45 protein-coding genes and 1 pseudogene are annotated in these 50,278 nt (G+C 66.3%); 26 read left to right on the top strand and 20 right to left on the bottom strand.

Going from position 1 to position 50,278, the window contains the following annotated elements; genetic code table 11:
* Window positions 1-268: pseudogene (locus tag QM712_RS27395) on the top strand (protein dehydratase); the annotation flags it as partial.
* A gap of 168 nt (window positions 269-436) precedes the next feature.
* A complete protein-coding gene (gene mdlC / locus QM712_RS27390) occupies window positions 437-2,059 on the top strand; it encodes a benzoylformate decarboxylase (protein WP_415026274.1) in 1,623 nt (540 codons plus the stop codon).
* A 69-nt stretch (window positions 2,060-2,128) separates the two neighbouring features.
* On the opposite strand, the gene QM712_RS27385 is transcribed toward mdlC, so the two are convergent.
* Complete coding sequence (locus QM712_RS27385; protein ID WP_415026273.1) at window positions 2,129-2,905, bottom strand: SDR family NAD(P)-dependent oxidoreductase; 777 nt, start codon at window positions 2,903-2,905, stop codon at window positions 2,129-2,131.
* 75 nt (window positions 2,906-2,980) lie between these two features.
* Here QM712_RS27385 and QM712_RS27380 point away from each other — a divergent pair, with 75 nt between their 5' ends.
* Complete coding sequence (locus tag QM712_RS27380; RefSeq protein ID WP_415026272.1) at window positions 2,981-3,442, top strand: MarR family winged helix-turn-helix transcriptional regulator; 462 nt, start codon at window positions 2,981-2,983, stop codon at window positions 3,440-3,442.
* A gap of 213 nt (window positions 3,443-3,655) precedes the next feature.
* Here QM712_RS27380 and QM712_RS27375 read toward each other — a convergent pair whose 3' ends face one another.
* Both QM712_RS27375 and trhA read right to left on the bottom strand, forming a co-directional pair.
* Window positions 3,656-4,450 carry an SDR family oxidoreductase gene (locus QM712_RS27375; protein ID WP_415026271.1) on the bottom strand — a complete coding sequence of 265 codons (795 nt, stop codon included), beginning with the start codon at window positions 4,448-4,450 and terminating at the stop codon, window positions 3,656-3,658.
* A gap of 48 nt (window positions 4,451-4,498) precedes the next feature.
* Window positions 4,499-5,194 (bottom strand): PAQR family membrane homeostasis protein TrhA, encoded by a 696-nt coding sequence (gene trhA / locus QM712_RS27370; RefSeq protein WP_415026270.1) that lies wholly within the window; start codon window positions 5,192-5,194, stop codon window positions 4,499-4,501.
* 173 nt (window positions 5,195-5,367) lie between these two features.
* Between trhA and QM712_RS27365 the strand changes: the two genes are divergently transcribed.
* Window positions 5,368-6,837: a YcjX family protein gene (locus QM712_RS27365; protein ID WP_415026269.1), complete on the top strand. Its 1,470-nt coding sequence runs from the start codon at window positions 5,368-5,370 to the stop codon at window positions 6,835-6,837.
* Complete coding sequence (locus QM712_RS27360) at window positions 6,834-7,862, top strand: YcjF family protein (protein WP_415026268.1); 1,029 nt, start codon at window positions 6,834-6,836, stop codon at window positions 7,860-7,862. Before QM712_RS27365 ends, QM712_RS27360 begins: the two co-directional genes overlap by 4 nt.
* Here the strand turns inward: QM712_RS27360 and QM712_RS27355 are convergent.
* The gene (locus tag QM712_RS27355) at window positions 7,771-9,375 is read right to left on the bottom strand and encodes a glycosyltransferase family 39 protein (RefSeq protein WP_415026276.1); all 1,605 of its coding nucleotides are present in this window, start codon (window positions 9,373-9,375) and stop codon (window positions 7,771-7,773) included. The genes QM712_RS27360 and QM712_RS27355 overlap by 92 nt on opposite strands.
* 303 nt (window positions 9,376-9,678) lie before the next feature.
* On the opposite strand from QM712_RS27355, the gene QM712_RS27350 reads away from it, so the two are divergent.
* The 4 genes from QM712_RS27350 to QM712_RS27335 all read left to right on the top strand — a co-directional run bounded on the left by QM712_RS27350 (window position 9,679) and on the right by QM712_RS27335 (window position 13,472).
* Window positions 9,679-11,415 (top strand): adenylate/guanylate cyclase domain-containing protein, encoded by a 1,737-nt coding sequence (locus QM712_RS27350; RefSeq protein WP_415026267.1) that lies wholly within the window; start codon window positions 9,679-9,681, stop codon window positions 11,413-11,415.
* Between the two features lie 134 nt (window positions 11,416-11,549).
* Window positions 11,550-12,749 (top strand): molybdopterin-dependent oxidoreductase, encoded by a 1,200-nt coding sequence (locus QM712_RS27345; protein WP_415026266.1) that lies wholly within the window; start codon window positions 11,550-11,552, stop codon window positions 12,747-12,749.
* Between the two features lie 11 nt (window positions 12,750-12,760).
* Window positions 12,761-13,063 carry a cytochrome c gene (locus QM712_RS27340; RefSeq protein WP_415026265.1) on the top strand — a complete coding sequence of 101 codons (303 nt, stop codon included), beginning with the start codon at window positions 12,761-12,763 and terminating at the stop codon, window positions 13,061-13,063.
* 208 nt (window positions 13,064-13,271) lie between these two features.
* The gene (locus QM712_RS27335) at window positions 13,272-13,472 is read left to right on the top strand and encodes a cold-shock protein (RefSeq protein ID WP_008563500.1); all 201 of its coding nucleotides are present in this window, start codon (window positions 13,272-13,274) and stop codon (window positions 13,470-13,472) included.
* A gap of 171 nt (window positions 13,473-13,643) precedes the next feature.
* On the opposite strand, the gene QM712_RS27330 is transcribed toward QM712_RS27335, so the two are convergent.
* On the bottom strand, window positions 13,644-14,105 hold the full coding sequence (locus QM712_RS27330) for an Lrp/AsnC ligand binding domain-containing protein (RefSeq protein WP_415026264.1): 462 nt from the start codon (window positions 14,103-14,105) through the stop codon (window positions 13,644-13,646).
* A gap of 115 nt (window positions 14,106-14,220) precedes the next feature.
* On the opposite strand from QM712_RS27330, the gene putA reads away from it, so the two are divergent.
* The 3 genes from putA (at window position 14,221) to QM712_RS27315 (ending at window position 19,431) form a co-directional block, all read left to right on the top strand.
* The gene (gene putA, locus QM712_RS27325) at window positions 14,221-17,220 is read left to right on the top strand and encodes a bifunctional proline dehydrogenase/L-glutamate gamma-semialdehyde dehydrogenase PutA (RefSeq protein ID WP_415026263.1); all 3,000 of its coding nucleotides are present in this window, start codon (window positions 14,221-14,223) and stop codon (window positions 17,218-17,220) included.
* A 108-nt stretch (window positions 17,221-17,328) separates the two neighbouring features.
* Window positions 17,329-18,534, top strand: coding sequence for a CaiB/BaiF CoA transferase family protein (locus QM712_RS27320; protein ID WP_415026262.1), 1,206 nt, complete (start codon window positions 17,329-17,331; stop codon window positions 18,532-18,534).
* Between the two features lie 249 nt (window positions 18,535-18,783).
* A complete protein-coding gene (locus QM712_RS27315; RefSeq protein WP_415026261.1) occupies window positions 18,784-19,431 on the top strand; it encodes a glutathione S-transferase family protein in 648 nt (215 codons plus the stop codon).
* 126 nt (window positions 19,432-19,557) lie between these two features.
* Here QM712_RS27315 and QM712_RS27310 read toward each other — a convergent pair whose 3' ends face one another.
* From QM712_RS27310 to QM712_RS27300, 3 genes are all read right to left on the bottom strand, one after another.
* On the bottom strand, window positions 19,558-19,722 hold the full coding sequence (locus tag QM712_RS27310; protein ID WP_415026260.1) for a hypothetical protein: 165 nt from the start codon (window positions 19,720-19,722) through the stop codon (window positions 19,558-19,560).
* Window positions 19,723-19,739: 17 nt separating this feature from the next.
* Window positions 19,740-21,287 carry a hypothetical protein gene (locus QM712_RS27305; RefSeq protein WP_415026259.1) on the bottom strand — a complete coding sequence of 516 codons (1,548 nt, stop codon included), beginning with the start codon at window positions 21,285-21,287 and terminating at the stop codon, window positions 19,740-19,742.
* A gap of 95 nt (window positions 21,288-21,382) precedes the next feature.
* Entirely contained in the window at window positions 21,383-22,387 is a 1,005-nt protein-coding gene (locus QM712_RS27300) for a hypothetical protein (protein WP_415026275.1), read from the bottom strand.
* A 265-nt stretch (window positions 22,388-22,652) separates the two neighbouring features.
* Between QM712_RS27300 and QM712_RS27295 the strand changes: the two genes are divergently transcribed.
* Together QM712_RS27295 and QM712_RS27290 are read left to right on the top strand one after the other, a co-directional pair.
* The gene (locus QM712_RS27295; RefSeq protein ID WP_415026258.1) at window positions 22,653-23,024 is read left to right on the top strand and encodes a Crp/Fnr family transcriptional regulator; all 372 of its coding nucleotides are present in this window, start codon (window positions 22,653-22,655) and stop codon (window positions 23,022-23,024) included.
* The gene (locus QM712_RS27290; RefSeq protein ID WP_415026257.1) at window positions 23,021-23,833 is read left to right on the top strand and encodes an MBL fold metallo-hydrolase; all 813 of its coding nucleotides are present in this window, start codon (window positions 23,021-23,023) and stop codon (window positions 23,831-23,833) included. The genes QM712_RS27295 and QM712_RS27290 overlap by 4 nt, the downstream gene beginning before the upstream one ends.
* A 129-nt stretch (window positions 23,834-23,962) precedes the next feature.
* Here the strand turns inward: QM712_RS27290 and QM712_RS27285 are convergent, their stop codons facing one another.
* The 3 genes from QM712_RS27285 to QM712_RS27275 form a co-directional block, all read right to left on the bottom strand.
* Complete coding sequence (locus QM712_RS27285) at window positions 23,963-24,460, bottom strand: TPM domain-containing protein (RefSeq protein WP_415026256.1); 498 nt, start codon at window positions 24,458-24,460, stop codon at window positions 23,963-23,965.
* A gap of 5 nt (window positions 24,461-24,465) precedes the next feature.
* Window positions 24,466-25,392: a TPM domain-containing protein gene (locus QM712_RS27280; protein ID WP_415026255.1), complete on the bottom strand. Its 927-nt coding sequence runs from the start codon at window positions 25,390-25,392 to the stop codon at window positions 24,466-24,468.
* 143 nt (window positions 25,393-25,535) lie between these two features.
* Window positions 25,536-26,144, bottom strand: a complete 609-nt coding sequence (locus QM712_RS27275) for a LemA family protein (RefSeq protein WP_415026254.1) — start codon at window positions 26,142-26,144, stop codon at window positions 25,536-25,538.
* 170 nt (window positions 26,145-26,314) lie between these two features.
* Here QM712_RS27275 and QM712_RS27270 point away from each other — a divergent pair, with 170 nt between their 5' ends.
* The 3 genes from QM712_RS27270 to QM712_RS27260 are packed head-to-tail and all read left to right on the top strand — an operon-like array spanning window position 26,315 to window position 29,534.
* Complete coding sequence (locus tag QM712_RS27270; protein ID WP_415026253.1) at window positions 26,315-27,169, top strand: enoyl-CoA hydratase; 855 nt, start codon at window positions 26,315-26,317, stop codon at window positions 27,167-27,169.
* Window positions 27,170-27,174: 5 nt separating this feature from the next.
* Window positions 27,175-28,323, top strand: coding sequence for an acyl-CoA dehydrogenase family protein (locus QM712_RS27265; protein ID WP_415026252.1), 1,149 nt, complete (start codon window positions 27,175-27,177; stop codon window positions 28,321-28,323).
* Between the two features lie 14 nt (window positions 28,324-28,337).
* A complete protein-coding gene (locus tag QM712_RS27260) occupies window positions 28,338-29,534 on the top strand; it encodes an acyl-CoA dehydrogenase family protein (RefSeq protein ID WP_415026251.1) in 1,197 nt (398 codons plus the stop codon).
* Between the two features lie 224 nt (window positions 29,535-29,758).
* Here QM712_RS27260 and QM712_RS27255 read toward each other — a convergent pair whose 3' ends face one another.
* Window positions 29,759-32,083 (bottom strand): xanthine dehydrogenase family protein molybdopterin-binding subunit, encoded by a 2,325-nt coding sequence (locus tag QM712_RS27255; protein ID WP_415026250.1) that lies wholly within the window; start codon window positions 32,081-32,083, stop codon window positions 29,759-29,761.
* Window positions 32,084-32,235: 152 nt separating this feature from the next.
* Complete coding sequence (locus QM712_RS27250) at window positions 32,236-33,111, bottom strand: dihydrodipicolinate synthase family protein (protein WP_415026249.1); 876 nt, start codon at window positions 33,109-33,111, stop codon at window positions 32,236-32,238.
* A gap of 188 nt (window positions 33,112-33,299) precedes the next feature.
* Here QM712_RS27250 and QM712_RS27245 point away from each other — a divergent pair, with 188 nt between their 5' ends.
* Both QM712_RS27245 and QM712_RS27240 read left to right on the top strand, forming a co-directional pair.
* On the top strand, window positions 33,300-34,064 hold the full coding sequence (locus tag QM712_RS27245; protein WP_415026248.1) for a transporter: 765 nt from the start codon (window positions 33,300-33,302) through the stop codon (window positions 34,062-34,064).
* A gap of 87 nt (window positions 34,065-34,151) precedes the next feature.
* Complete coding sequence (locus tag QM712_RS27240) at window positions 34,152-35,288, top strand: diguanylate cyclase domain-containing protein (protein ID WP_415026247.1); 1,137 nt, start codon at window positions 34,152-34,154, stop codon at window positions 35,286-35,288.
* A gap of 25 nt (window positions 35,289-35,313) precedes the next feature.
* On the opposite strand, the gene QM712_RS27235 is transcribed toward QM712_RS27240, so the two are convergent.
* Complete coding sequence (locus tag QM712_RS27235; protein WP_415026246.1) at window positions 35,314-36,279, bottom strand: VOC family protein; 966 nt, start codon at window positions 36,277-36,279, stop codon at window positions 35,314-35,316.
* 181 nt (window positions 36,280-36,460) lie between these two features.
* Here QM712_RS27235 and QM712_RS27230 point away from each other — a divergent pair, with 181 nt between their 5' ends.
* Both QM712_RS27230 and QM712_RS27225 read left to right on the top strand, forming a co-directional pair.
* Window positions 36,461-37,327 carry a S1C family serine protease gene (locus QM712_RS27230; RefSeq protein ID WP_415026245.1) on the top strand — a complete coding sequence of 289 codons (867 nt, stop codon included), beginning with the start codon at window positions 36,461-36,463 and terminating at the stop codon, window positions 37,325-37,327.
* Complete coding sequence (locus QM712_RS27225) at window positions 37,324-37,695, top strand: response regulator transcription factor (RefSeq protein ID WP_415026244.1); 372 nt, start codon at window positions 37,324-37,326, stop codon at window positions 37,693-37,695. Before QM712_RS27230 ends, QM712_RS27225 begins: the two co-directional genes overlap by 4 nt.
* A gap of 66 nt (window positions 37,696-37,761) precedes the next feature.
* Here the strand turns inward: QM712_RS27225 and QM712_RS27220 are convergent, their stop codons facing one another.
* The gene (locus QM712_RS27220) at window positions 37,762-40,101 is read right to left on the bottom strand and encodes a Tex family protein (RefSeq protein ID WP_415026243.1); all 2,340 of its coding nucleotides are present in this window, start codon (window positions 40,099-40,101) and stop codon (window positions 37,762-37,764) included.
* A gap of 518 nt (window positions 40,102-40,619) precedes the next feature.
* On the opposite strand from QM712_RS27220, the gene QM712_RS27215 reads away from it, so the two are divergent.
* Window positions 40,620-42,089 (top strand): amidase, encoded by a 1,470-nt coding sequence (locus QM712_RS27215; RefSeq protein WP_415026242.1) that lies wholly within the window; start codon window positions 40,620-40,622, stop codon window positions 42,087-42,089.
* A gap of 41 nt (window positions 42,090-42,130) precedes the next feature.
* On the opposite strand, the gene QM712_RS27210 is transcribed toward QM712_RS27215, so the two are convergent.
* The gene (locus QM712_RS27210) at window positions 42,131-42,448 is read right to left on the bottom strand and encodes a hypothetical protein (protein ID WP_415026241.1); all 318 of its coding nucleotides are present in this window, start codon (window positions 42,446-42,448) and stop codon (window positions 42,131-42,133) included.
* 137 nt (window positions 42,449-42,585) lie between these two features.
* On the opposite strand from QM712_RS27210, the gene QM712_RS27205 reads away from it, so the two are divergent.
* Together QM712_RS27205 and QM712_RS27200 are read left to right on the top strand one after the other, a co-directional pair.
* On the top strand, window positions 42,586-43,494 hold the full coding sequence (locus QM712_RS27205; RefSeq protein ID WP_415026240.1) for a PaaI family thioesterase: 909 nt from the start codon (window positions 42,586-42,588) through the stop codon (window positions 43,492-43,494).
* A 67-nt stretch (window positions 43,495-43,561) separates the two neighbouring features.
* Window positions 43,562-43,927: a hypothetical protein gene (locus QM712_RS27200; protein WP_415026239.1), complete on the top strand. Its 366-nt coding sequence runs from the start codon at window positions 43,562-43,564 to the stop codon at window positions 43,925-43,927.
* Here QM712_RS27200 and poxB read toward each other — a convergent pair.
* From poxB to QM712_RS27185, 3 genes are all read right to left on the bottom strand, one after another.
* On the bottom strand, window positions 43,924-45,660 hold the full coding sequence (poxB, locus tag QM712_RS27195; protein WP_415026238.1) for a ubiquinone-dependent pyruvate dehydrogenase: 1,737 nt from the start codon (window positions 45,658-45,660) through the stop codon (window positions 43,924-43,926). The genes QM712_RS27200 and poxB overlap by 4 nt on opposite strands.
* A gap of 80 nt (window positions 45,661-45,740) precedes the next feature.
* Window positions 45,741-46,373, bottom strand: coding sequence for a 2-dehydro-3-deoxy-6-phosphogalactonate aldolase (locus QM712_RS27190; RefSeq protein ID WP_415026237.1), 633 nt, complete (start codon window positions 46,371-46,373; stop codon window positions 45,741-45,743).
* Between the two features lie 12 nt (window positions 46,374-46,385).
* The gene (locus QM712_RS27185) at window positions 46,386-47,300 is read right to left on the bottom strand and encodes a 2-dehydro-3-deoxygalactonokinase (protein ID WP_415026236.1); all 915 of its coding nucleotides are present in this window, start codon (window positions 47,298-47,300) and stop codon (window positions 46,386-46,388) included.
* A gap of 218 nt (window positions 47,301-47,518) precedes the next feature.
* On the opposite strand from QM712_RS27185, the gene QM712_RS27180 reads away from it, so the two are divergent.
* A complete protein-coding gene (locus QM712_RS27180) occupies window positions 47,519-48,616 on the top strand; it encodes an LLM class flavin-dependent oxidoreductase (protein WP_415026235.1) in 1,098 nt (365 codons plus the stop codon).
* 57 nt (window positions 48,617-48,673) lie between these two features.
* The gene (locus tag QM712_RS27175) at window positions 48,674-49,228 is read left to right on the top strand and encodes a flavin reductase family protein (protein ID WP_415026234.1); all 555 of its coding nucleotides are present in this window, start codon (window positions 48,674-48,676) and stop codon (window positions 49,226-49,228) included.
* Window positions 49,229-49,310: 82 nt separating this feature from the next.
* Here the strand turns inward: QM712_RS27175 and QM712_RS27170 are convergent.
* Window positions 49,311-50,278 (bottom strand): sigma-54-dependent Fis family transcriptional regulator (locus QM712_RS27170; protein ID WP_415026233.1); only part of this gene is annotated, 968 nt, incomplete at its 5' end.

Here is a 50,278-nt window from a genome sequence, read left to right as displayed (position 1 = left end):
CATCCACTACGACCGCGACTACGTCACCAAGGTCGAGGGCTATCCGGGCCTGATCTTCCATGGCCCGCTGCAGGCAGCGCTCATCATCGAGATGGCGGCGAAGCTGCGTAGCGGCAAGCCCCCGAAGAAGTTTACGTATCGCGGATTGCAACCGCTGTTCGAGGGCTCGGAGTTCTCCATCAATGCCAATGAGACTGACGCGGGGATGGAGCTGTGGACCGCGAATGCGGAGGGGCAGCCGACGATGAAGGGCACGGCGGTGTGGTAATCGTCTCTCCTCGTCATTGCGAATGCAGCGGCGATGTAGGAAGTTAGACACTCACCCTGAGGTGCCGCGCAGCGGCGTCTCGAAGGGCGAGGCCACGGCCGGGCCTTCATCCTTCGAGACGCGCGAAGACGCGCCCTTTGGGAAGAGGAACAAGCAGGGACGGAAGCGATGACAAAGAACGGCAAGACCGGCAGCAAGTCCGTCACCGTCAAGCAGGCGACGCTCGACCTGCTGCGATCCTTCGGCATCAGGAAGGTGTTCGGCAATCCCGGTTCGACCGAGCTGCCGTTCCTGAGCGACTGGCCCGACGACATCGACTACGTGCTGGCGCTGCAGGAAGCCTCCGCCGTCGGCATGGCCGATGGCTATGCGCAGGCGACGCGCAATGCCGGTTTCGTCAATCTGCACTCGGCGGCCGGCGTCGGCAACGCGCTCGGCAACATCTACACCGCCCATCGCAACCAGACCCCGCTCGTGATCACCGCCGGCCAGCAGGCGCGCTCGATCCTGCCGCTGCAGGCCTTCCTCTATGCCGAGCGTCCCTCCGAGTTTCCGCGTCCCTACGTGAAGTACAGCGTCGAGCCGGCCCGGCCCGAGGACGTGCCGGCCGCGATCGCGCGAGCCTACTACACCGCGATGCAGCCGCCCTGCGGCCCGACCTTCGTGTCGATCCCGATCGACGACTGGGCGCATGCCACCGCTCCCGTCCAGGCGCGCAAGGTCAGCCGCGAGATCGGGCCCGAGCCGGACGCGATGAAAGCGCTGGTCGCAGCGCTCGGGTCGGCCAGGCACCCTGCCCTCGTCGTCGGTCCGGGCGTCGATCGCGCCGGCGCGGTCGACCTGATGGTGCGCGTCGCCGAAAAGGCCAAGGCCAGCGTCTGGGTCAGCCCGTTCTCGGCAAGGTGCTCGTTCCCCGAACGTCACCCGCAATTCGCCGGCTTCCTGCATGCCTCGCCGGCACAGCTCTCCGATGCGCTGCGCGAGCACGATCTCGTCGTCGTCATCGGCGCGCCCGTGTTCACCTTCCATGTCGAAGGCCATGCGGCGATCTTCGACGGCGGCGCGACGATCTTCCAGATCACCGACGACCCCGACGCTGCCGCGGTCACGCCGGTCGGCACCAGCATCATCGCCACCATGAAGCCGGCGCTCAGCGCGCTGCTCGACCTCCTGCCGGAGAGCAAGCGTGCGACGCCCAAAGGCCGCACCTTGCCGCCTGCGCCGCAAGCGGCCGACCCGCTGCCCGTCGAATTCCTGCTGCATTCGCTGTCTCAGGCGATGCCGAATGGCGCGTCGCTGGTCGAGGAAGTACCGTCGCACCGGCCGGCGATGCAGAAATTCCTCCCGTTGCCCGGCCAGGACAGTTTTTACACCATGGCCAGCGGTGGCCTCGGCTATTCCCTGCCCGCCGCTGTCGGCATGGCGCTGGGCAAGCCTAAGCAGCGCACCGTCTGCCTGATCGGCGACGGTTCGGCGATGTACTCGATCCAGGCGCTGTGGACCGCCGCGCAGCGCAAGCTGCCGCTCACCATCGTCGTCATCAACAATTCCGGCTATGGCGCGATGCGCTCGTTCAGCCAGGTGATGCAGGTGCGCAACGTGCCGGGGCTGGAGTTGCCGGGAATCGATTTCGTCAGGCTCGCCGAAGGCATGGGCTGCCATGCGGTGCGGGTGACGAAGGCGGCGGAACTCGGAGCGGCGCTCGAGCGGGGGATGGCGTTCCAGGGCACCAGCCTCGTCGAGGTCGTCGTGGATTCGGCCGTGCCGGTGCTGTACGGCCAGAAGCATTAGGGACGCACGCCCCCAATCGCCGTCCCGGCTTTCGCCGGGACGACGTCGCGATTTTGGATCGGGCCGAGATCAAGCCGCCAGGAATCCGCCATCCGCCGCCAGCACGTGGCCGACGACGTATGACGACGCGTCGGACGAGAGCCACACCACGGCTTCGGCCACCTCCTCCGGCGTTCCCATCCGTCGCAGCGGCAGGCCGGCGCCCACGGTGGCGACATCGCCGACGCCGGCGCTCAGCATCATGTCGGTGATCACGCGGCCCGGAGCGATGGCGTTGATGCGAATGCCGCGCGGGGCATTCTCCATCGCCGCCGACCGGGTCAGCGAGATCGCAGCCGCCTTCGATGCCGAATAGAGCGAGAAGCCGGGATTGGGATTGCGTACGCCGCTCACGGAGGCATTGACGACGATGCTGCCGCGTCCCTGCGCCAGCATCGCTGGCAATTGATGGCGCAGGCACAGGAACAGCGCGCGGACATTGGTGTCGAACACGCTGTCGTAGATATCCATGCCCTGCTGTTCCAGCGGCGCGCGGCGCTCCTGGAAGCCGGCATTGTTGAAGGCGACGTCGAGCCGCCCGCAGCGTTCCACGGCCACGCGAACCAGCCGCTCGACCTGGTCGTCTCGGGTGATGTCGGTCTGGACCGCGATCGCCTCGACGCCGAGCTCGTGGCAGGCAGCGGCGGCAGCTTCGATTTCGGCCTCGCGTCGTCCCGCGACCACGATTGCCTCTGCGCCCTCGGACGCCATCCTGAGCGCCGCAGCGCGGCCGATGCCGCTGCCACCGCCCGTAACGAGGCAGACCTTGCCCCTCATGCGCTCACCGGCCGGCAAGGTTCCGCTCATGGCTCACTCCAAAACGCTTGCGCGCCTCGTTGCGCGCATATAGTTGTATGATACAACCATATGCCGGGAGTCAAGATGCCACAGCTTGCGCTGATCGACGACATCCGCGCCGCCTCGCGGTTGATGGTGCGCGAACTCGGATTCATGGACGCGACGGTGGCGGCGACGAACTATCCGCCATCGGCCGTACACACGATCCTGGAGATCGGCATTCGCGGTCCGATGAATTCGGGCGAGCTCGGCGACTTCCTGCGGCTGGAGAAATCCAGCATCAGCCGGATGGTGCGCAAGCTGATCGATTGCGGCGAACTGCGGGAGACGCCGGACGAGGCCGATGCGCGAAGCAAACTGTTGTCGCTGACCGCGAAGGGCCGGCGCACGCTGGAGGCGCTGCACGCCTTCGGCCGGCAGCAGGTCAGCGGCGCGCTCGCCGCGCTGTCGGATGCCGAACAGCGCACGGTGCGCGAAGGCATGATGCTCTACGCGCGCGCGCTGCGCCAAAGCCGGGGCGAGGATGAGGGGCGGACGGCGGCGTAGCCATTTCGCGGAGCACCCGCTCGGTTTCGGGCGGAGATCTGGCGTCGTCCCGGGGAAGGCCGGGACCCATGCCGCGTGATCTATCTATCGCAATCAGGTGTAAGTAGCGCGGTGAAGCATCTTCGCCACATTTCTCGCTGGGGTTATGGGTCCCGGCTTTCGCCGGGACGACAGCGAGTGTTTGGCTGAGCGTGCTTCAGGCACACCCGACCGCTACTTCCCGAACTCTTCCCGCATCTTGGCCTGGATCTTGGCCATGCCGCCGATCCAGCGGTCGTAGTTCTCGGTCTTCTTGCGCATGTAGCCCAGCACCTGGGCATGCGGCAGGATCAGGAAGGTCTCCTGCTCGAGGCCGGCCAGCACGTCCTTGGCGACCTGCTCCGGGGTGAGATCGCCGTCGCCGGATTGCGGGCCCTTGGGGATCGAGCGCAGCATGTTGGTGTCGACGCCCTGCGGGCAGAGGATCGAGACGCGGATGTTGTCGGCCTTGTGCGAGATCGCGAGATTTTCGGCAAAGCCGACCGCCGCATGCTTGGTCGTCGAATAGGCGGGACTGCCGACCTGCGACAACAGGCCTGCGGCCGAGATCGTGTTGAGGAAATAGCCGCCGCCGCGCGCCTTCATGCGGGGAATGAGGTGCCGCGCGGCGTAGACATGGGCCATGACGTGGATCGCCCAGCTTCGCTGCCAGGGTTCATCGGACGAGCCGCCGGCATTGACCGACATCGGATCGAAGCCGCCGCCGATACCGGCATTGGAGCAGAACAGCTCGATCGGGCCGAACTGGCGCTCGGTCTCCTCGATGACGTGGGCAATGTCCTTTTCCTGGGCGACATCGCATTTGAAGGCCGCACCGTCGACGGTCGCGGCGACCGCCCTCGCGTTGGCCGCGTCCATGTCCGCGACGACGACCTTGGCAGCGCCCGCCTTGTGAAAGGCCTCGCACAGCGCCTTGCCGATCCCATTGGCGCCGCCCGTGACGACCACGACCTTGCCGGTCACCTGCATGCGACGTCTCCTCTTTTCTTGTATGGCCTTATACCGCTTGGATCTTGCTCAGTTCAACACGAGGTCGAGCACCGCGGTATAATGGCATGCCGCGCCGGCCAAGACAAAGCCGTGCCAGATCGCATTCTGGAAGCGCAGCCGCCGCCAGGCGTGGAAGATCACGCCAAAGGTGTAGAGCGCGCCGCCCGCGACCACGAACCACAGCGCCATGGTCGGCAGCGCCTTGACCACGGCATCGTAGAGCATCATGCCGCTCCAGCCCATCGCTAGGTAGATGCCGACCGCGACGCGGTCGAACCGGCCGGGATAGCGAAGCTTCAGCACGATGCCGAAGATCGCGACGCACCAGACGCAGACCAGCAGCGCCAGCGCGAACACGCTGTCCTTCAGCTCGAGGATGAACGGCGTGTAGGTCGCGGCGATCAGCAGATAGATCGCGGAATGGTCGAACCGCCGCAGCACCCATTTGACCGGAGAGACCGGCCAGAGATTATAGGTCGCCGACAGCACCAGCATGGAGAGCAGGCCCGCGACGTAGATCGATACGCCGACGATGTCGATCGCGCTGGCATAGACCGCCGCAAGCACCACGAGAACGGTCGCAGCCACGATCCCGGAGAACACGCCGATGGCATGGATGATGCCGTCGGCGATCATCTCGGCACGGTCGTAATTCCAGCCGATCACGTCGGCCGCGGCATGGACGGAGGTGGATGCGAACTGTTTCAGCCTGAAGATCGTCATATCGTTCCGACGTGATGGGTATCCAGTATTGGTCTTTCGCAGTTAACGTGACGTTCAAAGGCTGCTTCGCCGACAAACGCGGTGGAAGTATGAAGCTTGATTTTCGCCAGGCAGTTGCCACTTTTGTGACTAGTCCGTTTTGCGTAGCCCTCGCCCGAGCCCCTCACGTTCACATGGCATTCAGTTTCCAGGATATGGTCGAGGAGGCGCGCCTGTCGGCCCGGGCGCTGTTCGACTATGGTGAGCACCTGTTCAACCCGACGGTGCGGCTTGGCGTCACGGGCCTGTCGCGGGCCGGCAAGACGGTGTTCATCACCGCGCTGATCCACGGGCTGACGCGCGGCGGCCGGTTTCCGGTGTTCGAGGCCTATGCCTCGGGGCGGATCGCGCGCGCACATCTGGCCCCGCAGCCCGACGACGCCGTGCCGCGCTTCGCCTATGAAAACCATCTGCGCGCGCTGATCGAGGAGCGGCGCTGGCCGAACTCGACCGTCGACATCAGCGAGTTGCGCCTCGTCATCGACTATCAGCGCCAGAACGGCGCGGACCGCACGCTGACGCTCGACATCGTCGATTATCCCGGCGAATGGCTGCTCGACCTGCCGTTGCTGCAGAAGAGTTACGAGCAATGGTCGGCGGAGAGCCTCGCATTGTCGCGCGAAGCGCCGCGCGCGCATCTTGCCGCGGACTTTCACGCGCATCTCGCGACCTTGAAGCCCGAGGCGCGGGAGGACGAACAGGCGACGCTGACGGCGGCACGGCTCTTCACCAGCTATTTGCGTGCCTGCCGCGACGAACGTTTCGCGATGAGCCTGTTACCGCCGGGCCGCTTCCTGATGCCCGGCAATCTCGCCGACACGCCCGCGCTGACCTTCGCGCCGCTCGACGTGCCCGTGGGTGGACAGGCGCCCGACGGCTCGCTGTGGGCGATGATGGTGCGCCGCTTCGAGGCCTACAAGGACGTCGTGGTGCGGCCGTTCTTCCGGGATCATTTCGCCCGGCTCGACCGTCAGATCGTGCTCGCGGACGCGCTTGCCGCATTCAATTCAGGCCCGGAGGCGCTGCACGATCTCGAAGCGGCGCTCGCCGGCATTCTCGACTGCTTCCGCATCGGCCGCAGCACCTTCCTCTCCAACCTGTTCCGGCCGCGCATCGACCGCATCCTGTTCGCGGCGACCAAGGCGGATCATCTGCACCATTCCAGCCACGACCGGCTCGAGGCCGTGCTGCGCCGCGCGGTCGCGCGCGCCGCGGCGCGGGCGGAAAACACCGGCGCGGAGATCGACGTGGTGGCGCTCGCCGCCGTTCGCGCCACGCGCGAGGCCCAGGTCGCCCATGGCCGCGACAAATTGCCGTCACTGCTGGGAACACCGGCCGCGGGCGAGAGCGCCGGCGGCGAATTCTTCGACGGCAATACCGAGGTCGCGACCTTTCCCGGCGATTTGCCGCTGGATCCCGAGGCGCTGTTCAACGGCACCGATGCGTTCCGCGGGCTGGCGACGGCGGCTGCCGAGAAGAGCGATTTCCGCTTCCTGCGCTTCCGGCCGCCCAAACTCGAACGCGAGGGCGACGAGGAGCCGACGCTGCCTCACATCCGCCTCGACCGTGCCTTGCAGTTCCTGATCGGAGACAAGCTGCTATGAACGACCGATCCCAGCAGCGGCGGCCGGCGACGTTCCGGCTGGATGATCCCGGCGTCGTCGTGACCGAAGCCGACGAGACGGCACGGCTCGGCCGCGGCACGATCCAGATCACGCCGGAACCCGATCCGTCGACGCTGCCCGTTCCGGTCGAAGCGCCACAGCTTGCGCGCCGCGGCTTTCCCTGGGGCGCACTGTTCTGGTCGGGCCTCGCCGGATTGACGCTGCTCGGGGTCGGGCTCGGCGTCGTCCACCTGATCGAGGACCTGTTCGCGCGCAGCGAAAGCCTCGGCTTCATCGGCCTTGCGCTCGCCTTCGTCACGACGCTCGCGCTCGCCGCGGTGGTCGGACGCGAAGCGGTCGGCTTGGCGCGGCTCGCCACGATCGAGAAGCTGCACCAGCGCGCCGCTGCCGTGCTCGCCAGCGACGACCGCGCCGAGAGCCGCGCCATTGTGCGGGACCTGCTTCGGATCGCCCACCAGAACCCGCAGCTCGCGCGCGCCCGCGCCGCGCTGGAGAGCCACACCGGCGAGATCATCGACGGCGCCGACATGATCCGGCTTGCCGAGCGCGAACTGATGTCGCCGCTGGACGCGGAGGCGCGGCGGCTGGTGTCGGCTGCGGCACAGCGGGTCTCGATCGTGACCGCGGTGAGCCCGCGCGCGCTGATCGACGTGATGTTCGTGTTCGTGGCATCGCTGCGGCTGATCCGGCAGCTCGCGCGGCTCTATGGCGGGCGTCCCGGCGCACTCGGCATGATCCGCCTGCTCCGCCACGTCATCGCCCATCTCGCCATCACCGGCGGCATCGCCGCGAGCGACAGCCTGATGCAGCAGATGCTCGGCCACGGCATCGCGGCGAAACTGTCCCAGCGCCTCGGCGAAGGCATCCTCAACGGATTGTTGACGGCGCGGCTCGGCCTCGCCGCGATCGACGTCACCCGCCCGCTGCCGTTCGCAGCCCTGCCGCAGCCGAAACTGTCGGACCTCGCGACGGACCTGCTGCGAAGGAAGGACGAAGAAGAGTAGCGCCTGCGGCCCTGCCTGCGAGCGGCGGCGAGACGGACGCCAGCACGCGCCACTGGAACAACGGCGAGTCCTTCGGCGGCGACAGCTCCGGCGTCCAGCCGGTGAGCTTGTCCAGCGTGTAGGTGTCGATCACGAGACCCCGCCAGCGGCGTTCGACCTGCGCAAGGGGCGTGCGTGTGACGGGGATCGAATCCCACAGCGGCGAACGATCTTCCGGCTGGCGGCCGACATAGATGCCGGCACGTCCCCTGATCCGGTCCATGCCGGGATCGCGAAAGTCCTGGAAGCGGCCGCGCTCGCCGATCTCGATGACCGGCACGCGCCCCCTGAACAGCCAGCGCATCATCGCATAGGTGCGGTAATCCGTGGTCGCGATCCAGGTCGCTCCGGTCTCGTCGAGCGCGGCCTGCGCCTGCGCCGCGACCTGCTCGTAGCCCGCCTCCGCGCCGATCGGATCCATCCTGCCGAGCAGATTCCAGGGGGCCGCGACGTAGTAGAGGAACACGATCACGACGAAGGCGATGCCGGACACGATCGCCGCATTCGCCCAGAAGATGCTCGAGCGGATCATGCGCGCCGACCAGCCTTCCTTCGGCAGTGCTGCGAGGTTGATGGCGGCGGCGGCAAAGCCCACCGGCCACATGAACATCGGCCAGGTGTCGCCCACCCTGAGCGTCAGCGACTTCACGAAGAAATAGAGAAACGGCACCAGCACCGCGGTCGACAACAGAATCGCGACCGGTTCGCGCGTGCGATAGCCGCGCCACGCCGTCAGCGCCAGCCCCGACAGCACCACCGGCAGCATGACGAAGCCGACCAGGCCGAATTGCAGCCCGATATAGTCGCCGATGGTCCGCAGCGAGATGCCGTAATTGGCCGTGGCGCGCACGCCCTGGAAACGGAACGAGGCCCAATCGTGCTGGGCGTTCCAGATCAGCACCGGCGAGAACACGGCAATTGCGATCAGCACCGCGAGATAGGGATACGGGCTGCGCAGCCAGCGCCAACGCCAGTCCGGCACCAGGAGAAACGCCGCGACCGCAGGAGCGAACATGATCGCGGTGAATTTCGACAGCATCGACAGGCCGGCGAACAGCCCCGCCGCCAGCCACCAGCGGCCGTCGCCGCTCTGCGCGAGCCGCACCAGCGACCACATCATCGCCACCGCGAACGGGATCATCGCGACGTCGGGCGCGACCTTGGCCATCAACAGGCCGTAGTACAGCGCGGCCTCCGGCATCAGCACCGCCAGCACGATCGCGCGGACGTCATGCGTGACGCGGCGGACGATGTCGGCCAGCAGGAGCTGCATGACTAGCATGGCGACGATGCCGCCGAAACGGACGCCGAGCACGGTGTCGCCGAAGATCGCGGTGCCGAAACGGATCAGCCAGGCGATGCCGGGCGGATGGTCGAGGAAGCTGAGCGCCGCCTCCTTCGACCAGGTCCAGTAATAGGCCTCGTCGGTGCGCAGCTCGATCGCAGAAGCATAGACGATGCGCAGCACCGTCATCGCGGCGATCACGAGCACGGCCGTGACCAGGGGACGGCGCACGGCGCCGGCAGGGTTCGCGGTGATGTCGGGAGCTGTCGTCACGGCCGCGCTTTTCCCCAACTTGGGAGGGGGAGTCAATGCGCCGGATGTTGCAGCCGATGCCCATGCCGTCCGGGCCTCTCCAGCGCGATCCGGGGCCGCCCGCGCGACGAAGGGAGCCTCGTCCGGCGGCTTGCCGCGCATTTGATCGGGCAAGCTGTCCGCCGCTGGAATTAAACGCTACGCTGGCTGTTCATCTTTGTGGGCTGATACAACCGAATCATGACCGTGACCGCTTCCGCACGCATGTCCGAACTCCTCCACGCGACCAGCGTGCGGCAGGTCCGGCTGGTCTGTGGCGTCATCCTGTTCGCCTATGTCGTCAGCCACTTCCTCAACCACGCGCTCGGCAACATCTCGGTCGATGCGATGGAGGTCGGGGTCTACTATCACACGACGTTCTGGCAGTTCCTGCCGGTCGCAATCGTGTTCTACACGGCGGCGCTGACGCATATGGGGCTCGGCATCTACGCGCTGTACCAGCGGCGGGAGTTCCGCTGGCGGGCGATCGAACCGCTACAGCTCGCCCTGGGTCTGAGCATCCCCGCCCTCGTCATGGCCCACGTCATCGGCGTGCGGCTCGGCCAGACGCTGTTCGGGCACGAGAAGCTCTATCCGCAGGAGCTCTATCTGTTCTTCGTCGCATCCCCGGGGCGCGTATGGACGATGACGATCCTGCTCGTCATCGCCTGGGTGCACGGCTGCATCGGCATCTATTTCTGGCTCCGCCTCAAGCCGTTCTTCACGCGCGCCGCGCCGTATCTGCTCGCGGCCGCCGTGCTGATCCCGACGCTGGCCCTGCTCGGCATCTACCAGGGCGGCCGCAGCGTGATGTCCGACGCCGAAGACGCGCAATGGCGCGCCAACAACGTGACGCAGCGCCAGCTCGGTACGGCCGCCGAGGCGGACACGCTCGACCGCATCAGCAACGGCCTCACCTACGGCTATTTCGGATTGCTCGGCCTCGTGCTGCTGGCGCGCGGCGCACGGGCCCTGCGCGAGCGCCGCGCGGGCATGATCGCGCTGTCCTACGGCAACGGCAAGACGATCCGCGTGCCGAAAGGCCTCTCCGTGCTGGAAGCAAGCCTGCGCCACAACGTGCCGCATGCCAGCGTCTGCGGCGGCCGCGCGCGCTGCTCGACCTGCCGCATCCGCATCATCGGCGATCACGCCGCGCTGCCCGAGCCGTCGCAACGCGAGGCGTTCGTGCTCGCGCGCGTCGGCACCACCGATCCGTCGATCCGGCTTGCCTGCCAGTTGCGACCGGATTCCGATCTCTCGTTCTTCCAGCTCTTCACGCCGCACACGCTGTCGGCGAACGCGCACGCCTCGACGCCGGCCCGGATCGGCCAGGAGCGCTATCTCGTCAGCCTGTTCGTGGACATGCGCGGCTCGACGCAACTCGCCGAGAAGCGGCTGCCGTTCGACACCGTCTTCATCGTCAACCGTTTCCTCGGCGCCGTCTCGCAGGCGGTGATCGAGAATGGCGGCCAGCCGAACCAGTTCGTGGGCGACGGCATGCTGGCGCTGTTCGGGCTGACCGCCGATCCCCGGACCGCCTGCCGGCAGGCGCTGACGGCCGTCGCCAGCATCGCCGCGCATGTGGACGAGCTCAACGAGATCCTCAGCCACGATCTGCGCCAGCCGATCCGCTTCGGCATCGGCGTCCACGGCGGCGAAGTCATCATCGGCGACATCGGCTATCGCGACCATATCGTCTTCACCGCGCTCGGCGATGCCGTCAACGTCGCCGCCCGTCTCCAGGACATGACCAAGACACTCGCCTGCGAGGCGGTCGTCTCGGAAGAAGTCCGCCGCACTGCGGGCCTGCCGGACGATGCGTTGCCTCAGCAGGAGGTCGCGATCCGGGGCCGCGACGAGCCGATGCTCGTGCGCATCGTCGCTGACAGCAGGCTGCTTTCCGCGCTCGTCGATGGCGCCGCACGCGTGGCGGCGTGACATCGGCTTGCTGCAACGCAGCGGCATGGGCCTGCTCCCAAAGCACGAATTGACTTCATCCGGATCGTTGCGGCAGATGGGCGCGGGATCGCGGTGATGACCGCGACTCAACGAAAGCTCCGGGAGGAGACTCAATGTTCGATCGACGCGACCTGCTCAAAGGAGCGGGACTTGCCGCTATTGCGGCCACACTGAACCCCAACAGATCATTCGCTCTCGACACGGTCACGCTGCCTTTCGCCAATGGCGAGCGGCCGCTGGTGAAATATCCGCAGAAGCGGCCGATGATCGGATTGACCAGCAGGCCTCCGCAACTCGAGACGCCGTTCGCGGTGTTCGACGACGGTCCGATCACCCCGAACAATGCGTTCTTCGTGCGCTATCATTTGTCGGACCTGCCCTACAGCCTCGATCCCGACAAGTTCACGCTCGAGATCAAGGGCAAGGTCGACAAGCCGCTCAAGCTGTCGCTGAAGGACATCAAGAAGATGAAGGCGGCGGAGATCGTCGCCGTCAACCAGTGCTCCGGCAACAGCCGCGGCTTCGTCGAGCCGCGCGTGGCCGGCGGCCAACTCGGCAACGGCGCGATGGGCAATGCGCGCTGGCGCGGCGTGCCGCTGAAGACCGTGCTCGAAATGGCCGGCGTGCAGGCCGGCGCCAAACAGGTCACCTTCGGCGGCATGGACGGCCCGGTCAGCGAGAAGACACCCGACTTCGTCAAGGCGCTCGACCTCGATCACGCCACCGATGGCGAGGTGATGCTGGCCTATGGCATGAACGGCGAGGACCTGCCGTTCCTCAACGGATTTCCGTTGCGCCTGATCGTGCCCGGCTATTACGGCACCTACTGGGTCAAGCACCTCAACGAGATCACCGTCGTCGACAACGTCTTCGACGGCTTCTGGATGAAATCGGCCTACCGCATCCCGGACACGCCGAACAATTCGATCGAGCCGGGCACCGCGCCGAAGGCGACGATCCCGATCAACCGCTTCACCATCCGCTCCTTCATCACCAGCGTCCCCGACGGCGCCAAGCTGAAGGCGGGACGCACGACGCTGCGCGGCATCGCCTTCGACGGCGGCAAGGGCATCAAGACGGTCGAAATCTCCACCGACGGCGGCAAGACCTGGACGAGCGCCAGGCTCGGCAAGGATCTCGGCAGATACTCCTTCCGCGAATGGAAGCTCCCGGTGAGGCTCGCGTCCGGTTCCTACGATCTCAAGGTTCGCGCCACCGGGAATGGCGGCGAGATCCAGCCGGATACGCCGCGCTGGAATCCGGCGGGCTATTTGCGCAACGTCGTCGAAACCGTACGCGTGACGGTGGCCTGAGGAGAATGATCATGCAGCGCACCATTCTCCTCGCCATGATGCTCGCGGCCGGTCTCGGCTCCGCAACCGCCGCGCCCGTGAACTACCAGACGCCGGACGAGGTCGCCGCCTTCAAGCCCGGCCCCAATCTCGAGGTCGTGCAGGGAAATTGCAGCGCCTGCCACTCGGCCGACTACATCAAGACGCAGCCGCCGATGAAGGACAAGAAGGGCTTCTGGCAGGCCGAGGTGACCAAGATGATCAAGGTCTATGGTGCACCGATCGACGATGCCGACGTCGGCAAGATCGTCGACTATCTGGCCGCCACCTATTGACGGACGGCTCGCGACACGCGGGGCAATTGACCGCGAAACGGGCAAAATCGGCAAAGGCGCCGCGAAGTTGAGCGGAATTCGGCGAAATCCCGATGTGGTTTGCGCTACCAAGCCCGCAACATTCCGCGTATCCTGTTAGGACCGAACCGGCCGGTTGGCGGGGACTGGCGGTTCGAGATCTCGGAGGAAGACCCGCGGAGAAGTCGTGATGGCTAAAGGTACGGTCAAGTGGTTCAACCCGACGAAGGGTTATGGATTTATCCAGCCTGCGTCGGGAGGCAAGGATGTGTTCGTGCATATCTCGGCAGTGCAGAAAGCCGGCCTGTCCACCCTCAACGAGGGACAGACGGTTGAATACGAAGAGATCGCAAACCGGGGCAAGACGTCCGCAGAGAACCTCAAGGTCTAAGCCCAGCAGCTTTAGCTGCCTCCCGGACCAGCTTCGGGAGTGGGGCCAAAAAAATTTCAGAAGACGGTCAGTGCATTCGACGACAAGCGTTGCGATTGCGCAAGGGTAGCTATTTTTCCTGCGAAAACCGCTCATTCAACGCGACAGCAATGACAATCGCGGCGACACTCTTCAGCCCACCGGCAACGGTGCGTCGCGCTTGATCTCTTCCATCACCGCATAGGTTCGCGTCTCGCGCACACCCGGCATCGACAGCAAGGTCTCGCCGAGAAAGCGTCGATATGCGGTCATGTCGGCCAGACGCGCCTTCACAAGATAGTCGAAGCCGCCGGCAACCATGTGACACTCCAGCACCTCCGGCGCGAGTTTTACGGCGCGCGCGAAGCGTTCGAAATTGTCGGGCGTGGTCTTGTCGAGCAGCACCTCCACGAACACCAGGAGCCCGAGCCCGAGCCGGTGCGGGTTCAGCCGCGCGCCATAGCCCTCGACGAAGCCCTCGCGCTGCAGGCGCTTCAGCCGCTCGCCGATCGAGGTCGCGGACAGGCCGATGCGCTCGGCGAGTTCGACATTGGCGATGCGCCCGTCCTCCTGAAGGATCGAGAGGATTTTCCGGTCGATTCGATCCAATTCCATGAATTATACGTCCAGATTGGCTTCTAACCTCATTTTATGAGGCAAAACTCCGAATTTGTCTATCGAACTACGGCGGCGCGGCGATTACTTTGGTTGTCAGCCACAGGACATGCCCATGCCGAACATCCCGCCGCCTTTCGCCGCCCCCTACGCACCCGATGACTCCGAGATCGCCGCCCGCCTGCTGCAGGCAGTCCATCTGAGCCAGCCGCAGGACGCACGGATCGACCGCACCGCCACGCGGCTGATCGAAGCGGTCCGCAAGCGTGACGATCGTCTTGGCGGTGTCGAGGACATGCTGCGCGAGTTCGCGCTGTCCACCCGGGAAGGCCTGGCACTGATGGTGCTGGCCGAGGCGCTGCTGCGGGTTCCTGACGCGCGCACCGCCGACCAATTCATCGAGGACAAGCTCGGCGAAGGCGACTTCATCCATCACGAGACCAAGTCCACCGCCTTTTTGGTCAATGCCTCGACCTGGGCGCTCGGCCTGTCGGCGCGGGTGATCCAGCCCGGCGAGACGCCCAACGGCACCATCGGCCGGCTGGTGAAGCGGCTGGGCGCGCCGGCCGTGCGCGCCGCCACGCGCCAGGCGATGCGGCTCATGGGCAATCATTTCGTGCTCGGCGAGACCATCGAGCAGGCACTGGAGCGCGGCCGTCCGCGCTCCGGCCAGCAGCCGCGCTATTCCTTCGACATGCTCGGCGAAGGTGCGCGGACGGCCGCAGACGCGACGCGCTATTTCGACGCCTACGCGAGCGCGATCGAAACCATCGGCAAGGCGGCGGGCAGCTCCCCCCTGCCTGACCGGCCCGGCATCTCCGTGAAGCTGTCGGCCCTGCATCCGCGCTTCGAGGCCATCAGCCGCGAGCGCGTGATGCGCGAGCTGGTGCCTCTCCTGCTCGATCTCGCGCGGCGCGCCAAAACCCATGACCTGAACTTCACCGTCGATGCCGAGGAAGCCGACCGCCTGGAACTGTCGCTCGACGTGATCGCCGCGACACTCGCCGATCCTTCGCTCAAGGGCTGGGACGGATTCGGGCTTGCGATCCAGGCGTACCAGAAGCGTGCAGGCGCCGTGATCGACTACGTCCATGAACTCGCGCGCGCGCATGACCGCAAGCTGATGGTGCGGCTGGTCAAGGGCGCCTATTGGGACACCGAGATCAAGCGCGCACAGGAGCGCGGGCTCGACGGCTATCCGGTGTTCACGCGCAAGGCGATGACGGATCTCAACTACGTCGCCAATGCCGAGAAGCTGCTCGCCTTGCGTCCGCGCATCTTCCCGCAATTCGCCACCCACAACGCGCTGACGGTCGCGACCGTCCTGGAGCTTGCAGGGGACAGCGGCGGCTTCGAGTTCCAGCGCCTCCACGGCATGGGCGAAGCGCTCTACGAGCAGCTTGCGAAGGATCACCCCGGCATCGCCTGCCGCACCTATGCGCCGGTGGGCAGCCATCGCGACCTGCTCGCCTATCTGGTGCGGCGGCTGCTGGAGAATGGCGCGAACTCGTCCTTCGTCGCGCAGGCCGCCGATTATCGCGTGCCGGTCCCGGCGTTGCTGAAGCGGCCGGCCGATCTCGTGGTTCGGCCGGATCAGGCCCACCATGCCCGGATTCCGCTGCCCGTCGATCTCTTCGCGCCGGAGCGGCGGAATTCGCGCGGCATTGAATTCGGAGATCGCGCCGCACTCGACCGTCTGCTCGCGGACGTCGGGGCCGAGACGTCCGACCAAAGACCCATCGCCGATGCGACGCCGGATCAAGCGAACGCGGCGGTGGCCGCGGCGCGCGCTGGCTTTGGCGCCTGGAGCCGCACGCCGGCGGCCACGCGCGCGGCGGCACTGGAGCAGGCCGCGCACCTTCTGGAGAGCCGCAGCGCTCGTTTCCTCGCGCTGCTGCAGCGCGAGGGTGGAAAGACGCTGGACGATGCCCTGTCGGAGCTGCGCGAAGCCGCGGATTTCTGCCGCTACTATGCCGCGCAGGGCCGAAAGCTGTTCGGCACCGAGACGGCGATGCCGGGCCCGACCGGCGAAAGTAACACGCTCGCCATGCGCGGGCGTGGCGTCTTCGTCGCCATCTCGCCCTGGAACTTTCCGCTGGCGATCTTCCTCGGCCAGGTCACGGCGGCGCTGATGGCCGGCAACAGCGTGGTGGCAAAGCCCGCCGAACAGACCCCACGCATCGCGCTCGAAGCCGTGCGGCTGCTGCATGAGGCCGGCATTGCCGCGGACGCGCTGCATCTCGTCACCGGCGACGGCCGCATCGGCGCCGTGCTGACCGCGCACCGGGATATCGCCGGCGCCGTGTTCACCGGCTCGACCGAAGTCGCACGCATCATCAACCGCACGCTCGCCGCCAAGGATGGGCCGATCGTGCCGCTGATCGCGGAGACCGGCGGCATCAACGCCATGATCGCGGATGCGACCGCGCTGCCGGAGCAGGTCGCCGACGACGTCGTGACGTCGGCGTTCCGTTCGGCCGGCCAGCGCTGTTCGGCGCTGCGGCTGCTGTTCGTGCAGGAGGATGTCGCCGACCGCATGATCGAGATGATCGCGGGCGCCGCGAAGGAACTGAAGATCGGCGATCCCGCCGGCGTCGCGACCCATGTCGGGCCGGTGATCGACATGGAAGCCAAGCAGCGTCTCGACGCACATGTCGCGCGGATGAAGACGGAGGCGCGGCTGCATTTTGCCGGCACGGCGCCGGACGGCTGTTTCGTCGCGCCGCACATCTTCGAGCTCAAGGACGCACAACAACTGACCGAGGAGGTCTTCGGCCCGATCCTGCATGTCGTGCGCTATCGCGCCGAGACCCTCGGCCGCGTGCTGCAGGCGGTCGCAGCCACGGGCTACGGCCTCACCCTCGGCATTCACTCCCGCATCGACGACACGGTCGAGACGATCATCGACCGCGCGCAGATCGGCAACATCTACGTCAACCGCAACATGATCGGCGCCGTGGTCGGCGTGCAGCCGTTCGGCGGCAACGGGCTGTCCGGAACCGGCCCGAAGGCCGGCGGCCCGCATTACCTGGCGCGCTTCGCCGCCGAGAAGACCGTGACCATCAACACCGCCGCGGCCGGCGGCAACGCTGCCTTGCTCGCAGGAGAGGAATGAGGCGCGCGAGGAGCGTTGCATCCCGCCGAAACATCGGTCTAATGCTTCCCATGTCTCGTCCGCGCCAATTCCAGCGGGCGGGAAAAAAGAGCGAGGGAGCACGCCGCCATGGAAAAGGGCATTTTTGCAGGCCTGAAAGTTCTGGACTGCGCGAGCTTCATCGCAGCGCCCGCTGCCGCGACCGTGCTGTCGGATTTCGGCGCCGACGTCGTCAAGATCGAGCCGCCGGGCGCCGGCGATCCCTATCGCAATCTTCCGAACCTGCCGGGCTATCCGACCGGCGAGCACAATTTCGCGTGGCTGCTGGAAGCCCGCAACAAGAAGAGCCTCGCGCTCGACCTCTCCAAGCCCGAGGGACAGGCCGTGCTCTACAAGCTGGTGGAAGAGGCCGACGTCTTCATCACCAACATGCCGCCGCCGGTGCGGACCAAGCTCGGCATCACCTACGACCACCTCGCCCATCTCAACGAGCGGCTGATCTATGCCTCCTTCACGGGCTACGGCGAGAAGGGCGAAGAGGCGAACAAACCCGGCTTCGACAGCAACGCCTATTGGGCGCGCTCCGGCCTGATGGACCTCGTCCGCGCCGACACCCACACGACACCGGCCCGCTCCGTCGCGGGCATGGGCGATCATCCCTGCGCCATGGCATTCTACGGCGCGATCGTCACCGCACTCTATCAGCGCGAGAAGACCGGCAAGGGTTCGCATGTCGCCTCCAACCTGATGGCGAACGGCGTGTGGGCGGCAAGCGTGCTGGCACAGGCCAAGCTCTGCGGCTCCAAGTTCGGTGAAAGGCGTCCGCGCGAGCACGCGTTGAACGCGGTCGCCAATCACTATCAGTGCAGGGACGGCCGCTGGCTGATCCTGTCGCTGCTCAACGAGGAGCGGCAATGGCCGATTCTCGCCCGCTGTCTCGGACGCGAGGAACTGATCGCCGATCCGCGCTTCGCCACCAAGCCCGACCGGCATGCCCGCTCGCTCGAGCTGATCAAGATCTTCGACGAGATCTTTGCCACCAAGGACCTCGCCGAGTGGCGGAAAATCCTCGACGGCAGCGGCCTCGTGTTCGGCATCGTCGCCATTCTCGACGACATCCCGAACGACAAGCAGATGCTCGACAACGACGTGCTGGTGCCGTTCGAGAACGACACCATGCTCACCATCAACAGCCCGATCTGGATCGACGGCGCCAAGAAGGTGCAGCCGCGCAAGCCGCCCGCCGTGGGCGAGCACAGTGACGAGATCTTGCGCGGTGCGGGATACGACGAGGCAGCGATCAAGCAGCTCAAATCATCGGGGACGGTGGGGTAAGCTCGGCGCGCCAGTCGTCCCGGCGCAGGCCGGGAGCCATAACTCGAGAGAGTCGTTTGGCGAAGACTCATCGTTCGGGACTTCGACCGATCGTAATCGATGAATTCGGCGGCGGCATGAGTCCCGGCCCGCGCCGGGACGACGGCGGGCCAAGGATGCATTGCCGGACTGCTTCGCTGCGCTCGCAATGACGATGAGCGACCGTCGCGCTATGATGGTCGACAGCGTTCCCTCCATATTCGAGGTCCCATGCCAGACTACCGCCTGCATTACTTCCCGGAATCCGGCAACAGCTACAAGCTGGCGCTGATGTTGACGCTCTGCGGCGAGACCTTCGAGCCGGTCTGGACCGATTTCGGCGGCGGCGTCACCCGCACGCCGGAATGGCGCAGCACCGTGAACGAGATGGGCGAGATCCCGGTGCTCGAGGTCGACGGCGTGAAGATGACGCAGACCGCACCGATCCTGCTGAAGCTGGCCAAGCAGTATGGCCGTTTCGGCGGCGAGACGGCGGACGAGGAGTTCGAGCTGCTGCGCTGGCTTTTCTGGGACAACCACAAGCTCACCGGCTACATGGCGACCTATCGCTTCATGCGGACATTCATCCCGAACGGCGATCCGCAGGTGCTGAAACATTTCCGCTACCGGATCGACGACTTCCTCGGGATCCTTGCCGGGCATCTCCAGCACAACGCCTTCGCGATCGGCGCGAAGCCGTCGGTCGCCGATTTCTCGATGATGGCCTATCTGCACTATCCGAGCGAGGAGCACGGCTACGATTTCGCGACGAGCCATCCCGCCATCCATGCGTGGCTCGGCCGCATCGCCGCGCTGCCGGGCTGGAAATCGGCCTACGACCTTCTGCCGGGCAAGCGACTGACGCATTACGCCAAATAGGGCTTTGGCGCCTGTGCAACTGAATCGTCATGGCCGGGCTCGGCCCGGCCATCCATGATCTTCAGCGCGAATACGAAAACGTCCCCGCATCCGGGACGAACCCGGGCATGACGCGCAGAGATCCTGCTACCGCGACGCCAGCCAGCCGAGCGTGAACAGGATTCCGCCGATGATCACCACCACCGCGATCGCCCAAGTGCTGACGCGGATGCTGCCGGTCACCTGTTTGGCTTCCTCATTCCGCGCGATCTCGCGATTGCGCTCCTTGTTGGCGTCGCCGGTGTCCGTCATGGGTCATCCAAATCGGTTTAGCGCGTCTTGATGAAGCACATGCCGATGCGGCTCGAAGCCGAAGCAGCCTGACAGGTGAGACCTTTAGCACAGGTCCATGACGTAAAACTCGTGTCGGCCGTTCCCGATCCCGGATTCTGCAAATAACAATGCGCGCCCCAGCCGTCCTGGTACTCGGTCCCGGCGAGCTCCCGGCTGCCGCGGAGCTGCGGCCGGCTGGAAAATCCGCGTGAGAAATCAGGACGTTTGCCCGCGGCGAACGCGGCCAGGATGTCGCGGCGGCGGACTTGATCGCCGAAGAAATGCGGCGAGGCCGGCACGATGGTGGAATTGGAGGGCTTGTCGGCAAGCCAGTCGACGCCCGGAAAATGGAAGCCGCCGATGCCGCGGGTCAGGTGGCAACCGGCACAGGTGACATCGTTGAGCCGGCGCTGGAAACCGGCGACCGAGCGGATGTTCTGCATCGTGATGCCGCGCGCGGCGGCCTGCTTCAGCGCGCCGACCACGTCGTCATCGGTGAAGACGGGATCATCCTTGCCTTTGTCGCGCCCCTCGCCCGGCATCATCCCGAACTCCGGCTGCAGATCCGATGCGTCGAATCCGGCCGGCGTCGGTACGATTGCGGCCTTGGCCAGAAACCTGTCCGGGATCAGCACCGTGCCGCGATCGAAGTCGCGGAAATGATCGGGCTCGAGCAGCCAAGCCTTGAAGTCGCGCAGCAGCGCGCCGCTGGCGAGAATACTGTCGCGGTCGATCTGGTTTTCCAGCGTCGATTCCTCGAACTGCTTCGCCGCAGGATCATACTTGAAAACCTTCAGCAGATAGTCGGAACGGAAATCGTGCAATGCCGATTTCGGCGCGATGGAGATCTGGATGTTGGTCTCGATGCGATCGAGCATGGCATCGTCGGGATGGAGGCGATCGCCGATCAACCCCTGCCAGTCGCCGTTGCCGAGCCAGCGCCGGGCCACATCGGCGCAGGTGATGTGCTTGCCACCTTGCCCGGTCTGCCGCGCATCCCTCGCCTTCATCACAAGGTTGATCGTCATCGGCAGGCGCGTCGCCGTCCTGCTGCCGTCAGGCTGCGCGTCGAAACGGGCCAGGCGATAGATCAGCCTGATCTCGCCGCAGGAATCCTCCGAGACGTAGGCGCGGTCCATGCGGTTGACGATGCCGGCGAGCACGAAGCGCGTGTCGCGGGATCTCAGGACGGTCCGATCGAACAACTGGACGTCGAAGCCCTCGCCGACGCCGATGGTTTCGCTGGGCGAGGCGGCCTCGTGCCGCGCGACGTAGCGATCGAACTCCGCATCGAGTGCCGGCAGAACCTGCTGGAGTTTCGGGGCGTGTGAGAGCAGGTCGTTGGTGAGCGGGCCATCCGCGTTCCGCTCCGGCCACAACAGACGCGAGATCGTGAATGCGTCGCGCTGATCGAGGCTGCGCAGCAGACCGGGGTCCATGATCGCGGCGCCGCGTGCGAGCGGTGGATTCTCTGCCGCAGATAGCGACATGGCACCACCGCAAAGCGCGGCGACGGCAACGAGAATTCGCAACGCGCGGCCCATGCCTCCACTAACACCGCGCGACGACGGCTATTCAAGCAAAAAGGCGCTTCACATCGTGGTGAAGCGCCTTTCCGCGAACTCGGATGCCGATCGGCTCAGCGTGCGACGATCAGGCCCTTGCTGGTGACGACCACCCAGCGGCCGTCCTGGCGGCGGATCGCATCGACGCGGCCGACGCCGGGGATGGGATCGCCGGCATAGACCTCGTAGAGGCCTCCCCGGCCTTCGATCAGCGCGCCGCCATTGGCGACGTCGCGCAACACCCAGCCCTCGACCATCGGCAACCGGCCGACTTCGGTCCTGGGTGCCGCGGGGGCGGCGGGGGCCGGCGCGGCGGTGGCAACCTGGGTCGGCGCGATCGAGCCGGTCGTCTCCTTCGCGGCCGCGGCGGCTGCCGCCGGTGCGGGCGCGGTGGCCGGCGCGGTGCGCAGCTTGTCGACGGTCTCCGACAGCTTTGCGAGCTTGGCCATCGGCTCGGCCTGGGCCTTCTCGAGCTTGTCGAGGCGGTCATTGGCCCGGTTGAACTGGTTCAGGCCGGTCTTCGAGGTGTGCTCGACATTGGCCTTGAGGGCGACGATGTCGGCATCGATCCGAGCCACGGAGGCATCCAGCGCACTGGTGTCGGCGACCTGTGCCGGCGCCTGGGCGGCGGAGAAATGCATGACACCGACGGTCGCGAGCGCGCCGCTGATCGCGCCGATGCTTGCCGCGATCGCCACCATTGCGGCCATCGCCGACAGGCGGCGCTTGCCGGCGGGCTCGCGCGTCTCATCCGCCTTCACATGCGGCGCGAAATCCTCGCGATCCCAGGAACGGTCCGAGGGGGCCATGACGATGAGCTTGCCGGGCTTCGGCTCGGGCCTGGATCCGGCCTCGGACCTGGCGCCGATCTGGGGCAGATCGATCCTGGCGGCGTCGATCTTGGACGCCTCGATCTTGGGAGGCTCGATCCTCGGAGATTCGGGCTTCGCCAGATCGGCCTTGGGCGGCGCCTCGTGGTCGGGGGCGATCGAGGGAGCCTCGACGCCCGCGGCGACCTCGACGGCCTGCGGGGCGGCGGCATCAACGGCGCCAGTGTCCTGGGCGGCCTGCTCGGGCATTGCTTCACTCACGGCTCAAATACTCCAGTCCAGATTGACCTTTTGGTAACTTTCATTGCTTGCGAAATCCTTACCTCGGGACCCGCTTACCGAAATTTTAGGAACTCCTCCGGGGCCGAATTGCGCCGGGAAAGTGGAACCGGCGTGGCAGCGCCGCGCAAATTGTAAGCCCATGCCCCCGCCCCCACCCGAACTCACTGTTTGCCCGTCATTGTTCCCCGGCTAACATGGATCGTCCCGCCAGCCAGAAAGGCCAGGGAGTGCCATGACGATCGAGAAGTGCATCAACGCGTTTGGTGTCGATGACGTCATCTTCGAGGAGGGCTCGACCGGCCGCGAGCTGTTCGTGGTTCTCGACGGCGAGGTCGAGATCGCCAAAGTCGACGGCCCGGCCAGAACCACCATCGTCAAGCTCGGCAAGGGCGAGTTCTTCGGCGAGATGGCCGTGATCGACGGCTCGGCGCGCTCGGCGACGGCGATCGCGGCGGCGCCGAACACCAGGGTGATGAGGATCAACCACGCCCGCTTCGTCTATCTCGTCAGCCAGCAGCCGGCCTTCGCATTGATGGTGATGGATGCGCTGTCCAAGCGCCTGCGCGCCTCCAACGCCGTGACCTATCGGGCGCCGCAGCCATGAGCGACCGCAAACCGGCCTCCTTCCCGATCGTGATGAAGAACGACATCTGCTCGCTGATCCAGGCGACCGATGACGTCTTCCAGATCCGCTTCTCCAACCGCGCCGCCAACGCCTATCTGGTGCGCGGCTCGGCGCGGACCATCCTGATCGACGTCGGACTGTCGTCGAACTATCCGGCGATGGTGGAATGCCTCGAATTCGCCGGCTGCCCGCCGGACAAGATCGACATGGTGGTGCTGAGCCACGAGCATCTCGACCATATCGGCGCCGCCTGGCACTTCAACGAACGCCGCACGTTCGTCGCCGCCCATCGGCTCGCCGCCAACAAGATCATGCTGCGCGACGACTTCTCGATGCTGCGCAAGATGTTCAACGAACCGAACGTGCCGATCAACATCGACATCTGGCTCGAGGAAGGCAATCTGATCGACCTCGGTAATTTTCGTCTGAACGTGATGTACACGCCGGGCCACACCTCGGCCTGCATCACGTTGTTCGACCAGGACAAGGGCCTGCTGTTCGCGGCCGACACTTTGATGCCCGGCGGCGTGATGGGCGGCGTGTTCGGCTCCGGCAGCATCGCCGACTACATCCAGTCGCTGGAGCGCCTCAAGGGGCTGAATTCGAAGATCCTGCTCTCCGGCCACGGCCGGCTGTCGGACACACCTCAGGAGGACGTCCGCATTGCGATCGCCAGATCGCACGGCCTGCTCGAGGACACCGCGCAATTGTTCGACGCACTCGACGCGCGCTCGAACTTCGAGCCGATCATGCAATCGGTGCGGGACCTGAACAAGCTGGATGATTGATCGCGAAAGCTTCTCTGCCGGCCTCGTCATTGCAAACGCAGCGAAGCAGTCCAGAGTCTTGCCACTGTAACAGTCTGGATCGCTTCGCTCCGCTCGCAATGATGGAGTAGATCGCCCCCACGCCTATCGTCACATCACCACCGGGGTGTCGGGGAGTTCGTTGTGGTGGGGGCCCACGGACGGAAAATGTGCGGACAATTGCCGCGAAACCGCCTCAATGCCGCCGATCACCCCGCGTTCGAACTGCCCGGACCTGAATTCGGCTTCCATCGCGCGGCAGATGGTTTCCCAGCCATGGGCCCCGACCTTCGCATCGATGCCGCGGTCGGCGACGATCTCGACATCGCGGTCGGCGAGCAGGAGATAGATGAGGACGCCGTTGTTGTGAACGGTGTCCCAGATCCGCAAATGCGAGAACACGTCGAGCGCGCGCGCGCGTGCAGGCTGGTTGCGGAACAGCGGCGTGCCGTCGAGCGCGGCCTCGACGACGAAGCGGATCTGGCCGGAATGGGTGGCCTCGCCGCGCTTGATCGCCTGCTCGATGCGGTCGAGCACGTCCTGCCGAAACACCTGTTTCGCACGCCAATGGTGCTGCAGGAGATGCCGGGTGATGCGCCTGATGCTCATGAACCTTACCAGCTCCCCGATGCGCCGCCGCCGCCGAAGCTGCCACCGCCGCCGCTGAAGCCGCCGCTGGACGAGGATCCGCCGCTCCAGCCGCCTCCCGACGAGGAGCCGCTCGACCAGGAGCCGCGTCGCGAGTAGCCCGTGCCCGGCCCGGTCGTCATGGGAACGAGATCGGCGATGAAGGCGAGCACGAAGGCGATGGCGCCGACGGCCAGCGCGAGGCCGAAGGAGCCGACCAGGAACCATGCCAGCGCTGCGAGCACGCCGCCGGTCGCAACCGAGCCGAGCAGGCGCCCCAACATCGTGCGCAGGATGCCGCCGACGAACAGCGAAGCGAACAGGGCGAAGGGAACGACCGGTCCCAACTCCCCGAGGTCGCTGCTGAAACTCGTGCTCGGCGCGGGCGCCGGCAACGGCTCGCCGTCGATCACGCTGATGATGCGGTCGACACCATCCGAGATGCCGCCGTCGAAGTCGCCGGTCCTGAACTTCGGCGTGATGACCTCGTCGATGATCCGCCGCGAGGTGACGTCGGTGAGCGCGCCTTCGAGCCCGTAGCCGACCTCGATGCGCAAGTGCCGGTCATCCTTGGCGACGACGAGGATCGCCCCGTCGTCGACCTTCTTGCGTCCGATCTTCCAGGCATCCGCCACGCGGATCGCGTATTGCTCGATCGTCTCGGGCTGCGTGGTCGGCACGATCAGCACGGCGATCTGGCTGCCCTTCCGCGTCTCGAAGTCCCGCAGCTTCTGCGTCAGCGCAGCGACGTCCCCGCTCGACAGCGTGCCGGTCTGGTCGACCACGCGGCCGGTCAGTTGTGGCACGGCGACGTCGGCAGAGGCAGGGAGCGCAAAGGCGAGGAAGAGGAATGCGACCAGCAAGCCTCCGCGCGACAACGCCGCACGACGATGCCGCAGCAACATGACTGTCATCGTCATCGCCCGGCGCGACCGGGCGATCCGGCATGCCAGAGACACCATGAGCATTCGGAGAAGCCGCGGCGTACCGGATTCCCCGCTTTCGCGGGGACTGACGGCGTTTGGTGGAGCGAAGCGCATTCGCAAAACGGCGTGCGCTATTTCGACGTCGCGGGCGCCGGGTTGAAGTCGACCTTGGGCGCGGTCGAGATCTCCTTCTCGTTCTCGACCGAGAAATTCGGCTTCTCCTTGTAACCGAACACCATCGCGGTGAGGTTGCTCGGGAAGGAACGGATGGTGACGTTGTAATCCTGAACCGACTTGATGTAGCGGTTGCGCGCCACAGTGATGCGGTTCTCGGTGCCCTCGAGCTGCGACATCAGATCCTTGAACAGCGCGTCCGATTTGAGCTGCGGATAGTTTTCGGTGACGACCAGCAGGCGCGAGAGAGCGCTGGAGAGCTCGCCCTGGGCTGCCTGGAACTTCTGGAACGCGGCCGGGTCGTTGAGCACCTCGGGCGTCGCCTGGATGCTACCGACCTTGGCCCGCGCATTCGTGACCCCGAGCAGCACGTCCTTCTCCTGCTGCGCGAAGCCCTTCACCGAATTGACGAGATTGGGCACGAGGTCGGCACGGCGCTGATACTGGTTCACGACTTCCGACCAGTTCGCCTTGATCTGCTCGTCCTCGCCCTGGATGGCGTTGTAGCCGCAATTGGTCAGGCTGAGCGAAGCCAGCGCCGCCAACACAGTCAGGATCTTGCGCATCAAATTTCTCCCGATGGAATCCGGGGCAAACTACCAGATTGAGTGCGCAAGACGCCAGACGTCTTGCGCGTGTGACACGAAAAGCAGCCGGCTGACGCAAGCCTCTTGCCTATCACTGGCTGACATAGTCAACTCGGGCAAAACAAGAATGGAAGTACCAGGGAAACGCGATGACCTCGTTCGAGACCATCCTCGTGGAGAGGCCGGAGCCGGCGATCACCCGAATCGTGATGAACCGGCCGGATGCGCGCAACGCGCAGAACCTGCAGATGACCTACGACCTCAACGCCGCCTTCGACGCGGCCGTGCAGGACGATGCGGTCAAGGTGATCATCCTCGCCAGCAACGGGCCGCACTTCTCCTCGGGGCATGATCTACGTCCAGGCGGCAAGAACGCCGCCGGCACCGATTTTCCGCCGATCGGAAATTGGGGCGGATTCGCCGAGCCCAACGCGCATGGCCGCTTCGCGCGCGAGCAGGAAATATATCTCCAGATCACACGGCGCTGGCGCAACCTCGCCAAGCCGATGATCGCCGAGGTGCATGGCAAATGCATCGCCGGCGGCCTGATGCTGGCCTGGGCCTGTGACCTCATCATCGCCAGCGACGATGCCCAGTTCTGTGATCCCGTCGTCACCATGGGCGTCTGCGGCGTCGAATGGTTCGTGCATCCCTGGGAGCTTGGTCCGCGCAAGGCCAAGGAATTCCTGTTCACCGCCGACAGCTGGAGTGCCCAGGAAGCGCATCAGCTCGGCATGGTCAACCAGGTCGTGCCCCGTGCGGAACTGTCGGCGAGCGTGCTGGCGCTGGCGCGCAGGATCGCGGCAAAGCCGTCTTTCGCGCTGAAGCTGACCAAGGAGGCGGTCAACCGCTCGGTCGACGTGATGGGCCAGCCGGCGGCAATCGACCAGGCCTTTGCACTGCATCAGCTGTGCCATGCGCACAATCTTCAGGAATTCGGCATGGTGGTCGATCCTTCAGGCCTGCATCCCTCCGTGCGCAAGCCGCCGGCGGCCGCGGAGTAGCCCCGATGGATCTCAATCTCAGCGACGAGCAACGGTTGCTGCGCGAGAGCGCGGAACGCTTCGTGGCCGAAAGCTACGATGCCGATCACCGGCGCAGCATGGCGAACGATCCGCGCGGCTTCAGCCCGGCGATCTGGAAGCAGTTCGCCGACCTCGGCTGGCTGGCGCTGCCGATCGCGGAGGAGTTCGGCGGACTCGGTGGCGGTGCCGTCGAAATCGGAATCCTGATGGAGGCCTTCGGCCGAGGGCTGGTGTCCGAACCCTATGTCGCTACGGTCGTATTGGGGGCCGCGCTGATCGAAAAGTGCGGCAGCACCTCCCAGAAACAGGCCACCCTGCCGAGGGTCGCCGACGGCACGTTGAAGCTCGCCTTCGCCCATTCCGAGCGCGCGGCCCGGTTCGATCTCGCCAAGGTCGCGACGACAGCCGGCAAGACGGCGCAGGGCTGGCGTCTCGCGGGCAGCAAGATCGCCGTGCTCGACGGCCATGCCGCCGATGAGATCATCGTTTCCGCACATGTCCACGACCACCGGGGACCGTCGGGACGGATCGGCCTGTTCCTGGTGCCGGTGTCGACGCCGGGCCTCGCGATCTCGGACTATCCGCGCCTCGGCGGCGGACGCGCCTGCAACATCGAGCTGTCCGACGTGCAACTTCCTCAGGACGCTCTCCTCGGCGACAGCGAGGACGCGCTGCCCGCGATCGCATGGGCCGTCGACCGCGCCATGGCCGCGCTCGGTGCGGAGGCCGTCGGCATCATGCAGACGCTGCTCGAGACCACGCTCGAGTACACCAAGATCCGCAAGCAGTTTGGCCGCCCCTTGTCCGCCAACCAGGTGATCCGCCACCGCCTCGCCGACATGGCGATGCAGGTCGACGAGGCTCGCTCGATGGCTCTGCGCGCCGCGCTGAAGGCTGACAGCGCACCGGTCGAACGGGGGCGCGCCGCCTCCGGCGCCAAGGCGAAGATCGGCAAATGCGCGCGTTTCGTCGGCGAGCAGTCGATCCAGCTTCATGGTGGCATGGGCGTTACCGAAGAGCTCGAGGTCGGCGCCTATTTCAAGCGGCTGATCGCCTTCGACACGCTGTTTGGCGGCAGCGCGCATCATTACGGCCGCCACGCCGCGCTTGGCCGCAGTACCGTGCCCGTCTGAAGAAGGAGCGCACCATGGACCTGTCGTTCAATGCCGAAGAGCGCGCCTTCCAGAGTGAGGTCCGCGGCTTCATTGCGAAGAACCTGACGGAAGATATGAAGCGCGCGACGGCGCTGACGCCGTCGGTGTTTTCCGATCCGGACATCGGCATGGCCTGGCAGCGCGCGCTGCACGCCAATGGCTGGGGCGCGCCGGGCTGGCCGGCCGATCACGGCGGGCCGGACTGGACTCCGGCGCAGCGCTGGATCTTCGAGACCGAATGCGCCCGCGCCGGCGTGCCGAACGTCAACGTGATGGGCGTGAAGATGGTCGGGCCGGTCATCATCGGCTTCGGCAGCCCCGAGCAGAAGAACTTCTATCTGCCGCGCATCCTGTCCGGTGAGGACTATTGGTGCCAGGGCTACTCGGAACCGGGCTCCGGCTCCGACCTCTCCTCGCTGAAGACGCGCGCGGTGCGCGATGGCGACGACTACATCATCAACGGCACCAAGATCTGGACCACGCACGCGCATCACGCCAACCGCATGTTCGCGCTGGTGCGTACCAGCGACGGCCCCCGGCAGCAGGACGGAATCAGCTTCATCCTGATCGACATGAAAACACCGGGCATCACGACACGCCCCATTCTCACCATCGGCGGCGATCACGAAGTCAACCAGGTGTTCTTCGACGACGTGCGCGTGCCCGTCGCCAACCGCGTCGGCGAGGAAGGCAAGGGCTGGACCTACGGCAAATATCTGCTCGAATTCGAGCGCGGCGCGGGTATCGCGTCGGCGAAGCTGCGCGAGGGATTGAGAGCGATCGCCGATCTCGCCGAATCTGATCTCACGGGTCGCGCGATCGACAGTGCCGACATCGCCACCCGCCTCTCCGAGGTCGAAGTCGACATCGACGCACTGGAGATGACCGAGTTGCGCGTGCTCTCCGCCCTCCAGACCGGGCAGAACCCCGGCGCGGTGTCGTCGATCCTCAAGCTGCGCAACAGCGAGATCCGCCAGGCCGTGACCAGGCTCGGCGCCGCTGTGATCGGTCACGATGCGCTCGCGGTCGAGCCGATGCGCCCGCTCTACAAGCTCAACCACGAACCGGCGATTTCCGAGGAGATGCTGACGGTGGTGCCGGAATATCTCAACGGCCGGGCCTATACGATCTTCGGCGGCACATCCGAGATCCAGCGCGACATCATCGCCAAGATGATGCTGGGGATCTAGCGCACACTGGCGCGACCTTCTCCACTGTCGTCCCGGACAAGCGCAGCAAAGCGGAGCGCAGATTCGGGACCCGTAACCACAGGCGGGTGTGGTTACGGGCACTGCGAGTTGTCAGCGTCGCGCGGCAACTCCTCCCTGTCATCATGGGTCCCGGGCTCGCGCTTTGCGCGCCCCGGGACGACGGCAGAGAGCGCGGCGACAGCCCGCGCGACAATGCGCTTCGCCTAGCCCGCCGCCTTGGCGTCCCGGATCGCCTTCCAGACCTTCTGCGGCGTCAGCGGCGTGTTGAGCTGGGTGATGCCGAGTTCGGCGAGCGCGTCCATCACGCCGTTGGTGATGCAGGGCGGGCCGCCGATGGCGCCGGATTCGCCGCAGCCCTTGGCGCCGAGCGGATTGGTGCGGCAGGGCGCGGAATCGTCGAGCGTCACCACGATCGGCGGCACGTCGTCGGCGCGCGGGATGCAATAATCCTGATAGCTCGCGGTGAGAAGCTGGCCGTCGGCATCATAGGAAACGCCCTCGTACAGCGCCTGGCCGATGCCCTGCGCCACGCCGCCATGGATCTGCCCCGTCACGAGCATCGGATTCACGGCAACGCCGACGTCATCGACAGTGGTGTAGCGCGCGACGCGGGAGACGCCGGTTTCCGGATCGATCTCGACCTCGCAGATATGCGTGCCGTTCGGCCAGCTCGGTCCGTCGACCTCGCCCTCGGAATCGACGCTGAGCTTGGCGCCGCCTTCCTTCTCGGCCAGGTCGAACAGGCTGATGCGGCGATCGGTGCCGACCACCGTGAGCGTGCCGCCCTGATATTCGATGTCCTCGACGGACGTCTCGAGCACGTTCGCCGCCTTCTCGCGCGCCTTCTGGATCAGGTCGTTCGAGGAGACCGCGACCGCGGTGCCGCCGACGAACAATGACCGTGAGCCGACGCTGCCGAAGCCGATCGCGAGGTCGGTGTCGCCCTGGACGACGTCGATCCTGTCCATGGGAATCCCGAGCGTGTCGGAGATCATCTGGGTGTAGGTGGTCTGCAGCCCCTGTCCCATCGCCATGGTACCGGAGTGCAGGACGACGCGGCCCTGCGCGGTCGCATGCAGGCTGACCTTCTCGGTGTGCGCGCGGCCGCCGGTCCATTCGATGTAGGAGGTCAGGCCGCGACCGTACAGCAGGCCCTTCTTCTTCGCCGCCTTCTTGCGCGCGGCAAAGCCGTCCCAATCGGCGAGCTTCACGGCGCGGTCGAGCATGTGCGCGAAGGCCCCGGAATCGTAGACCTGGCCGGCCGCGTTGGTGTAGGGCAGCTGTGCCGGCTTGATGTAGTTGACCTTGCGGATCGCGCGCGGATCCATGCCGATTTTTCGTGCCGCGGCGTCGAACAGCCGCTCGACGATGAAGACGGCTTCGGGCCGGCCCGCACCGCGATAGGCGCCGACCGGTGCGGTGTGGGTCATCACCGACTTGATCTCGAAATGCACCAGCGGCAGATCGTAGACACCGGTCTGCACGAACGGGCCGAGCACCAGCGGAATGATGTTCGCCGTTCCAGAGGAATACGCGCCGGTGCAGCCGATCGACCTGACGCGATAGGCCAGCACCCTGCCCTTGGCGTCCAGAGCGAAGGATGCTGTCGAGGTGAGATCGCGGCCATGGGTGCCGCCGACGAACTCGTCGGTGCGGTCGCCGCGCCAGCGGATCTTCCGGTTCAGCTTGGTCGCTGCGTAGGCGACGATGCCGTCCTCGGGATAGAGATTGGTCTTCTGGCCGAAGCCGCCACCGATGTCGCCGACCAGCACACGGACACTGTCCTTCGGCCGCTTCAGCACGGCTTCGGCAAGGACGTCACGGGTCGAGGCCGGTGTCTGCGACTGTACGTGCAGCAGCAGCCGGCCGGACGTCTTGTCGACCTCCGCAATGGTCGAGCGGGGCTCCATCGCCGACGGCACGAGGCGCTGGCTGACGAGATCGAGCTCGACCGTGTGAGCGGCCTGCGCGAACGCCTCGTCCACCCTGGCGGCATCGCCATAGCTCATCGCACCGACGATGTTGTCGGGCGCCTCGGGCCACACCACGGGAGCACCGGGCTTCACCGCCTCAACCGGGTCGACCACCGCGGGCTGCACGTCGTATTCGACCACGATCGATTCCGCGGCGCTCTGCGCGTCGGCGCGCGAGGAGGCCACCACGGCCGCCACCGCCTCGCCGGCGTAGCGAACGACCTCGTGAGCGAGCAGCCGGCGCGGCGGCACGGTCATCGGCTTGCCGTCGGGGCGCTTGAAGATGTTCAGCGTCGGAATGATGCCGACGTCGTCCTTGATCAGGTCGGCGCCGGTGTAGATCGCTGTGACCCCAGGCATGGATGCAGCGGCGCTGGTGTCGATCGAGACGATGTTCGCATGCGCATGCGGCGAACGGAGCAGATACAACCACAACGCGCCGTCTTCAGGCTTGTCGTCGATGAACTGCCCCTTCCCGGTGAGCAGCCGCTGATCTTCCAAACGCTTGACGGGCTGCCCCGCACCGAAACGCAAATTGCCGGGAAGAATGTTCATTCCGCTGGGTCCCTTGGATCTTCGAAACAGCCGGGTCTTCAAAACTGCGGGCTGCCTTTTAGCGGATCGATCGGAGCCATGCCAGCCGCGGTTTTAGGCGGAGATACCCACGGATTCGTCATGCCGGTCCAGGGATCGCCCCGGAATGACGGCTATGCGAGCTCCCTCAGCGCGGCCTCCACGATCCTGCGCGCGTCGGCCGTCAGGGCCGCCTGCGGCGGAACGGGGTCGCCGACGTCGTAGCCCTGGATCGCCAGCCCGGCCTTGATGCAGGCCGCGAGGTTGAAGCGGGCGAAGGCCTCGTTGATGCGCCACAGCCTGCGCTGGAGCGCCATCGCCTCGTCCCAGCGGCCGGCCTTGCAGAGATCGTAGAGCGCGACGCTCTGGCGCGGCACGATGCAGGCCGGTCCCGCCATCCAGCCGAGGCCGCCGATCAGCATCACCGCCGCGGGGATATGGGCGGAGGCCGAGAACACACGCAAGCCGTCGCCGCAGCGGTTCATGATCGACAGCAGCCGGCCGGTGTTGGTCGATGCGTCCTTGATGTACCCGATGCGCGGATGCTCGGCGAGGCGCGCGATGATATCGAGCGTGAGATCCGAACGCTGGAATTGCGGATTGGTATAGATGACGACGGGAACGTCGACGGCATCGGCGATGCTGCGGAAATAGGATTCGATCTGGGCATCGGCGAGCGGGAAATACGCCTCGAGGATTGCCAGGATGCCGTTCGCGCCGAGCTGCTGGTAGGATTTCGCCTGCGCCACCGCATCCGTGGTCGAGGTGGACGCAACGCCCGCCACGACCGGCACGCGCCCCTTCGCGGCTTCGATCGTGGTTTGCACCACGGCGGTGCGCTGGGCTGCATTGAGATAGGCGAATTCGCCGGTCGAGCCCAGCGGCGTCAGGCCGTGGACGCCGGCGCCAATCAGATCCTCGCAGAGCCTGCCGAGCACATTGGTGCGGATCGTTCCGTCGGGATCGACGGGCGAGACGAGGTAGGGAAAGACGCCGTGGAAGTTGGACATGTCGGGGAATAAATTCCGGGATATCGAGTCTTCTGGAAAGGCGTGCGACCAATGCGTGCTATCACGGTGCATTATTGCCAGCAAGCGAACCGCTTTCGAAGAGCACATTTGCAGTGTTTGTCCCGCGACGTCATCGTGCCGGGTGGTATTGCGCCGGCTTCCTCGCAACCTTCGCGCTGTGCCCGGGGATGGCTTGGGCCGGCGAGTGCCCTTCGTCGCAATCGGAGATCGCAACCGATCGCCCCGATGTGACCAATTCCAGCCTGGTCGTCCCGGCGGGAAGCATCCAGAGCGAGAACGGCTTCAACACGACCGGCCAGGGCGCCGGCAAGGGCTTCGACGGCAGCAACAGCCGCCTCCGCTTCGGTGTGGCACCGTGCCTCGAACTGCTGATCGATGTGCCGAGTTATGTCGGGCGGCTGACCGGCACGACCGACACCGGCTTCACCAATGTCACGCCCGGCGTGAAATGGCAGGTGAGCGGACTGCCCGAGCCCGCAAACCTCTCCGTCGTGTTCGGCGTGGGCCTGCCGACCGGCACGCCGGCCATCACAGGCGAGGGCCTGCAGCCCTATCTGCAATTCCCCTGGTCCTACGAACTCGGCCATGGCTGGGGCATCAGCGGCATGTTCACGAGCTTCTTCCGCCCGTCCGATCCCGCCAACCGCCAGATCAGCGAAGCGACCTTCGTGATCGAGCGGAAGATCACCGCACAGCTCGCGCTGTTCGCCGAATATATCGGCGACTATCCGTCGCGAGGCGCCGGCACGGCGCTGCTCAATGTCGGTGGCGGCTATCTCCTGAACCGGACCGAGCAGATCGACTTCCACCTGGCGTTCGGCCTCAACCGGAACTCACCGGACTATGTCGTCGGCATCGGCTACTCCTACCGCTGGGACAACGTTCTCAGCGCCGCGGCGGTGCCGGTTCGCCGGATCATGCCCTGGCATTGACGACTTCTTAAGGACGTTGCACGCGCGGCCATCGTGTCGCGCCCCTCCCCCACGCGTTGTTAGGGAGTGGCGGCGATGGTGCCGGCCATGCCTTTCACGATGTTGTCCAGGTTTCTTCATCCCGATCCGCGGATTCGGCGCGAACTCGTCGATCTCCTGTACACATCGCTGCCGCAAGTATCCGCCATCGGCGTCACCTCGGTGACGGGCGCCGCAGCGCTGGCCGCCATGAGCGGCGATACCGGTTACGCCGTCATCGCGTTCTTCATTCTGGTCACCGCCACAGCCCGCGTTTTCTCCCTGTTCCGCTACAAGTCCCGCGCCGCGCTGTTCTCCGATGCGGACGTGGTGCGCTGGGAGCGGCTCTATGGCGCCGGTGCCTCGGCCTTCGGCCTCGCGCTCGGCATGTTGTCGTTCCGGGCGCTCCAGCTCGATGACGCGCCGGGCGCGTGGATCGCGTTCGGGCTCTCGATGTCGTTCTGCGTCGGCATGGTCTCGCGCGCGGCGATCCGTCCCTGGATCATCCTGACCACCGCCGCCATCCTCCTGATGCCGACCATCGTCGCCGGCCTGCTTCGTCCGGAGATCGCCTACAAGCTCGGCGCAATCATGCTGGTGTTCTTCTGGCTGACCTTGCGGGAAGCTTCCAAGCATCTCAGTGCCGCCTTCGTCGAACGTCTCGAAGCCAAGCACCGGCTGGCGCGGCAGGCGACCCACGATTTCCTCACGGGATTGCCCAACCGCGCGGCGTTCTTCCAGGCGCTGGCGGAAACCCGCGAAGACTTCGCCATCATCGCGATCGATCTCGACGGCTTCAAACCGGTCAACGACCGCCACGGCCATCATGCCGGCGACGATCTGTTGCGCCAGGTGGCGGAGCGGCTGTCGTCCTGTGTCGGCAGCTCCGGCCTTGCCGCACGGTTCGGCGGCGACGAGTTCATGGTGCTGAGACCGGTCGGCGCCGGTGAAGCCGGGCGGGAAGATGCGCTCGCGCTGGCGCGTCAGGCCATCCTCGATCTCTCGATGCCGTTCCTGCTGTCGAACATTCCGGTCCGCATCGGCGCCAGTGCAGGCATTCTCGTCAGCCCGGGCGTCACACGCGCCGGCTCGGCCTCGCAGCTTCTGGAGCGGGTCGATCGCGCGCTCTATGCGGCGAAACGCGCCGGAGGCGGCCGCTGCGCGTGGTCCGACGAGAACGCCGGCCTCGAACGCCAGGCAGGCTGAAGCCGCCGCCAGCCCATCGGCCTTCTTAGGCGCGAAGCAATCGGACCCGCGTCCCCCAGGGATCCACCGCCTCCACGCCATTCGCAAGCGCGGTGACGCGCATGCCGCCCTTGCGCAGGCGCTCTTCCTGGGCGGCGAGCAGCTCCTGCTTCTCCATCACCAGCGAAAACCAGGCGAGACCCGTGGTCTGATCATCGCGCTGGCCGGCGCCCTGGCTCTGCCAGACATTCATGCCGAGGTGGTGGTGATAGCGGCCCGACGACAGAAACGCCGCGCCGTTGCGGCGGCGGGTCGGATCGAGGCCGATCGTGCCGTGATAGAACCGCTCAGCTTCGGTGAGATCGCCGACGCGCAGATGCATGTGGCCGATCCGCAAGCCGTCCGGCGCCTTGGCGTAATCGGCCACGCGCGTGTTCGTCAGTGACAGCAGACCGGGGATGTCGAGTTCGTCGGTCGCCATCTTCACGCTGCCCTCGCTCCATTGCCATTGCGAGGGATCGCGATCGGCATAGACCTCGATGCCGTTGCCTTCGGGATCGTCGAGATAGACGGACTCGCTGACGAGATGATCGGCAAAGCCCGTCAGCCGCACGCGATGCGAGGCGGCATGCACCAGCCAGCGCGCGAGGTCCTTGCGCGTCGGCATCAGGAAGGCGGTATGGTAGAGGCCGGCCGCGTCGCGCGCTTCGGCCGTCGCCTCGGGACGGGCCTCCAGCGCGAGCAGCACGCCCCCTCCAGTGCCGAGCTTCGCGGCCGTGGCCGAACGCTCCATCACGGCAAGTCCGATCACGTCGCGATAATAGTCGGCGACCACGTCGAGGTTCTTCACGCGCAGCGTCACCATGCCCACCCGCATCGGCGTGCGGCTAGCATAGGTCGGCCCTGCGCCTGCGGGATGACCTTCGGCACGCGCCGCACCCGAGGCGGCCGCCGCGAGCGACGCGGCGCCGGCGAGATGAAGCAGGGTGCGGCGGGTGAGATCGATGGTCATCAGTCGGAGCTCATCAGGAATCCAGGGCGCCACACGGCGCGATTTCGCGATTGCTACACGTTCCCGTGAGGGGCTCCCAATCACATGTTCGTCGGCTTTCTCCGGCTTCGTCCTGACCACCCGGCCAGTTTCCAGATCGCCTTGGACATCCCAGATTGAGGAGACTTCACAGGAGCTTTCCATGGCCGACCCGACCCCTCTCTCCTCACTGTCGTCCGCGCTCGCGGACATCGTGGCGCGCAATGCGCCTTCCATCGTCTCCGTGCATTCGCACCGCTCGCGCGCGACCGGCTTCGTCTGGAAGCCCGGTCTGATCGTCACCGCCGACGAGACGCTGGCCGATGAGGGCGACGTCGGGATCGGGCTTTCCGACGGCACGACGCTCGCCGCGACGATCGCCGGCCGCGACCATACGACCGACATCGCGCTCCTGCGTGCCGATACCGATATCGCCCCGGTCAGGCTGGCATCCGCGGTCCCGCCGCTCGGCGCCTTGTCGGTCGTCGTCGCCACCACGCGCGCGGCGCCGAGCGCGGCACTTGGGATGATATCGGCTTCCGGCGCCGGCTGGCGAAGCCTGCGCGGCGGCGAGATCGATGCGCGGATCGAGCTCGACATCCGCTTGCGTCCCGGTCAGCAGGGCGGACTTGCGCTCGACGCGAACGGCGATGCCTTCGGCATGGCGGTGCTCGGACCACGCCGCGTGCTGGTGATCCCCGCGGCGACGATCGAACGCGTTGCGGCTCAGCTCGAGACGCGGGGACGGATCGCCCGCGGCTATCTCGGCCTCGGGCTTCAGCCGGTGCGGCTCGACGACGGCGTCGGCGCGATGGTGATGAATGTCGACAAGACGGGCCCCTCCGCCGCGGCCGGCATCCGCCAGGGCGATGTGATCGTGGCCGTCAACGACCAGAAGCTCTCCGGCGTGCGCGCGCTGTCGCGGACGCTCGGACCCGCGAGCGTCGGCGCGGTGGTCGATGTCGCGGCACGCCGGGGCGGCGAGCCCGTCAGCTTCAAGGTCACGATCGGCGAAAGGCCGGAGGCGTGAGCGGCGACAACGCGCAGGAGATCGTGCTCGCCCTGGAAGTCGACGATCCCGTGTTGGCCGCCCGCCTCACGGCGCTGCTCGGCAATGTCGCGGGCCTGCGCCTGGGCGCGCCCGGCGAGCCGGCGTCGGCCACGGTGGTGGCCCGTGATCCCCGCACCATGCCCGAGGACATCGCGCTGACGCAGCGCGAGCTCGACGTGCTGGCGCTGATGGCCGAGGGCGCGTCCAACAAGATGATCGCGCGGCGGCTCGGCATCTCCGTGCATACGGTGAAGTTTCACGTCGGCTCGCTGCTCGACAAGCTGGATGCCACCGGCCGCACCGACGCCGTGGCGCATGCCGCGCGCCGCGGCGTGATCGAGCTGTAAGCAGGAGGTCGCCGATGCGCGCCTCTCCCCGCCGAAGACGGGGTTGAGGCGAGCAGGCGCTCCGGCTCACGCCGGCTTGCCGCGTCCGCTCTTCTCGGCCGCTCGGCGCAGCGCCTCGGCAAGCGCGCCACCGCCGGATGCTTCCTGCTTGCGCGGCGCCGACGAGGTCATCCGGGCGGAATTGCGCTGATTGTTGTCGCGCTGCATGCCCGGCGCATCCTTCTTGGCACCGACCTCGTCGTCGAGGCGCAGCGTCAGCGAGATGCGCTTGCGCGCCACCTCGAAGTCCAGCACCTTGACCTTGACGATGTCGCCGGGCTTCACCACCTCGCGCGGATCCTTGATGTAGTTCTTGGACATCGCCGAGATGTGCACGAGGCCATCCTGGTGCACGCCGATGTCGACGAAGGCGCCGAAGGCCGCGACGTTGGTCACGGTGCCTTCGAGGATCATGCCCTTCTGGAGATGCTTGATCTCCTCGACGCCCTCCTTGAACACCGCGGCCTTGAAGGCCGGACGCGGATCGCGGCCGGGCTTTTCGAGTTCGCGCAGAATGTCGGTGACGGTCGGCAGACCGAAAGTCTCGTCGACGAAGTCCTTCGGCTTCAGCGTCCGCACGACGTCGCTGCTGCCGATCAGCGCCTTGATGTCGCTCTTGGTGGCCGCGAGAATACGGCGCACCACCGGATAGGCTTCCGGATGCACGCCGGATGCGTCGAGCGGATCCTCGCCGCCGAGGATGCGCAGGAAGCCCGCGCACTGCTCGAACGCCTTCGGCCCGAGCCGCGGCACCTCCTTGAGCGCCTTGCGCGACTTGAACGGGCCATTGGCATCGCGATGCTGCACGATGCTCTGCGCAAGGCCCGAGCCGACGCCCGATACGCGGGCAAGCAGCGGCGCTGACGCGGTGTTGACGTCGACGCCGACCGCGTTCACGCAATCCTCGACCACGGCATCGAGCGACTTCGCGAGCTTGGCCTGGCCCAGATCGTGCTGGTACTGGCCGACGCCGATCGCCTTCGGCTCGATCTTGACCAGCTCGGCGAGCGGGTCCTGGAGACGGCGGGCGATCGAGACAGCACCGCGCAGTGTGACGTCCAGCTCCGGCAATTCCTGCGACGCGAAGGCGGACGCCGAATAGACCGATGCGCCCGCTTCCGACACCACGATCTTGGTCATCTTCAGTTCGGCCAGCCCCTTGACGAGGTCGGCCGCGAGCTTGTCGGTCTCGCGCGAAGCGGTGCCGTTGCCGATCGCGATCAGCTCGACGCGATGCTTCAATGCGAGCCGGCCGAGGGTCGCAAGCGACTCGTTCCACTGCCGCTGCGGTTCGTGCGGATAGATCGCGGTGGTATCCACCACCTTGCCGGTCGCGTCGATGATCGCGACCTTGACGCCGGTGCGGTAGCCGGGATCGAGACCCATGGTCACGCGGGTGCCCGCGGGTGCGGCCAGCAGCAGGTCACGCAGGTTGGAGGCGAAAACGCGCACGGCCTCGGTCTCGGCCGCATTCCACAACCGCATGCGCAGATCGATGTTGAGATGCACCTGGATCTTGGTGCGCCAAGCCCAGCGTACGGTGTCGATCAGCCAGCGGTCGCCGGCGCGCTTGAGATCGGCGATGCCGAACCGCTTCATGATCTTCAGCTCATACGCACCGGGCACGCCGGCCGGGGGCACTTCGGCCTCGGCCTGCATCTGGAGATCGAGGATCTCTTCCTTCTCGCCGCGGAACATCGCGAGGATGCGGTGCGACGGGAGCTTGGTGAGCGGCTCGGAGAAGTCGAAATAGTCGGCGAACTTTTCCCCCTCGGTCTTCTTGCCGTCGCGCACCTTGGAGGCCATGCGCGCGTTCGCCCACATCTCCTCGCGCAGGGCGCCGATCAGGTCGGCATCCTCGTCGAAGCGTTCGACCAGGATGGCGCGGGCGCCGTCGAGCGCGGCGGCGGCATCGGCAACGCCCTTTTCCACGTTGACGAAGGCTTCGGCCACGACCTTCGGATCGTTGCCGGACTCCGCCATGAGCTGGTTGGCGAGCGGTTCGAGCCCGGCTTCCTTGGCAACCTCGGCCTTGGTGCGGCGCTTCGGCTTGTACGGCAGATAGATGTCTTCGAGGCGCGCCTTGCTGTCGGCGGCAAGAATGGTGGCCTCCAGCGCCGCATCGAGCTTGCCCTGCTCACGGACCGACTCGAGGATGGCCTTGCGGCGATCTTCCAGCTCGCGCAGATAAACCAGGCGCTCCTCGAGGGTACGCAATTGCGCGTCGTCGAGCGCACCGGTCGCTTCCTTGCGGTAGCGCGCGATGAAGGGAACCGTGGCGCCGCCGTCGAGCAGCGTTACCGCCGCCTCGACCTGCTCCGCCCGAACCCCAAGCTCCTGCGCAATTTTCTGGTTGATATTCGCCACGCGAGAATCCTTCTTATCCAAGCACGCACCACGAACCGAAAGCCGGCCGCGGGACGCCGCTTATGGACCAAGCGGGGTTGATTCATCAAGGTGCGGTGCAAAACCGTCGACAGAGGTTTTTTTGCCGCTCCGATGCGATCTCGCCACATTCATGCGGATGTGGGCGAGCCTCGATGGCCCGCCGACTCCAACGCCGCCATCGCGCGCGGCCTTTCAGCATCGACCGCGAGCCAATTCAATGGCGGACACCGTGATGCGCGACATCAGCGCAACGCACCATCCGCCGAGCCCTCGGCGGATCGCCGGTCTCGACCGTACCGGTGTGATCTGCGTCCCCGGGGCGGCCTGCGCACCCGGGATCCGCGCCGGTCGCGGCCCCCTCGCCGTCATTGCGCCGCCGACGGACTGAGGCTAGGACCCCTCCATCCGGCGCAACCCTGCCCTTCGCGCCGACTCAGTTGATTCACGCGGTTCCTTGCGAAAGGAAGGTGCCGCCGCATCAAGGGGATCTTGACTTCATGACTTTGCCGATGAGCTGGAACGAATGGGCGCAGCACGATGGTGTGGCGCTGGCGGGCCGTGTCCGCAAGGGCGACCTGACGGCAAAGGAACTGGCGCGTCAGGCTGCCGCCGGTGTTGCCAAGGTCAATCCGACGCTGTCGGGCGTCGTCGAGCTGTTCGACGATGTCATCGCCGATCCCGGCAAGGACGGCGCCAATCTGTCCGGCCCCTTCGCCGGCCTGCCCTTCCTGATGAAGGACCTCGGTCCGACCATGAAGGGCCGGCTCCAGGAAATGGGCTCGCTCCTCATGCGCGGCAATCGTGCGGCGGCCGACACTTTCCTGACCGGCAAATTCCGGCAGGCCGGACTGAACCTGATCGGGCGCACGACGACGCCGGAGTTCGGCGTGTGCAGCTCGGCCGACAATCCGGCGGTCTACGTGACGCGCAATCCCTGGAACACCGACTACACGACCTGCGGCTCGTCCGCGGGAAGCGCCGCGATGGTTGCCGCCGGCGTGGTGCCGATCGCGCACGCCACCGACGGCGGCGGCTCGATCCGCATTCCCGCCGGCGTCAACGGCAATATCGGCCTGAAGGTCTCGCGCGGGGTGTTCTCGCTCGCTCCGCACATGTCCGACCTCACCGGACTCGTGTCGATCCAGGGCTGTCAATCGCGCAGCGTGCGCGACACCGCGGCCTTCGTCGACCATGCCCGCGGGCCGGCGCCCGGCGAGTTCATGCCGTTCTGGACCACGGCGCAGCCCTATGGCGAGATGATCAAGCGTGACCCGGCGAAGCTTCGCATCGCGCTGTCGCACACGTGGGGCGACTACACCGCGACTCCGCACATCGCGGCCGAGCTCGAGAAAGCCGGCCGCTTCCTCGAAGGCCTCGGCCATCACGTCGACTATGCGCTGCCCGACCTCGACTTCCGCGCTGCGTTCGATGCGCAGACCACCTGCTACATCAGCAACTTTGCCGTTGTGATCTCGAACATGCTGGCCGCACGCGGACTGGAACGTCCGCCGGAGGATCTGGTCGAGCCGGTCAACATCCGGATCTGGGAAGCCGGACGCCACACCAGTTTTGCCGAGCGGGCGAAGATGCAGGCGGTGTTCAACACGACCTCACGCGGCTTCGGCAGCTTCTTCGAGCAGTGGGACGTCATCCTGACGCCGATCACCGCGCTGCCGACGCCGAAGGTCGGCACGAAGGAATATCTGACTCTCTCCGACAATCCGGACGTGCTGGACTGGTTCGGCAACCTCTGGCGCAATTTCGCGTTCACCCCGCTTGCGAATCTCTGCGGCATGCCGGCGATCTCGATGCCGATGGCGACCCATGAACACGGCCTGCCGCTCGGCATTCAGGCGATCGCGAAACAGGCCAATGACGGCCTGCTGCTGCAACTCGCCGCCCAGATCGAGCGCGCACTCGACGGCAAGTGGAACGACGGCAAGAAGCCGAAGGTGCACGTGGTCTGAGCAACGGCGATCGCACCGACGCGCGATCGCCTCTCGTCGGCTCAGTTCTTCACCGCGGGAATCTCGTCGGTCGGTTGCTGCTGCCCCTGCCTGTACATCGCAAGCGCCTTGTCGAGTGCCTCGCGCAGCGCGAGCGCCGCCGCCGGGCTGCAGCGCAGATGCGCGGTCTGGATCACGTCGACCCTGACGGCGGCGCCGACCGGCAACAGCAGATTCGCCGCGAGCTCGATCTGGATCGCCCCGTTGTGGTGGCCGAAGCAGGATGCGCCGTCGAAATAGATGATGGGTGCCCGCTCCGCGCTGGAGCTCGAAATGGTGACGGGCCCCTGGTTGGTGGCGGGCGTCTCGGGGTCGGCCATGGGCACTCCTCGCGGGCAGTGAACGAACGGAACGCCCACCATCGTTGCTTCGCCCTGCTCTGTCGAGGCAAAACCGTCCCCTGCGGACGCCGCATGCGGGTTTTGCGCCGCGCCCGACACTGGTCTAGAACGTCACCATGTCGACATCGCCCACCACGCTTCCGTTCGAGGAACTCGCCGAGGCCATCAAGAGCCGCCGCTCGGACTATGGTCACATCAGCGGACTCAGGCTGGATCGATTCGCGCCGGCCGAGGCCTGGTCCAGCCTGCCGTACCGCCCCGTGTTCGTCGGCGACACCGAGACCGGCGTGCTGCATGGCGGCGTGGTCACCGCGATGCTGGACGAGAGCTGCGGAATGGCGGTGCAGCTCGCGCTCGACGGCACGCGCGCGATCGCGACGCTGGACCTGCGCATCGACTACCAGAAGCCGGCGACGCCGGGTCTCGACATCAAGGCTCATTCGGTCTGCTACCGCACCACCCGCTCGATCGCCTTCGTGCGCTCCACCGCGTATCAGGAGTCGGAGGATGATCCGGTCGCGACCGCGACCGCCTGCTTCATGATCGGCGCCAACCGCACCAACATGCTTGCGGATCGCAGGCTCGACGACCGCGCGTCGCCGACGCTCGAAGCACCGGAGGATCCGGAGGGCCCGTTCCCCAACAGTCCGTTCGCCCGCTGGCTCGGCATTCGCGTCAACGACGACAGCACGCTGACGATGCCGTTCTCGCCGAAGATCATCGGCAATCCGATCCTGCCTGCGATCCATGGCGGAATGACCGGTGCCTTCCTCGAGACCACCGCGATCTTCGGCGTCAGGCGCGAACTCGGCACGACCACGCTACCGAAACCGATCGGACTGACCGTCAACTATCTGCGATCCGGCCGTGCGCTGGACAGCTTCGCCAATGTCTCCATCGTGAAACAGGGCCGGCGTATCGTCGCCTTCGAGGCAAGGGCCTGGCAGGATGATGCGGGCAAACCGATCGCGACCGCTTTCGGTCACTTTATGCTCCGGACCACGGCCGGAAACGACGAGGAATAGGCGTATTTTACTTGACGGCTACGCTTCGGGACACAACGATAGCACGTCCCCCGCGAGAGGTATTGGGTTGCGGCATCCGATCGACATCGTTGCCATGTTCGCCGCCATCTGGCTGTTGGCGTCTATGGTGCTGGATGCGCTGACTCCGAAGGAGCTCACCGCGGTGATGATCGGCATTGCGATCGCGCCTGCCGTCGTGGTCACCGCCGTATTTTACCACCTCCGCTGCGCCCGCACCGATTTCGCGGTGATGTTCGCGGCACTCTGGCTGATCTCGGATATCGCCATCGCCTTCATCTCGCCGAAGGAGCTGCCGCATTTCCTGATCCTGCTCGGCTTCGTGCCGGCACTGATCATCGGCGTCGTGCTGCATTGGCAGCGCTTTCAGCGCCGCCACGAACGGCTGGTGTGGCCTTCGGCCAAACGCGGCTAGCGCGGCAGCAGATTGGTCTTGGCGAGATCGAGGACCTCGTCGCCACGCCCGTTCATCACGGCGCGCAGCACCCAGAGGCTGAAGCCCTTGATCTGTTCCGGCGTGATCGTCGGCGGCATCGACAGTTCCTGCTTGGCGGTGACCACGTCCAGCAGCGCCGGCCCGTTGTGGGCCAGCATCTCCTTCACCGCACCCGGGAGCTCACCGGGGTCCTCGACGCGCTTCGCGAAGATGCCCATCGCACGCGCCATCGCCGCGAAGTCGGGATTCTCCAGGTCCACATTGGTGTCGACGAAGCCCGCCGCCTTCATCTCCAGAGCGACGAATCCGAGCACGCCGTTGTTGAAGACGACGACCTTCACCGGCAGCTTCATCTGCGTCAGCGTGATCAGGTCGCCCATCAGCATGGTGAAGCCGCCGTCGCCGGATAGCGAGACGACCTGCCGGCCGGGTTGCGCGGCCTGCACGCCGATCGCCTGCGGCATGGCGTTGGCCATCGAACCGTGGACGAACGATCCGATCAGCCGGCGGCGTCCGTTCATGTCGAGGTAGCGGGCGGCCCACACCGTCGGCGTGCCGACATCGGCCGTGAACACGGCATCGTCGGCCGCATGGTCGCTGACGACCTTCGCGAGATATTGCGGATGGATCGGCTTGCTTCCCGGCGTGCCCTTGGCGAGCGAGTCGAGTCCTTCGCGCGCCTTCTTGTAGTGCGCGATCGCATCGTCGAGGTGCTTGCGCTGGGTCTTGGTCTTCAGGAGCGGCAGCAGCGCCTCGATGGTCAGCCTGACGTCGCCGACGAGGCCGAGATCGATCTTGCAGCGCCGGCCCAGGTTCTCGGGCCGGATGTCGATCTGCGCGACCTTGCAGTCGGTCGGGAAGAACTGCTTGTAGGGAAAATCGGTGCCGAGCATCACGAGGGCGTCGCAGGCATGCATGGCCGCATATCCCGAGGAGAAGCCGATGAAGCCGGTCATGCCGACATCATACGGGTTTTCATATTCGACATGCTCCTTGCCGCCGAGCGCATGCACGATCGGGCTCTTCAGCGCCTCGGCCAGCTGCATCAGCGGCGCGTGTGCGCCGGCACAGCCCCGACCGCAGAACAGCGTGATGCGTTCGGCATCGTTCAGCAGATCCGCGAGCGCCTTGAGCTCGTTCGCGTCGGGCGCGACCTTCGGCGCGGACAGCGCCAGCGAGCGCGTCGTCGAGAGCGCCCGCTTGGGCGGGGTGCGGAACGCGACATCGCCGGGCATGGCGACGACGGCGACGCCGCGCAGGCCCACAGCCGCGCGAATGGCGTTCTCGAGCACATAGGGCAGTTGGCTCGCATCCGAGATCAGCTCGCAATAATGGCTGCATTCCCGGAACAGATTTTGCGGATGCGTCTCCTGGAAATAGCCGCTGCCGATTTCGGCCGACGGGATCTGCGCCGCGATCGCCAGTACCGGAACGCGGCTGCGATGCGCGTCGAACAACCCGTTGATCAGATGCAGATTGCCCGGGCCGCAGGAGCCCGCGCACACCGCAAGGCTGCCCGTCATCTCGGCTTCGCCTGCGGCCGCGAAGGCCGCAACCTCCTCGTGCCGGACATGGATCCACTCGATGGTGCCGCGGCGCCTCAGCGCCTCGGTCAACCCGTTCAGGCTGTCGCCGACGATGCCGTAGATGCGCTTGACACCGGCCTGCTCGAGTGTCGCCACGAACAGGTCTGCCACATTGTTGATCGCCATGCCGGTCTCCCGATCTCGCTGGTCCCGCAAGATAGGATACAAATCATCCGTGACGCGATCACGGCTTGTTTATTGCCGGCTCAGGCTTTCGCAATGATCCGGTCATAGGCCGCGATCGTCACCTTTGCGCGGGCGGCGACATCGGCGGCCGACATGCCGGGCTTGTAGAGGCTGGAGCCAAGACCGAACGCGGTCACGCCGCCCTTGATGTATTCCGCGAAATTCTCGTCCGAGACGCCGCCGACGGCGGCGATCATCACGCCCGTGGGAAGCACGGCGCGAATCGCGGCAATGCCGGAGGCGCCGAGCACGCTGGCCGGAAAGAATTTCAGGCTCGACGCCCCCGAGCGCGCGGCAAGCAGCGCTTCGGTCGGCGAGAATACGCCGGGCATCGTCACCATGCCGTGCTGATGCGCGCGCGCGAGCACCTGCGTATCGACATTGGGCGAGACCATCAGGCGGCCGCCGGCGCCGTGGAGCCGGTCGACATCGTCAACCGTCAGCACCGTGCCGGCACCGATGAGGACGCCGGCCGGCGCCCGCTTCACGGCAAGCGCGATGGAGCGGAACGGGTCCGGCGAGTTCAGCGGAATCTCGATCGCGGTCATCCCGGCTGCGATCAGCACGTCGACGATCGCCTCGGTTTCCTCGGGCTTCACGCCGCGCAGGATCGCGACCAGCGGACGCTTCATCGGCGGAAAGGGAACGCTCATGCGAAGATCCTTCTAGTTCGTCCAGATCGCGGCAGCCGCCATCGACAGGCCATTGCGGACTGCCTCGTCGGCATCGATCGGCGCAGCCGCAACCGACAACGTCTCGAAAGCGAGCCGATACAACATCCCGAGCCGGCCTGACGCAATCAGCGTAATGCCTGCTTGCGGCAACGCCCCCGATAGCCCCGCCGCCAGCTCGACGCCGATCAGGGTGCCCGAGAGCGTCTCGCGCGCCGCGGCCGGCGTGCCGCCGAACAGCAATTGCCGCGACCTCGCGCGGAACAGGAGGTTGGCCGCAAGGGCGGGCGCCTCGAATCCGGCAAGCACAGCCGCCTTGAAGCTCGCCGCGTCCTCGGCGTCGTCAGCGCCTGCGACCGCGAGCGACAGGATGGTCTCGCGCGAGACCGCACCGAACAACTCGCCGGTCATGAAGGTGGAGAAATCCGTCACCGTGCCGTTACTCACGCGCACCCATTTCGAATGCGTGCCCGGCATGCAGACCAGCGCATTGCCCGGCGCATCCAAGCCGAGCGCGCCAAGCAATTGGGTTTCCTCGCCGCGCATCACGTCCGGCGCATGTGCGTCGCGCTGGGCGATGCCGGGCAGGATGCGGATGTCGCGCGCCACGCCGGGCACGCGCGCCGCCTGCTTCAGGATCGCGGCCAGCGGCGCCGGCGTATCGACATAGCCGGCTTCGACCCAGCCCGTGCGGGCACCGGCCATGCCGCAGACGAGGACGGGCAGATGATCCGGAGCTTCGATCGCGGCGAGGTGCGATTGCAGCACGGCGGCGAAGCCGGCCTTGGCGGCCGCCAGCATGCCTTCGCCGCTGCGGCGTTCGGCCAGGATCTGGCCTGCACGGTCGATCAGCCAGAGCCGGAAGCTGCTGGTGCCCCAGTCCACCGCGACATAGGCGGGTTCGGTCATAGCGAAGCGAGTCCTCGTCTCACCGCCAAGACGCCGTCTCGCGACAATGAGACGGCCGTGCCGCGGTTCGTCCCGGGATATCGGCTATTGCCGCCGCAAACCAGTCCTTTTCTCGACGGTTTGAGCGCCGCCCACGCTGGCACACTGCTTGCTGAAGCGTCCCCATTCACGTCCGTGAACCGCGCAGCAAGACGCGTCAACATCAGATGAGGAAACCCATGGAGATCGGCTATTTCACGATGCCTTCGCATCCGCCGGAGTGCGGCCTGAAGGAAGGACATGACTGGGACCTGCAGGTGCTGCGCTGGCTCGACGAGCTCGGCTATCAGGAAGCCTGGATCGGCGAGCACCACACCGCACCGTGGGAACCCAATCCGACGCCGGATCTCCTGATCGCGCAGGCGCTGATGCAGACCAAGAAGCTGCGCATCGGACCGGGCGGTTTTCTGCTGCCCTACCATCACCCGGCCGAACTCGCCAACCGCGTCGCCATGCTCGATCATCTGTCCGAGGGCCGGCTCAATTTCGGCGTCGCGGCCAGCGGCCTGCCGAGCGACTGGGCGATGTTCAACGTCGACGGCATGAGCGGACAGAACCGCGACATGACGCGCGAGGCGCTGGAGATCATCCTGAAACTGTGGACCGAGCCCGCGCCCTTCACCCACAAGGGCAAGTTCTGGACGGTGACCAAGCCGGACACGATGTTCGACTTCCTCAAGCCGCACATCAAGCCGCTCCAAGCGCCCCATCCGCCGATCGGCGTCGCAGGGCTGTCGAAGAACTCGGACACCCTGAAGCTCGCCGGCGAGCGGGGCTTCATCCCGATGAGCCTCAACCTCAACCCGGCCTATGTCTCGAGCCATTGGGACTCGGTCGAGATCGGCGCCGCCAAGACCGGTCGCAAGCCGAACCGCAAGGACTGGCGCCTGGTACGCGAGGTGTTCGTCGCCGACACCGACGAGGAAGCCTGGAAGCTCTCGACCGGTGACATGATGGGCCGGATGATGGGCGAGTACTTCCTGCCTCTGCTCGGCCATTTCGGCTTCAAGGACTATCTGAAGCACGCCCCCGACGTGCCGGACAGCGATGTGACCGTCGAATATTGCGCCAAGCGGAACTGGATCGTCGGCTCGCCGGCGACCGTCGCCGAGAAGATCGAGAAGATCTACGACGAGGTCGGCGGCTTCGGCGTGCTCTGCGTGTTCGGCTTCGACTACAAGCACAAGCCGGAAGCCTGGCACCATTCGCTCTCGCTGCTGAAGAACGAGGTGATGCCGCGCCTGAAGCATCTCGGCTCCGCGCAGAAGGCGGCTTGACCTGACACGGGTGCGGCACGATCGTGTCGCACCCGTATCAATTTCGGAGATCACGGCTTGAGCGTCGACGCAAAGGATTTCAAGCAGGCCATGCGCCAATGCGCCGGCGCCGTCGCGCTGGTGACGGTGGGCGCCGAACATGGCACGCGTACGGGGCTGACGGTCACGTCTGCCTGTTCGCTGTCGGACAATCCGCCCTCGCTGATCGTCTGCGTCAACCGCAACGCCAGCGCGCACGGGCGCATCCGCGAGGAAGGCGCTTTCGCGATCAACTTCCTGCACGAAGACCATGCGCTGCTCGCCCTCACGTTCAGCGGCCAGAAGGGCGTCAACGGCGACGACCGTTTCGCCTTCGGCCAGTGGAGGCGCGGCGAGACCGGCGCGCCGGTGCTGACCGATGCAGTCGCCGCGTTCGACTGCGTGCTGGCCCAGGAATTCGAGACCAGGACGCATTCGATCTTCGTCGGCGAGGTGCGCGGCGCCTGGCATTCGCCGGCCGCAACGCCCCTGGTCTATCTGCGCAGCAATTTCCACACGCCGCAGGAGATGCGCGAGACGGTGGCGCTCGGCGATCTCGATGCGCGGCATTTGAGCTGGACGGATTTTTCGTAATCGCGCGTGGACGCCGCGCTCTCCTTCCCGCTAGCCCACAGGGAGAGGCGGCTCGGCCGCCCTTGATCGCCGAAAGACGGTGCTACTGCGCCGTCTCGATCTTCAACTGCTTGATCTTGCGATAGAGCGTCGCGCGGCTGAGTTTCAGCGCGCGCGCCGCTTCCGTGACGCGGCCGCCATGCTTGCGCAGGGCCTCGACGATGGTGGCCCGCTCGGCCGCCGCGAGGTCGGGCTCTCCCGCCCGTCCGCCGAACGGCGGCAGATCGAGATCGGCATCGGTGATGATGCTGTCCTCCGCCGTGCAGCCGGCGAGCCGCAGCACATGGCGGAGCTGGCGCATGTTGCCGGGATAGGAATAGGCCGACAGCAGCGTCCAGGCCTCGTCCGAGAGACGGCAGTTCGGCGCCTCCTCGTTTGCGATCCGGCGGATGACGTCGTCGCGGTCGGCGCGCTCGCGCAAGGCCGGCAGCCGCACCTCCATGCCGCGCAGGCGGAAATACAGGTCGGCGCGGAAGGCGCCCTCCTCCGCCATGCGGCCGAGATCGCGATGCGTCGCGCTGATCAGGCGGATGTCGACGAGCACGGGCTTGAGCGCGCCGAGCGGCCAGACCTCGCGGTTTTCGAGCACGCGCAGGAGCCGCGTCTGCAGCGCAACCGGCATGTCGCCGATCTCGTCCAGGAAGAGCGTGCCGCCGTCGGCCTGCACGATCAGGCCTTTCGAGCCGTCGCGCCGCGCGCCGGTGAAGGCGCCGGCCTCGTAGCCGAATAGCTCGGCGTCGATCAGGCTCTCCGGCATCGCCGCGCAGTTCAGCGCGACGTAATTGTTGCGGGCGCGGTTGCTGGCTGCGTGGATGGCGCGCGCGAACACGTCCTTGCCGACGCCGGTCTCGCCATGCAGCAGCACCGGCAGATTGTGGTCGCCGATGCTGCGCAGCCGCTTCACGCTCCTGATCAGACCGGGATCGCGGCCGGCGAGCCGATGCAGCGCATCGAAGCGGTCGGCGGGCCCGTCGCGGCGCGGCGCGGGCGGGCGCATGGAGGCTCTTGCGC

Source organism: Bradyrhizobium sp. (assembly GCF_047605465.1).
Lineage (GTDB): Bacteria > Pseudomonadota > Alphaproteobacteria > Rhizobiales > Xanthobacteraceae > Bradyrhizobium.
The sequence above is the reverse complement of the archived record's forward strand: the minus strand, read 5'-3'. Positions and strand labels throughout refer to the sequence as shown.

What these genes read in the sequence shown, in the direction of transcription:
- mdlC (WP_415026274.1), top strand. Translation starts at nt 437, where the DNA reads ATGACAAAGAACGGCAAGACCGGCAGCAAGTCCGTCACCGTCAAGCAG.
- QM712_RS27385 (WP_415026273.1), bottom strand. Translation starts at nt 2,905, where the DNA reads ATGAGCGGAACCTTGCCGGCCGGTGAGCGCATGAGGGGCAAGGTCTGC.
- QM712_RS27380 (WP_415026272.1), top strand. Translation starts at nt 2,981, where the DNA reads ATGCCACAGCTTGCGCTGATCGACGACATCCGCGCCGCCTCGCGGTTG.
- QM712_RS27375 (WP_415026271.1), bottom strand. Translation starts at nt 4,450, where the DNA reads ATGCAGGTGACCGGCAAGGTCGTGGTCGTCACGGGCGGCGCCAATGGG.
- trhA (WP_415026270.1), bottom strand. Translation starts at nt 5,194, where the DNA reads ATGACGATCTTCAGGCTGAAACAGTTCGCATCCACCTCCGTCCATGCC.
- QM712_RS27365 (WP_415026269.1), top strand. Translation starts at nt 5,368, where the DNA reads ATGGCATTCAGTTTCCAGGATATGGTCGAGGAGGCGCGCCTGTCGGCC.
- QM712_RS27360 (WP_415026268.1), top strand. Translation starts at nt 6,834, where the DNA reads ATGAACGACCGATCCCAGCAGCGGCGGCCGGCGACGTTCCGGCTGGAT.
- QM712_RS27355 (WP_415026276.1), bottom strand. Translation starts at nt 9,375, where the DNA reads ATGACGGTGCTGCGCATCGTCTATGCTTCTGCGATCGAGCTGCGCACC.
- QM712_RS27350 (WP_415026267.1), top strand. Translation starts at nt 9,679, where the DNA reads ATGACCGTGACCGCTTCCGCACGCATGTCCGAACTCCTCCACGCGACC.
- QM712_RS27345 (WP_415026266.1), top strand. Translation starts at nt 11,550, where the DNA reads ATGTTCGATCGACGCGACCTGCTCAAAGGAGCGGGACTTGCCGCTATT.
- QM712_RS27340 (WP_415026265.1), top strand. Translation starts at nt 12,761, where the DNA reads ATGCAGCGCACCATTCTCCTCGCCATGATGCTCGCGGCCGGTCTCGGC.
- QM712_RS27335 (WP_008563500.1), top strand. Translation starts at nt 13,272, where the DNA reads ATGGCTAAAGGTACGGTCAAGTGGTTCAACCCGACGAAGGGTTATGGA.
- QM712_RS27330 (WP_415026264.1), bottom strand. Translation starts at nt 14,105, where the DNA reads ATGGAATTGGATCGAATCGACCGGAAAATCCTCTCGATCCTTCAGGAG.
- putA (WP_415026263.1), top strand. Translation starts at nt 14,221, where the DNA reads ATGCCGAACATCCCGCCGCCTTTCGCCGCCCCCTACGCACCCGATGAC.
- QM712_RS27320 (WP_415026262.1), top strand. Translation starts at nt 17,329, where the DNA reads ATGGAAAAGGGCATTTTTGCAGGCCTGAAAGTTCTGGACTGCGCGAGC.
- QM712_RS27315 (WP_415026261.1), top strand. Translation starts at nt 18,784, where the DNA reads ATGCCAGACTACCGCCTGCATTACTTCCCGGAATCCGGCAACAGCTAC.
- QM712_RS27310 (WP_415026260.1), bottom strand. Translation starts at nt 19,722, where the DNA reads ATGACGGACACCGGCGACGCCAACAAGGAGCGCAATCGCGAGATCGCG.
- QM712_RS27305 (WP_415026259.1), bottom strand. Translation starts at nt 21,287, where the DNA reads ATGGGCCGCGCGTTGCGAATTCTCGTTGCCGTCGCCGCGCTTTGCGGT.
- QM712_RS27300 (WP_415026275.1), bottom strand. Translation starts at nt 22,387, where the DNA reads ATGCCCGAGCAGGCCGCCCAGGACACTGGCGCCGTTGATGCCGCCGCC.
- QM712_RS27295 (WP_415026258.1), top strand. Translation starts at nt 22,653, where the DNA reads ATGACGATCGAGAAGTGCATCAACGCGTTTGGTGTCGATGACGTCATC.
- QM712_RS27290 (WP_415026257.1), top strand. Translation starts at nt 23,021, where the DNA reads ATGAGCGACCGCAAACCGGCCTCCTTCCCGATCGTGATGAAGAACGAC.
- QM712_RS27285 (WP_415026256.1), bottom strand. Translation starts at nt 24,460, where the DNA reads ATGAGCATCAGGCGCATCACCCGGCATCTCCTGCAGCACCATTGGCGT.
- QM712_RS27280 (WP_415026255.1), bottom strand. Translation starts at nt 25,392, where the DNA reads ATGACAGTCATGTTGCTGCGGCATCGTCGTGCGGCGTTGTCGCGCGGA.
- QM712_RS27275 (WP_415026254.1), bottom strand. Translation starts at nt 26,144, where the DNA reads ATGCGCAAGATCCTGACTGTGTTGGCGGCGCTGGCTTCGCTCAGCCTG.
- QM712_RS27270 (WP_415026253.1), top strand. Translation starts at nt 26,315, where the DNA reads ATGACCTCGTTCGAGACCATCCTCGTGGAGAGGCCGGAGCCGGCGATC.
- QM712_RS27265 (WP_415026252.1), top strand. Translation starts at nt 27,175, where the DNA reads ATGGATCTCAATCTCAGCGACGAGCAACGGTTGCTGCGCGAGAGCGCG.
- QM712_RS27260 (WP_415026251.1), top strand. Translation starts at nt 28,338, where the DNA reads ATGGACCTGTCGTTCAATGCCGAAGAGCGCGCCTTCCAGAGTGAGGTC.
- QM712_RS27255 (WP_415026250.1), bottom strand. Translation starts at nt 32,083, where the DNA reads ATGAACATTCTTCCCGGCAATTTGCGTTTCGGTGCGGGGCAGCCCGTC.
- QM712_RS27250 (WP_415026249.1), bottom strand. Translation starts at nt 33,111, where the DNA reads ATGTCCAACTTCCACGGCGTCTTTCCCTACCTCGTCTCGCCCGTCGAT.
- QM712_RS27245 (WP_415026248.1), top strand. Translation starts at nt 33,300, where the DNA reads ATGGCTTGGGCCGGCGAGTGCCCTTCGTCGCAATCGGAGATCGCAACC.
- QM712_RS27240 (WP_415026247.1), top strand. Translation starts at nt 34,152, where the DNA reads ATGCCTTTCACGATGTTGTCCAGGTTTCTTCATCCCGATCCGCGGATT.
- QM712_RS27235 (WP_415026246.1), bottom strand. Translation starts at nt 36,279, where the DNA reads ATGACCATCGATCTCACCCGCCGCACCCTGCTTCATCTCGCCGGCGCC.
- QM712_RS27230 (WP_415026245.1), top strand. Translation starts at nt 36,461, where the DNA reads ATGGCCGACCCGACCCCTCTCTCCTCACTGTCGTCCGCGCTCGCGGAC.
- QM712_RS27215 (WP_415026242.1), top strand. Translation starts at nt 40,620, where the DNA reads ATGACTTTGCCGATGAGCTGGAACGAATGGGCGCAGCACGATGGTGTG.
- QM712_RS27210 (WP_415026241.1), bottom strand. Translation starts at nt 42,448, where the DNA reads ATGGCCGACCCCGAGACGCCCGCCACCAACCAGGGGCCCGTCACCATT.
- QM712_RS27205 (WP_415026240.1), top strand. Translation starts at nt 42,586, where the DNA reads ATGTCGACATCGCCCACCACGCTTCCGTTCGAGGAACTCGCCGAGGCC.
- poxB (WP_415026238.1), bottom strand. Translation starts at nt 45,660, where the DNA reads ATGGCGATCAACAATGTGGCAGACCTGTTCGTGGCGACACTCGAGCAG.
- QM712_RS27190 (WP_415026237.1), bottom strand. Translation starts at nt 46,373, where the DNA reads ATGAGCGTTCCCTTTCCGCCGATGAAGCGTCCGCTGGTCGCGATCCTG.
- QM712_RS27185 (WP_415026236.1), bottom strand. Translation starts at nt 47,300, where the DNA reads ATGACCGAACCCGCCTATGTCGCGGTGGACTGGGGCACCAGCAGCTTC.
- QM712_RS27180 (WP_415026235.1), top strand. Translation starts at nt 47,519, where the DNA reads ATGGAGATCGGCTATTTCACGATGCCTTCGCATCCGCCGGAGTGCGGC.